The sequence below is a fragment of the Gordonia aichiensis NBRC 108223 genome, assembly GCF_000332975.1.
Taxonomy (GTDB): Bacteria; Actinomycetota; Actinomycetes; order Mycobacteriales; family Mycobacteriaceae; genus Gordonia; species Gordonia aichiensis.
This window is the reverse complement of record NZ_BANR01000006.1, coordinates 57,672-115,342: the sequence shown is the minus strand read 5'-3', so window position 1 is coordinate 115,342 and position 57,671 is coordinate 57,672. Positions and strand designations below refer to the sequence as shown.

The window sequence follows — 57,671 nt, the reverse complement described above, 5'->3', positions numbered from 1 at the left end:
ACAAGATCACCTGCTCAGATGAAAAGATGATCAGACCTTCAGGGGAGGGGAGGCCCTGTTCGTCCGGATAGGGTCCGTCGCCGCCCGGGCCGACGCGCCCGTCGCTACCGCGGGAAGAAACTGTGTCAGTCGGCGGCGGAGGCGGCCGTGGCCGACCAGCGCACAGAGGTCACGGCTTCTGTGCAGGCGACGAGAGCGAGGGCGTCCTCGACGTCGCGATCGTTGCGCTCGGGAGTGAACACGTGTGCCGTGATTGTCACGATGTCGTTCGGGCCGTCGGTCGCGCTGATCGAGCGCACCGTCAACTCTGGCCGGTGCACGGCGTCGAAGACCATGGCGCGCACGCTCTTCTCTGCCGACTGAGGGCATGTGACGGCGAAAACGTACTCGGCAGAGGGTAATTCGCGGCCCGCGTGGCCGGGGTGGCGATCGACGAATCGGCCCACCGGGCGAAGGAGGGTATTGGCGAGCATCACGGTGACCGTTCCCACGGTGGCGACGAGGAGAAGGCCGCCGCCTGCAAGCGCGCCGACCGCGGCCGAGGCCCACAGGGTGGCGGCCGTGTTGAGTCCGGAGACCGATACGCCCTGCTTCATGATCACGCCGGCGCCGAGAAAGCCGATCCCGGACACAATCTGGGCGGCAACACGAGTTGGATCGGCGTCGGGGCCGTGGAAGCTGAATGCCCCCATCACCACGAACAGTGCCGCGCCCAACGCGACGAGTGCGTTGGTGCGTAAGCCCGCGGTACGCGAGCGCCATTGACGCTCCAGGCCGATGAGCGCACCGCACGCGAGTGCGACTGCCACGCGGCTCAGGACTTCGACGAGGTTGATGGTCATGGTGGCCACCTTTACGGCAGGCCCACGCGTCGGCGCCTCGGCGATCGCGGCTACGGGTGAACGCGGCCGGCTCAGGAGACCCAACATGCGGGGGAGAACGAAACACATAACGGATAGTCGGAACTACTGTTGCCAGATGGCATTTCGATCTCACCCCCTTGGGTCGGACGGAATCGGCACCCTTGAGGGCCCACTCAGGAATAGCCCCTCGCCCCGGCGCTGTCAACCTCGCGGGTCAGTTCCCCGAGGTGTCAGGCCCCGGTGAAGATCAGCACGATCAAGGCCAGATTGAGCACCACGATGAGGATCGACGAGATCGTGGCGGCGATGCGGAGCGGCCATCCGTCGGCGTAGTCACCCATGATCCGACGGTCGGCGGTGAGGCGCCCCAGCGGGATGATCGCGAAGGGGATCCCGAAGCTCAACACCACCTGACTGATCACAAGCGCCCACGTCGGATCGACCCCGACTCCGAGGACTACCAACGCCGGGACGAGTGTGACGAGCCTGCGGAGCACGAGAGGTATCCGTATGTGCAGCAGTCCATCCATGATCGCCGAACCCGCAGACGATCCGACCGACGTCGCGGCGAGGCCGCTGGCCAGTAGTCCGATGGCGAAAATGGTTGCCACCGAGGGGCCCAGCGAGTCGCGCACGGCGTCGTAGGCGCCTTCGATGGTGTCGGTTCCCTCCTTGCCGCGAAGGTTGGTGGCGGCGAGGAGTAGCAGCGCGATGTTGACGGCGCCCGCGACGATGAGGGCGATGACCACATCCCAGCGGGTGACCCTGATCAGTCGTCGGGTTCGCGACGTGCTGGTACTGATGCCGTGCCTATCGACGACCAGCGAGGAGTGGACGTAGATCGCGTGCGGCATGACGGTGGCGCCGAGCATGGATGCTGCGAGTAGGACCGTCTCGGGGCCCTGTAACCGTGGCACCAGTCCACCGAGAACTTCTCCAGGAGGGGGCGGTTCGACGACGAGTCCGGCCAGGAAGCCGATCACGATGATTGCGAGCATCCCGAGGATGACCCGTTCGAAGACATGCTGCTGACGCGGATTCTGGAGCAGCAACATCAGCAGCGACACCACCCCGACGATCGCGCCGCCGAAGACGAGCGGGAGTCCGAACAGGAGGTTCAGCGCGATCGCGCCGCCGAGTACCTCGGCGAGGTCTGTGGCTACCGCGACGGCTTCGGCCTGCATCCAGAAGGCCAGCCGGGATCGGCGTCCCATCCGCTCACCGAGGATCGCCGGGAGCCCCTTGCCGGTGACGATCCCGAGTTTCGCCGACTGGTACTGGATCAGCATCGCGATGACGTTGGCGAGAACGAGCACCCATACCAAGAGAAACCCGTATCGCGAGCCCGCGGTGATGTTGGCGGCAACATTGCCCGGATCGACATACGCGATGGCGGCCACGAACGCGGGACCGAGGAGTGCGACGTTGCGCAGCAGTGCGCGAGGACGGCGGATGCGCTCGCGGGGTGCCGACGCCTCGGCTTGCTCGCGTTCTCCGACCGTGCTCACCTGACCAATCTCGCACAGCTCGGCGTCGAGTTCAACACAGGCGAATCAAAAAGTTCGGGCTACCGAAACCAAGCGTCGGTCGCCTCCCTCAACGCGGCTCGAGTTGGCATACGCGGCTGGTGCACCACCCGCGTCCACGCACTGGGGCCGCGTGTGGGATACCGATGATCACTGGAGCAGGCGCCAGACCCGATCGCGTGACATCGGCAGTTCGTAGGGGCGTCGGCCAATTGCCCGCCGGACCGCGTTGGCCAGGGCGGGCGCCACCGGGTTGTAGGGCGACTCACTCATCGACTTCGCTCCGTAGGGGCCGAGCTCGTCCGACGTGTCGGCGAAGTAGACCTCGGTCTCGGGGACGTCGGCCATCTGCGGCACCCGGTAGGTGCGGAACACCGGGGTGAGCGGTACACCTTTTCCGTCGAGCATGATCTCCTCGTAGAGCGACGAACCGATCGCCTGGGCCACACCGCCCTCCACCTGTCCGCGGCACTGTTGCGGATTCATCACCGTGCCGGCGTCTGCGGACTGGACGGACTGCAGAATGCGCACCGTGCCGGTCGAGGTGTCGACGGCGACACGAAATGCGTGCACATTGAACGCGATCGAACGCAGTGCGCCGCTCTCGGAGCCCGTGGCCACAACCCGGTCGGCCACTCGATGAACCGGGTCGACCGCGTCGATGAGTTCGCCGAAACCGACGAGTCTCTCGCCGACGAGTGCGCCATCGGGCACTAGCCGGATGGCGTCGGGAGATGTCGCGGTGATCGACGACGCGGCGTCGAGCAACAACGTGCGCAGGGCGAGTGCTGCGCCGTAGGTCGCCTTGCCCGCCACCGTGATTCCCGCGGAGGCGAAGGCCCCGGTGTCGTAAAGCGCTGCGTCGGTGTCGCCGTGCCGCAACACGATTCGTGACGGATCGGTTCCCACCGCCTCGGTGACGATCTGGGTGAGGACCGTCGTCGTACCGTTGCCGAACTCGGCTGTGCCCACACCGACGTGGTATCTGCCGTCGACGTCGACACCGACTGACACGGTGGAGAAATGCCCCCTCGGCGCCATGGTCGCGATCGCCGCGATGGCCATTCCCTCACCGACCCGCCACGAATCGCCCTCCGGTACAACCGCATCGTTGCCGCGACGCAAGGCCGTCTGCGCGAGGTCGAGACACTGGTCGAGCCCGTAGCTGCCGTAGATCAGGTCGTCTTCCGGCTCGGGGTGCGCGATGAGCAGTGGATCGCCCTCCCGTACCGCGTTAATGCGGCGCAGGTCGAACGGGTCGATGTCGAGTTCGATGGCCAACTCGTCCATGGCGGACTCGACAGCGAGGATCACCTGGCCGAGACCGTAGCCCCGGAACGCGCCGGAGGGCGGGTTGTTGGTGTAGACCACTTCCGCGTCGATCCGCTTGACCGGGCAGTTGTACACCGATACCGACTCGGCGCAGGAGTGGAACATCACCCCCATCGAGTGATTGCCGTAGGCGCCGGTGTCGGAGAGGACGTCGACCTTCATCGCACGGAGCCTGCCGTCGGTGTCAGCGCCGAGATCGACCGCGACCCGGAACGGATGACGGTACGTGGTTCGGGTCATCTCGTCGGTGCGGCTCATCTCGTAGGCCACCGGCGCGCCGGTCCGGAGCACACCGATCGCCACAAGGTCTTCGGTGAGCAGTTCCTGCTTACCGCCGAAGCCGCCGCCGACGCGCGCGCTGAACACGCGGACACGCTCGGCGGGTAGGTCGAGAAGCAGCGCCAGTTCGTCGCGGACGAGGAAGGGGACCTGTGTGCTCGTGCGGATCACGAGGCGTCCGTCGTCGTCGAGCCACCCGATCGAGCCGTGGGTTTCCAGCTGCGCGTGGGAGATCCGAGCTGTCTGCCAGGTACCGCCAGCGGTGACGGCCGAGGCGGCAAGCGCCGCATCGACGTCGCCTCCGAAACCCTCGTGGAACGAGGAGATGACATTGCGCTCGGCCTCGAAGACCCTGTCCTCGTAAGTGCGGTCGGGGTGGACGAGCGGGGCCCCGGGGCGTCGAGCCTCCTCGGGGTCGAAGACCCCTGGCAGAAGCTCATACTCGACATCGATCAACCGGCATGCCTCTTCGGCGATTCCGGCTGTGTCGGCGATCACGGCCGCCACACGCTGGCCGACGAAACGCACCACGGAGTCCAGAACACGTGTGTCGTCCGGGTCATCGGCGCGTGACTCGTGTCGCGCCGTGGAAAACCTTCGCGTGCTGACGTTCTCGTGGGTGAGGACGAGCGCCACCCCGGGCAGCGCCTCGGCCGCGGACGTGTCGATGGCGACGATGCGTGCATGGGGGTGCGGCGAGCTGAGTACCCGGAGATAGCGGGTCCCCGGCACCGAGACGTCGAAGGTGTACGGCTCGGTACCGGTGACCACGCGGCGGCCCGCAGGCGGCGTGAGCGACGATCCGACGGCGGCGGTGCTCTCGACACCACGCTCGTCCGTCGCGTCGGGGAGGTCGTCGGCGGGGGAGACACCCTGCCGGATCGCCTGGCGGATCGCGCGATAACCGGTGCAGCGGCACAGGTTTCCCTTCATCTTCCGCTGCAGTTCGGCTGTGTCGGCGACGGTGTGCGGGTCCAGCGTCGACGCGGTGACGATCATGCCCGCGGTGCAGAACCCGCACTGGAAGCCGAAGTTGTCGACGAAGGCCTGCTGCATGGGGTGCAGGTCGTCGGGTGTGCCAAGCCCCGACACTGTGGTGACCGATCGACCTTCGATGCGTTGGGCGGGAAAGATGCAGGAGTGGACCGGGGTGTCGTCGATGAGCACCGAGCACGCACCGCAGTCGCCCGCATCGCATCCCTTCTTGACCTCGAAATAAGCTTGATCGCGCAGGAACGTTCGCAGACACTGGCCTGCAGCGGGCTCGGCGTCGACCTGCGCACCGTTGATCTCGAACCTCATCGTGCGTCGCCGCCTTCGCCCGGACGGGAGAGCTCCGTACGGATCTGCTCGGCCAGAACAGCCGAGACGCCACGCCGCCAATCCGCGGCGCCGAGCGGGTCGGTGTAGTAGCCGTCCGCAGACCAGATGTCGGCACGCAGTTGCTCCGCGTCGGGCAATCCCTTGTAGCGCAAGACCGTCGGCCACAGGGTTGCAGCGGTGATCCCGAATACCGCAGTGCCGTCTTCATCGTGTCGGCCGGTCACCACCGCGCCGGAGCGCCCCAGTTCCGCGAGAGCGATCTTGCGGAATCCTGTTCGCGCACGCAGCGCATATCCGGGGATGTCGATGGCGCGCAGGACTTCTCCTTCTGCGAGGGTGTTGGTGCCGTTGCCCGTCACGAGGTCGGCGACGGCGACGGTGTAGTCGGTGCCGTCCGGACGCCAGACAAGTGCGCTGCCGTCGAGACCCGACGCCAGGGACACCATCGACGCCGCGGCGAACGAGCGGCAGATGTTACCGCCGACCGTCGCCACGTTCCAGACCTTGAAGGAAGCGAGAAGTGCTGTGGCACACTGGAACAGCAGCGGATGAGCCCGCCAGCCCCGTTGTGCGGGCATTTCGGCGAGCTCGGCCACCGTCGCGGTCGCTGCGATCCGGAGACCACCGTCGGGAAGATCCTCGAATGCTTGCCAGCCGATCCTGCTGATGTCGACGATGCCGGTCGAGCTCACCTGCGGTTCGGAGAAGAACCACGTGCCGCCGGCGACAATACGTTCACCGTCGGCAAGGCGGAGGTCGGCGCGGCTGTGTGCATAGCGGTACGTGGAGATCGTGTGGAGATCCATCAGCGCAGCCATCCCGGCTCGACCACAACGATCATGCCTTCACCCCGCGCGCCTTGTCGAGCAGCCGGCTGTGTTCACGCGCGCAGTCGATGGCCACAGCGCGGGTATCGAGAGTGAGCATCTCCGAATCGGACACGATCTGCCTCCCGTTCACCCAGGACGCCCTGATGGGCGGGATCGCGCCGAGTACGAGTGCTGCGACGGGGTCGTCGATGTCGACATGGGCGAGGGTGTTCAGGTCCCAGAGAACGAGGTCGGCGAGCTTGCCCACCTCGATCGAGCCTATCTCGTTGTCGCGGCCCAACACTCGTGCGCCGCCGATGGTCGCCAGTTCGATCGCGGTTCTCGTGGTCAACGCAGTCGGGCCTCCCTTGGCCCTGGCCATGAGCACCGCCTGGTGTGCCTCTTCGAGAAGCCTGGCGGATTCGTTCGACGCCGCACCGTCGACACCGAGTCCCACAGGCACCCCGGCGTCGACGAGGTCCCGGGTACGGCAGATGTGGTTGCCCAATCGGGCATTCGAGGTGGGGCAGTGGGCGACGCCGGTCGCGGTCGCGGCTAGTCGCGCGATCTCGTCGTCGGCGAACTCGATGCCGTGGGCAAACCACACGTCGTCACCGGTCCAGCCGACCGAGTCCATGTACTGCAGTGGAGTACAACCGAAATGCTCGTCGCAATAGGTGTTCTCGTCGACGGACTCGGCGAGGTGAGTGTGCAACCGGACCCCGAGCTTCCGTGCGAGGACCGCAGATTCGCGCAACAACTCGGTCGTGACCGAGAACGGCGAGCAAGGCGCGAGTGCGATACGCAGCATCGATCCCGGGGACGGATCATGCCAGCGCGCAACGGCTTCCGCACTAGCGGCGAGGATCTCGTCGATGCTCTGCACCACACTGTCCGGCGGCAGGCCACCGTCCTTCTCGGACAGATCCATCGAGCCGCGTGTGGGATCAAAGCGTAGGCCAACTGCCTGGGCCGCCGCGATCTCGGCACCGAGTAGGTCGCCGCCCTCCCGGGGAAACACGTAGTGGTGGTCGGTTGTCGTCGTGCACCCCGACAGTGCCAGTGTCGACAGACCGCCGAGCGCTGCGGCATGCACTGCGCTCTCGTCGATTCCCGCCCAGACCGGGTACAGCGTCGTCAACCATTCGAAGAGGGTGTGGTCGGCGGCGAGTCCGCGAGTGATCCACTGATAAAGGTGGTGGTGGGTGTTGACCAGACCCGGCGTGAGCACGCACCCCGAGCCGTCGACCCTGGTCGCGTCGGGCGGCACCTCAGCCGGCTCGCCCTTGCCGAAGATCGCGCTGATCGTGGTGCCCTCGACGAGTACCGACGCGCGCGACAGTTCCCGCCGTTGCGGATCGACCGTCACTACAGACGCGTTCTCGATGAGTGTTGCTGAGGGCACAGCGACACGCTACGACGATCGGGTCCGCACGGCATCTCGGCGTCAGGCCCGCGGCGGCCCGACAGTGGTCAGCGGACGACGACCTCGGTGCCGCAGTCTCCGTTGGTTGTGGCGTTCGGATTGATGGAACTGGTGTTGGTCGCCCCCACCACGAGGGTGATCCTTCCGGAGCCGGTCCGGATACGGGGCACCGTCACCGTCGATTCGAGACCGCCGACCCGAGTCGGCGCGGAGAAGGTGCTTCCTGACCTACCCGTCCGGAGATTTGCCCAGGTCACACTGACCTTCTGCTGATATCCGGCGATGGAGTACGGCCGGGAGACCACGCGTACCCGGATCGTGTCGCGGCCGGTTTGGGTGACCGACGCGGTGGCCGACGTCGGTAGCGCGAACAAGTTCGGGTTGGGGTAGGTGAACGAACACTGCCCGCTGGGTTGTGTAGGCGCGGCGTTCGCCGGTGCTACACCCGCGGCCAGCGGTGCCGACAGTGCGGCGACGCCCATGGCCACCCCGAGTGATCGGCGGAGTCGGAGGGATGTGTGCTGTGCGATCTTCGGCATGGGATTCTCCCTGGTTGGCGTGATCGAACCTCGCAATACAGACATCGCTGACAGAGTGAGATGCGTTACGCGAGACCGGCGCGGGAGCGTCGGGCGGGGTCAGGCGGTGATGGTGACCGGCGTTCCGTCGCCTGCCCAGTCGTAGAGTCGCTTGATCTGGTCGCCGGGCACGTGGATACAGCCTTCTGACCCTTGCGTCCGGTACTTCGTGGTGTCGCCATAGGGGAACTTCTGCCAGGGCGAATCGTGAAAACCGATGTCGCCGAACAGGTGTAACCAATAGTGCACGAACACGGTGTACCCGGGGCCGCTCAGTGTGCGATCGACGTCGTGACTCTCGATCCGCCAGGAGCCCAGCGGGGTGCCTGCGCCACGGTCGACGCTGCCGGTGGTGACGGCGACGTCGGAGATCTGACGTCCGTCCTGGCACAGGACCATGTGCTGCGACGCGAGCCCGACAACGATCGCCTTGCCCGCGGACTTGTCCGGGCACGTGGGTCGGGGAATCGCCGGCGCGGCCACCGGTCGTGCCGAGGCGGTTGTCGGCGCGGAGTCGGCCGATGCCGAGGAGTGCATCGTGAGGCCGACCACCATCGCGATGGTGACGGCCAGAACTGCGACAGCAGCGACCGCGGGCCACGCGTACCCCTGTACGAGTGACCTCGACGTGAGACCACGACTCCGCTTCTTGGCAACCGATATCATTTCGTTTCCGACGGTACCGCAGACCCGATATGCCGCAACGCGTCCGTGGCGCCCGGCCCGGCGGCGCTACACCTACCGTGGCGCCGGGGCAGCGCGGTACGGGATCGAATCGCTCACCGTGACGTCGACCTCGATGGGGCTGCCGACCTGGGGAAAGGCCCGCTGCGGGCAGGCCGGTCTCGGGCACACCTTGCATCCGGCGCCGATCGGTACGATTCGACGGTCGTCGGCGAGGTCGACGCCGGTGGAGTAGATCAGGCGGTCGGCGTGGCCGAGGTCGCAGCCGAGCCCGATCGCGAAGGATTTGTGCTGGGTGAGATAGCCGAGTCCCTCGTCGGTGCTACGTGCGAGCCAGAAGTATGACCGGCCGTCGGGCATCTGTGAGACCTGCGTGACAATCCGGCCTGGCGAGTCGAAGGCGTCGTGCACCACCCACAACGGGCAGCTACCTCCTGCGCGCGAGAAATGGAAAGCTGTGGCGGACTGGCGTTTCGAGATGTTGCCTGCGCGATCTGTCCGGACGAAGATGAACGGAACACCCCGATGGCCAGGGCGCTGCAGCGTCGACAACCGATGGCACACGGTCTCGAACCCGACGTCGAAGCCCACACACAGCAGTTCGATGTCGTAGCGGGCCTCCTCGGCTGCAGCGCGAAACCGCTCGTACGGAAGCACCAACGCACCTGCGAAATAGTTCGCCAGTCCGATCCGGGCCACCGAACGCGACTCCTCACTGAGTTCTGTCGCCTCTGCGATCACCGCGTCGACGACGTCGGCCTGTGTGATGAGTGCCAGTTGGGTGGCGAGTTGAAAGGCACGTTGGCCGGAGGTGAGACGGCCGGCGAGCCTCACGACGCGTTGGTCTGCGTCGTAGACGCGTTTGGGGCGCCGCGCGGCTTCACCGGGATCGTTGTCGTGACCGATCGAGACGGAGATGCCGTACTCCCGCGAGAGCAACGTCGCCAACTGCAGGTCGAGTCCGCCGATACGAAGGGAATGCCGCTCGAACATGGCCTCGGCGGCCCGGTCGAGGACATCGATGTAGTTCTTGCGGTCGTAGAAGAAGTCGCGGACCTCCTCGAACGGCATCGGAGTCGTCGAGCCGACGTTCGACGCCTGGCCGCGGTACGTGTCGAGTTCGGACTCGGCCGCGACGAGACGTCGATGGAGGGCCGCGATCGTGCGCCCGACGTCGGGCATCCGGGACACCAGTTCGGTGATCTGTGCGCGAGTGGCACCGACGCCATCGGGTCCCGTGGCCAGCGCTTCGGCGAGGTCGGCGACAAGACGTGCGTCGGTGTCGGCGGCGAAGTAGTCGGCGCTTAGGTCGAACTCGCGGGTGAGCGCCAGCAGCACCGAGACGGTGATGGGGCGTTGATCGTTCTCCAGTTGGTTGACGTAGCTGGTGGATTTGTCGATTCGGCGAGCGAGTGCGGCCTGCGACAACCCGTGCTCGTCGCGGAGGCGTCGCAGACGGGCGCCCACCAGAAGACGTCCCGAGACGGAGGCAGCCATCTCGGTAGTGTAGCGCCCCGAGCATCCGCAACCTTCGCAAAAACCGGATCGGACGTCCGCAAAACTACGCACTGTCCAGCACTTTCGAGAATGTGGACCACCTGCGTACGGTGCGAACATGATCATTCACAGCGTGCGCACCCACCGCAGTGCGGAGGAGTTTCCGCAGTCCGAGCACCTCGCTCAGAAGATCGCCGAGGTCGCCGTCGACCCCGTCGCGGTACCGGCTGACACGAGAGACATGGTGATCAACCGCATCATCGACAACGCTGCGGTCAGCGCGGCGTCGGTGATACGACGGCCCGTCACCACGGCACGCGCGCAGGCACTTGCGCACCCGCCGGCAGTGGAGAACAACGGTGCAGGGGTCTTCGGGGTGGGTGGTTCGTACTCACCCGAGTGGGCCGCGTGGGCCAACGGTGTCGCCGTGCGTGAACTCGACTTCCACGACACCTTCCTGGCCGCGGAGTACTCCCATCCCGGCGACAACATCCCACCGCTGGTCGCTGTCGCCCAGCACGTGGGTGCAACCGGCGCGGACCTGATCCGCGGACTGGCCACGGCGTACGAGATCCAGATCGACCTCGTGCGCGGAATGTCTCTGCACGAGCACAAGATCGACCACGTCGCCCATCTCGGGCCCTCCGTCGCCGCGGGACTGGGCACCATGCTGCACCTCGACGCCGAGACCATCTACCAGGCGGTCGGTCAGGCGCTGCACCTCACCACCGCCACCCGACAGTCCCGAAAGGGACTGATCTCGAGTTGGAAGGCGTACGCGCCCGCCCACGCGGGGAAGATCGCCATCGAGGCCGTCGACCGGGCGATGCGCGGGGAGGGGTCGCCCGCGCCGATCTGGGAAGGTGAGGACGGTGTGATCGCGTGGATGCTCGGTGGAGCCGACAAGGTCTACGAGATCCCGCTACCCGGCCCCGGCGAGGCCAAGCGCGCGATCCTCGACAGCTACACCAAGGAGCACTCGGCCGAATACCAGAGTCAGGCACCGATCGACCTCGCGCGCCGAATGCGCGAGCGGATCGCGAATCTCGACGACATCGAATCGATCGTGCTGCACACCAGTCACCACACCCACGTGGTGATCGGTACAGGCTCGAACGACCCGCAGAAGTTCGATCCCTCCGCGAGCCGGGAAACGCTCGACCACTCGGTCATGTACATCTTCGCCGTGGCGCTGCAGGACGGCACCTGGCACCACGAGTCCTCGTATGCGCCCGAGCGGGCCAACCGTCCCGACACCATCGAACTGTGGCGCAAGATCTCCACCGTCGAAGACCCGGAGTGGACGCGGCGCTACCACTCGACCGACCCCGCCGAGAAGGCGTTCGGCGCCAAGGCGGTCATCACCCTGCGCAGCGGTGAGGTGATCACCGACGAACTCGCCGTCGCCGACGCCCATCCACTCGGCGCGCGTCCCTTCGCGCGTGCGCAATACGAAGCGAAGTTCGTAACCATGGCCGACGGCGTCGTCGATGTTGCCGAACAGCAACGCTTCCTGACCGCGGCCCATGGGCTCGCCGAGCTCGGCACGGATGGCCTCGACGCCCTGGTTCCCAGAGTGCAGCCCGTGGTCCTCGACAAGGCGCCCACCATCGGGTCGGGGATCTTCTGATGTCCGCGACCGACGCGACAGCAGGATTGTTCTCCTCGGCGGTGTCGGCATCGGACAAACGTCGCGCACTGCGAACCGGTCTCGCCTCGGGCGAACTGCAGCGGTGGCCGGGCGCGTTCTCACCGTTGGCGGCCAAGCTCATCGCGGACGTGGGGTTCGAGGGTGTCTACGTCTCGGGCGCCGTGCTGTCGGCAGATCTCGGACTGCCCGATATCGGACTGACCACCCTCAGCGAGGTGGCTGACCGGGGCGGGCAGATCGCACGTGCGACGGATCTGCCCACTCTCATCGACGCCGACACCGGCTTCGGTGAACCGATGAGTGCGGCGCGGACGGTCGCAGCGCTCGAGGACGCGGGGTTGTCCGGATGCCACCTCGAGGATCAGGTCAACCCGAAGCGGTGCGGCCACCTCGACGGCAAGGACGTCGTGCCCACGGCGGATATGCTCAAGCGCCTCGCCGCGGCCGTGTCTGCGCGCCGTGACGAGAACTTCGTGATCTGTGCGCGCACCGACGCACGGGCGATCGAGGGGCTCGACGCCGCGATCGACCGCGCCAGGGCCTACGCCGACGCGGGTGCCGATCTCATCTTCACCGAGGCGCTGCGTGATCTGTCGGAGTTCGAGGCGTTTCGCGCCGCGGTGGACGTTCCGTTGTTGGCCAACATGACCGAGTTCGGCAAGTCCGAACTCCTCACCGCCCGACAGCTTTCCGACGTCGGATACAACGCCGTCATCTATCCCGTCACCACGTTGCGAATCGCGATGGGCGCGGTGGAAGCGGGATTGCGCGAATTGGCGACGGCGGGAACGCAACTCGGTCTTCTCGACGGCATGCAGCATCGCAGCCGCCTGTACGAGCTGCTCCGCTACGCCGACTACAACGACTTCGATTCCGAACTCTTCACCTTCCGACTGCCCGGCGAGACGACTACGGAGACAATCTCATGAGCGCACCATCGGTTGACCAGCCGACCATTCACAAGGGACTCGCGGGCGTCGTCGTCGACACCACCGCGATATCCAAGGTGGTCCCGGAGACCAACTCGTTGACCTACCGCGGATACGCGGTACAGGAGTTGGCTGCGCACTGCAGTGTTGAACAGGTCGCCTACCTCTTGTGGCACGGTGAGCTGCCAACCGACAACGAGTTGTCGGCGTTCACCCAGCGAGAGCGGGCGAGCCGTCGGCTCGACCGTTCGACCCAGGCCGTTCTCGCCCGAATCCCGGAGAACTGCCACCCGATGGACGTCGTGCGGACGGCGATCAGCTATCTCGGCACCGAGGACCCGGACGAGGACGACGCCAATCCGGCTGCAAACCTCGACAAATCGCTCCGGATGTTCGCCGTACTGCCGACGATCGTCGCCGCGGACATGCGTCGACGACGTGGCCTCGACCCGATCGGACCACATCATGGGCTCGGCTACGCCGAGAACTTTCTGACGATGTGCTTCGGCGAGGTTCCCGACCCGGTCATTGTCCGGGCGTTCGAGAAGTCGATGGTGCTCTACGCCGAGCACAGTTTCAATGCGTCCACCTTCGCGGCCCGTGTGGTGACCTCGACCCGGTCGGATATCTACAGCGCGGTCACCGCGGCGATCGGCGCACTGAAGGGGTCACTGCACGGCGGCGCCAATGAGGCCGTCATGTACGACATGATCGAGATCGATCGCCCCGAGCGTGCACGAGGCTGGCTTGAGCGAAAGCTCGCGAACAAGGACAAGGTGATGGGGTTCGGTCACCGCGTGTACAAGAACGGGGATTCGCGGGTCCCGACGATGCGCGACGCGCTCGTGGAGGTGTCCGAGCATCTCGGGGAAGACCGGTGGGTGCGGATCTATGGCGAACTCGAGCATCTCATGGCCGACCGAACCGGAATCCGGCCCAACCTCGACTTTCCGACCGGGCCCGCTTACCACCTGATGGGATTCGACATCGGGTCGTTCACCCCGATATTCGTGATGAGCCGCATCACGGGGTGGACTGCGCACATCATGGAGCAAGCGGCGTCGAACGCGTTGATCCGGCCGCTGAGTGGCTATACCGGACCTTCGCAGAGGACTCTCACTCCGTGAGCCAAAGGTGAGGTGACCTCACTTTGCGATACGTTGGACACGGCGATAGTGCTGCCGTAGCCCATTGCCCGCTCATGACGGTGTGACCGCGACGAATGGAAGTTGTGTCCCGAGATGTTTGAGAAGGTCCTGGTTGCCAATCGCGGTGAGATCGCGATCCGAGCATTCCGCGCTGCATACGAACTCGGTGCGGACACCGTCGCGGTCTTCCCCTATGAGGACCGCAATTCACTGCACCGTTTGAAGGCAGACGAGTCGTATCAGATCGGGGTACCGGGGCATCCGGTACGGGCGTACCTATCGGTCGACGAGATCATCGGGGCCGCGCTGCATTCGGGCGCCGATGCTGTCTATCCGGGTTACGGGTTCCTGTCGGAGAACGCCGAGTTGGCCGCGGCGTGTGCCGAACACGGCATCACATTCGTCGGGCCGTCTGCTCATGTTCTGGAGTTGACGGGTAACAAAGCCGAGGCCGTTGCGGCGGCGAAGGCCGCGGGGCTGCCGGTGTTGGCGTCGTCAGAGCCCTCGGCCGATGTCGACGAGTTGGTCGCCGCCAGTGCGGACATGACGTTCCCGCTGTTCGTCAAGGCGGTCGCCGGTGGTGGCGGCCGCGGCATGCGTCGCGTGGCCAGGCGTGAGGACCTGGCCGAAGCGATCTCAGCGGCATCGCGGGAGGCCGACACGGCTTTCGGTGATCCTACGGTCTTCCTCGAACAGGCGGTGATCAATCCGCGACACATCGAGGTGCAGATCCTCGCCGACACCCAGGGCAACGTCATCCATCTGTTCGAGCGTGACTGCAGTGTGCAACGACGCCATCAGAAGGTCGTCGAGTTGGCACCGGCGCCCAATCTGGATCCGCAACTGCGCGAACGTATCTGCGCAGACGCAGTGGCCTTTGCCCGGCAGATCGGATATTCCTGTGCGGGAACCGTCGAGTTCCTGGTCGATGAGCAGGGTAATCACGTCTTCATCGAGATGAACCCGCGCATCCAGGTGGAGCACACGGTGACCGAGGAGATCACCGATATCGATCTCGTCGGTGCACAGATGCGGGTCGCCTCGGGACAGTCACTGCATGAGCTGGGCCTCGATCAGGAGTCGATCTCGATCCGGGGCGCTGCCCTGCAGTGTCGCATCACCACAGAGGATCCCGCAGACGGTTTCCGACCCGACGTCGGCCGGATCACGGCGTACCGCACACCCGGCGGTGCGGGTATCCGTCTCGACGGGAGCGCCGTGCTGGGCGGCGAGATCAGCGGAAATTTCGATTCCATGCTGGTCAAGCTGAGTTGTCGGGGGCGTGATTTCGACACCGCGGTACGACGGGCCCGCCGGGCATTGGCGGAGTTCCGCATCCGTGGCGTGGCAACCAATATTCCTTTCCTGCAAGCAGTCCTCGACGATCCGGACTTCGCCGCGGGACACGTGACGACGTCGTTCATCGAGGATCGTCCGTGGCTGTTGACCTCACGTGGATCAGCCGACCGGGGTACGCGAATCCTGTCGTATCTCGCCGACGTCACGGTGAACAAGCCGCATGGAGAGCGTCCGAGCACGGTGTATCCGCGCGACAAGCTTCCCGCCGTCGACCGCTCCCGCCTGCTTGCCCCGCCGGATGGGTCGCGCCAACGTCTGTTGGCTCTGGGTCCCACCGGTTTTGCTCGCGATCTGCGTCAGCAGCCCGCCGTAGGGGTCACGGACACCACGTTCCGAGACGCCCACCAATCGTTGTTGGCGACGCGGGTGCGGACCAGCGGAATGCTCGCGGTCGCACCGTATGTGGCGGCCATGACGCCGGAGCTGTTGTCGGTCGAGTGCTGGGGTGGCGCCACCTACGACGTCGCACTGAGGTTCCTCAAGGAAGATCCGTGGGATCGGTTGGCGCAGCTGCGTGAGGCGATGCCCAACATCTGCCTGCAGATGCTGCTGCGCGGAGCCAACACCGTTGGCTACACGCCCTATCCGCAGAAGGTCACGACGGCGTTCGTCGCGGAGGCCACCGAGGTCGGCATCGACATCTTCCGAATTTTCGACGCGCTCAACAACATTGACGCTATGCGTCCTGCGATAGACGCCGTGCTGGAGACCGATCGGGCCGTCGCGGAGGTGGCGATGAGCTACACCGGCGATCTCGCGAACCCCGACGAGAAGCTGTACACCCTCGACTACTACCTGCGACTGGCGGAGCAGATCGTCGATGCGGGCGCACATGTGTTGGCCATCAAGGACATGGCAGGGCTGCTGCGCGCACCGGCGGCGGAGTTGCTGGTGTCGGCGTTGCGGCGCGAGTTCGACCTGCCGATCCACGTGCACACCCACGACACCCCTGGCGGGCAGTTGGCGACCTACCTTGCGGCGGTCAACGCCGGGGCCGACGCCGTCGACGGGGCGTCGGCGCCGCTGGCAGGTACCACGAGCCAGCCGCCGCTGTCGGCGATCGTCGCCGCTTTCGGACACACCGAGCGCGACACCGGTCTCGACCTCGGCGCGGTCTGCGATCTGGAACCGTACTGGGAGGCCGTGCGAAAGGTGTACGCCCCCTTCGAATCCGGTGTTCCCGCACCGACCGGCCGGGTGTACTCGCATGAGATCCCGGGCGGGCAGCTGTCGAATCTGCGTCAGCAGGCGATCGCGCTCGGGCTCGGCAACCGGTTCGAGGCCGTCGAGGAAGCGTATGCCGCCGCGGACGCGATGCTCGGACGACTCATCAAGGTGACACCGTCGTCCAAGGTCGTCGGCGACCTGGCACTCGCATTGGTCGGCCAGGGGATCGCACCTGCAGACTTCGCGGCCAACCCCGGCTCCTACGACATCCCCGACTCGGTGATCGGTTTCCTCCGTGGCGAATTGGGCGAACCTGCCGGTGGATGGCCCGAACCGCTGCGAACACGAGCGCTCGCCGGACGCACGGCACCGCGACCGGTCGAAGAGTTGTCGAGCGCCGACTCCGCGGCCCTCGACGTCGCGGGTCGCGGCCGTCAGGAAACCCTCAACAGGCTGTTGTTCCCCGGTCCGACACGCGAATTCGAAGAGCATCAGGAGACCTACGGCGATACCTCGCAGTTGTCGGCGAATCAGTTCTTCTACGGGCTGCGCTATGGCGACGAGCACCGCGTCGAACTCGAACCGGGGGTGGAGCTGCTCATCGGACTCGAGGCGATCAGCGATGCCGACGAGAAGGGGATGCGCACCGTGATGTGCGTGCTCAACGGGCAGTTGCGTCCCGTCGCGGTGCGTGATCGCTCCGTCGACTCGAAGGTCGCTGCCGCTGAGCGGGCCGACCGGGCCAACCCGAATCACGTGGGTGCACCCTTCGCGGGCGTCGTCTCGCTGTCGGTGGATGTCGGCGACGAGATCGCGGCCGGCGCGGCGATCGGCACGATCGAGGCGATGAAGATGGAAGCCACCATCACCGCGCCGGTAGGCGGCAAGGTGGCCCGCGTCGCGGTCTCGCAGGTGCAGCAGGTCGCGCCGGGGGATCTGCTCATCGAGATCGGGTGAGGGCAACAGCTTGTCGATCGGACGAGGAGTCGGCCGAGCGTAGATCAGTATGACGCTGAGCCCGGTTGTGCGGGCGAGCTGTCATACGGATCGCAGCGGCAGGTCAGCCGATGACGGTCGCGTCGAGGGTGCCGTCGCAGCGGTCACGGGTCGTTCGGATCAGGGCAGCGTTCGGGTCGTCCACCGTTCTGATCCATGCGAGTGCATCGTCGACGCTCCGTCCCGTCGCCACATGCCGGGCGAGGAGTCGTTCATGTCTGATCGCATCGGGAAGGTCCACGAACCAGAGTCGGTCGAGGAGACCGCGAACAGGCGCCCACGAACCGTTGAATCCGAGGTAGTTGCCCTCGACCACAACAATTCTCGCAGTATCCGCAATGAGCGACGACGCTGCGATCGGTTCGCCGAGAGTGTGGTCGAAATCGGGTGTGTACACCTCGGTTCCAGGCGTGGCTGCTCGACGAAGCGTCGCGATGAAGCCGTCGACGTCGAAGGTGTCCGGAGCGCCGCGACGCTCGGTACGTCCCAGCAGGTGCAGCATCGGTGTCGCGAGGTGGAAGCCGTCCATCGGCAGGTAACCCGCGTGAGCAGCGCCCACCCGGTCCGCGAGTTCGCGCGTGGCTCGTCGGGCAACGGTGGTCTTACCCGCTCCCGGTGGGCCGGTGAAGCCGACGACCACTCGAGAGCGGCCGGTCGCGAGATCGAGGATCTCGCGGACCAGCTCGTCGATGACCATGACCCAGACGATACGGGTCGCGCCCACGGAGCGTTCAGAATTCCGTGGGCGTCGACCCTCCTCGGAGTGCGTGCCCGGAGAACTCAGTTCCCGAAGAAGCTCACATCCTCGTTGCCGATGAGATCCGGCACCGTCCAGCCGTCGAGGTCGTATTCGGCCAGACATGCTTCGGCCAACCCCTTCATCTGGTCGACGCCGCCACGGTTCTGGGCGGCGAACAGCAACTCGGCCTTCACATTCTCATGGTTGCCGGAATAGTTGCGCTCGTAGAGTTCGTGACGTCCGCCGAATTCCGACCCGATCGAATCCCACAGCGCCTTCATCACCTTGACGCGATCAACCGCTGTGATGCCGTTGGAACCCCGCACGTACTTGTCGAGATATGGCCGCACAGTCGGGCTCTTGAAATCAGCGGCACTCGACGGCAGATAGATCAGGCCCGACGCCACGTCCTGCTCGATGATCTCCTTGATACGCGGGTAGCCCTGCATCATGAACATGCGGTAGATGAGGCCGTACTCGAGACGGGGGATCACGGTGTCGCCGATCCAGGGCTCGGGGTTGTGTGCCATCGCGTCGGTGATGGTCCAGAACAGGTTTCGCCAGCCGATGACCTCACCGACTCTGGTCTGCACACCGCGGAAGCCGCCGGACCCCGTGCAGTCGAGTGCTTTCATGAGCAGACCGGCGATGAAGTCGAGCTTCACTGCGAGGCGTGTGCACCCCTGGAACGTGAAGCGTGGCAGGAATCCGGACTGCGGGAAGAACGCATTGATGCGGTCGACGTCGCCGTACATGAAGACGTTCTCCCAGGGGACCAATACTTTGTCGAACACGAAAATCGTGTCGTTCTCGTCCATTCGGCTCGACAGCGGATAGTCGAAGGGCGAACCCATGACTGCGGCCTGTTGGGTGTAGGAGCTGCGGCAGATCAGCTTGATCCCGGGGGCGTCCATCGGCACCGTGCAGATGAGCGCGAACTCCTTCTTCTTGATCGGCAGGCCGTAGTGGGCGATGAAGTTGTAGTTGGTGATCGCCGATCCCGTGGCCACCACCTTCGCGCCCGACACGACGAGACCGGCGTCGGTCTCCTTTTCCACCTTCATGAACACGTCACCGACCTCGTCGGGCGGCAGTTGACGATCGACAGGCGGGTTGATGATCGCGTGGTTCCAGTAGAGGACCTTTTCCTGCGACTCGCGGTACCACCGTTCGGCATTGGCCTCGAATGGGGCGTAGAGATCCTTGTTGGCGTGCAAGGTGCCGAGGAAGCTCGCCTTGTAGTCGGGGGAGCGGCCCATCCAGCCGTAGGTCATGCGGGCCCATTCGGCGATGGCGTCACGCTCGCGGATCAGATCGTCACTGCTGGTCGATGCCTTGAAGAAGGGCATCGTGACTCCGCCGTTGCCGGTGTCGGTGGGCACGGTCACCTTGTCACGGACGGCGGGATCGTGCATCGAGTCGTACAGGCGTGCCGTCATCCGAATGGGATTGCGAAACGCGGGGTGGGTGGTGACGTCCTCGACGCGCTCGCCGTGGAGCCAGATCTCGCGGCCGTCGCGCAGGGAGTCGATGTACTCGTCACCGGTCATGGGGCGGGTAGCGAAGTTCTTCTGCTTGTTGGCGACAGCGTCTGCGGCTGGGTTACGCGTGGGCGCTCCGGTCTCAGCAGGGTTTCCCGTGGGGCGCTCGATGGTGGTCACGATTGATACCTCTTTCTGATGGGTGTGACGAAATCCGTGATGAATCAGGCGGGTACGACGGCCGAGGGCGTCGGCTCGTCGTCGGCGTTCAGATGAAACGGCGTGAATGTGGTGGTCGAATCGAACCAACCGGAGTGCGGGTCGTCGGCGCAGAGTGTCCACAGCGAATTGACGCTCGGCTCGCCGAGGTCGTGAAAAGTGCTGCGGTAGTACAGGAGCGGTGGTTTCCCGGTGGTGACGGCGTCGACGATCTCGCCGATGAAGATGAGGTGGTCGCCGCCGTCGTACTGGCGCCACGGCCGGCAGCTGAGCACGGCGGCACAGCCTTGGAGAATCGGCGCGGTGCGGCCGTTCGCCCATGTCGGACCCGGGTCACTCGTTCGACCCGCGAAGTGCATGGCGGTGTCGAGTTGATCTGCGGCGAGGATGTTCACTGCGAAAGGCGCATCGGTCAAGTAGCTGCAGGCCTTGGACTTTCGCGTCAAGGTGACCTGGCACAGCCGCGGCTCGAGCGAGACCGCGGTGAACGCCGTGACGGTGGCGCCGTGTGGTTCGCCGTCGGTGTTGGTGCAGGTGATGACGGTGACGCCGCTCGCGAATTGCCCGAAGACGTTCTGTAGTGCCTTCTTTTCCATGTTGACCGGCCTTTCACTCGGGGTCGAATGTGATGTAGAACATAAGTCGATCGACAAGCGTTGGCGATCCGATGTGCGCGGTGTCCATCCGAATAGCGCGACGGATTCAGTGCGGGCGCGACTGCGGGTCAACGCAACCCACGGCCCGGTCGATCTCAGGAGGTGAGGACGATGAGTCGGGTGGACCGAATTCACGTGCCAGACGAACCGGATTGGGATGCGGCATGTGAGGCCGTGTCCGAGGCGTACTTCCCGCATCACTTGACACCGCGTGAGGCCCACAGCGCGGCAACGGCTGCCGACGTCGAGGTGACCGCGCTCGGGCCGGTCCGGATCGCGCGGATCGGGTGGGGCGCGGAAGTGGCGATCAGCACCGATCACCCCGGTGCGTACGGCATCAATGTTCCACTCGCGGGCGTGCTCGAGACCACCGTGCACGGCCGTCCCGTGGTGTCGACACGCGGCCTGGCCACGGTCAACCCTCCCGACACGCCGGTGGACATCACCCGCTGGTCGAGCGCTTGCACGATCCTCGGCATCAGGATCGAGAGGGATTTCCTCCACCGTGAAGCGACGCGTGTCGCGGGTGAGGCCGACGTGACCATCTCGGATCAGCTCGACGTGAGGACGCCGGAGATGGCGAGTTGGCTACGGTTGGTGCGATCGCTCGCGGGTCAACAGGTCGACGATCCGCTGCTGGCGAATCCACTGATCGCCGAACAGCTCGCGGCGTCGCTCACGGACGCACTTCTCGTCGCGGCGCTGCCGACGACCCCGTCCGATCGGATGGCGGCTCGACCACGCATCGTGACGAGGGTGCTCGATGCGCTGCATGCTGACCCTGCCCGACCGTGGACGGCAGCGGACATGGCAGAGATCGCCGGGGTGAGTGTCCGACGTCTCCAGGAGGGTTTCAAGCAATACGTCGGAAAGTCGCCACGAGAAACCCTGAATGAGATCAGATTACGCGGGGTCCATGATGAATTATCCTGCGGTGGCGCGGAATCGGTGACCGAGGTGGCGTTGCGGTGGGGATTCACCCACTCCGGGCGATTCGCAGCCGCGTTCCGCGAGCGCTACGGCCGGAGTCCGTCCGAGGTGTCACGGGGGTGAGAGACTGGCGGGCGGCTTGGCGTCGCCCCAGTCGTTCCGTGCCCGCCGGACAGTGTCTGCCGATGGCAGGGAGAAACCCTCCGCTGCCGAGGTCGTGTGACCAGGCGGCGAAGGGCTTCTCCGTGCGGTGTTCGAGCTGAGCGTCGGTGTCGCTGTCGTCAGTTCTCGACGTCGCCGCGCACCGTCGCGGCGGCGGTGACCAGGTTGGTCAGCGACGCGATGACCTCGGGTGTTGCTCGCGTCTTGAGCCCGCAGTCGGGGTTCACCCAGAGACGTTGCGGCCCAACGGCAGTGAGTGCTGCGCGGAGCGACTTCTCGATCTCCGCCGTACCCGGGACGCGCGGTGAATGGATGTCGTAGACACCCGGGCCGACCCCGTTCGAGAAGCCGACTTCGTTGAGGTCGTCGAGCACTTCCATCGCCGAGCGGGCGGCTTCGATGGATGTGACGTCCGCGTCGAGGTCTGCGATCGCACCGATGACCTCGCCGAACTCCGAGTAGCAGAGGTGCGTGTGGATCTGCGACGTGTCGGACACGCCCGAGGTGGCCAATCGGAACGCCCGCACGGCCCAGTCGAGGTATGTCCTCTTGTCGGCGTCGCGCAGTGGCAGCAGTTCGCGCAGTGCGGGCTCGTCGACCTGGATGATGTGAATCCCGGCATCCTCCAGATCGACGGTTTCGTCGCGGATGGCGAGTGCGATCTGGTCGGCGGACACCGACAACGGCTGGTCGTCGCGGACGAACGACCACGCCAGAATGGTCACCGGTCCCGTCAGCATCCCCTTGACCGGCTTGTTCGTCAGCGACTGCGCGTAGGTGATCCAGTCGACGGTCATCGGGTGTGTGCGCACCACGTCGCCGTACAGGATCGGCGGGCGAACGCAGCGGGTGCCGTAGGACTGCACCCAGCCGTTCGCGGTGGCGAAGAAGCCGTCGAGCTGCTCGGCGAAGTACTGCACCATGTCGTTGCGCTCGGGTTCGCCGTGCACGAGGACGTCGAGCCCGATCTTCTCCTGCAATGCGATGACGTCGTCGATCTCGGCGCGCATCCGCCGCTCGTACTCGGCGGTGTCGATCTCACCGGACCGCAGTGCTGCCCGCGCGAGACGGATCGCCGAGGTCTGCGGATAGGAGCCGATCGTGGTCGTCGGCAGCGTCGGGAGGCCCAGGCGCGCATTCTGTGCGGCGATCCGATCATTCGCGTTGCCGCGCGTCACGTCGTCGTCGGTGATGGCTGCCAACCGTTCGCGTACGGCGGCGACGTGGACGCGCGGATCCGACTCGCGTGTCGCCAGGGCGGCCGACGAGGCGTCGAAAGCGGCCGTCTCCGACTCGCGGCCATTGCGCAGCGCGCGCGAGAGCACCCCGACCTCGTCGTACTTCTGCGCCGCGAACGCCAGCCAGCCGCGCAGATTGTCGTCGAGTCCGTCCTCGGCGTCGAGGGTGTAGGGGACGTGCAGGGTGGAGCAGGACGTCGAAACTGCAAGCGACCGTGCCGATCCCAGTAGTGTTCCCAGTGTGGCGAGCGCCTTGTCGAGATCTGTCCGCCAGATATTGCGTCCGTTGACCACACCGGCGACGAGTAGTTTGTCGGCGAGTTCGGGTACCGAGACGACGGTGTCGACAGAACCCTCGACGAGGTCGACACCGATGGCCTCGACCGGTGTACGTGCCAGTGCCGCAAGGGATTCGCCGGGATCGCCGAAGTAGGTGTTGACGAAGATCGCCGGACGGCTCGTGGCGTCGGCGAGCGTCGAGTACACAGAGCCGGCGAGGGCGGTCAGGTCGTCGGCGTAATCGGTGACGAGCACGGGCTCGTCGATCTGGACCCAGCCCACACCGGCCTCCGCGAGCCTGTCGAGCAGCTCGACATACACGGCGACAACGTCGTCGATCCGCGACAGTGGTGCCGCAGCGCCGTCGACGGGCTTCGACAGGGCGAGGAAGGTGATCGGTCCGATGACGACGGGACGGGCGTCGACCCCTTGCGCGTGCGCCTCGGAGACTTCGGCGAGCACCTTGTCGGGGTGGCACGTGAACGTCGTGTCGGGTCCGATCTCGGGGACGAGGTAGTGGTAATTGGTGTCGAACCACTTCGTCATCTCCAGCGGTGCGATCTCGCCGGTGCCCCGAGCCGCGGCGAAGTAGCGGTCGAGCGGATCGGCGATGCCGTCGTACCGGGCGGGTAGGGCACCCACGAGCACAGCGGTGTCGAGGATCTGGTCGTAGTAGGAGAAGGTGTTGATCGGGATCGAGTCGAAACCGGCGGCGACCAACTGTGCTGAGGTATCCCGTCGCAGGTCGGCGGCCGTCTGCTCCAGATCGGTGGCGCTGACGCGCCCGGCCCAGTAGCCCTCGATCGCCCGCTTGAGCTCGCGTCGGGGGCCGATACGGGGTGTACCGGGAATGGTGGTGGTGAACGGGGCGGCCACGGGCCCCGAGGTGTGGCCGGCGGGTGAGGTGCCGGGAGTGCTGATGGACATGAGTTCGTGAACTCCTGCATTCGATACGGACGGTTCACCGCCATGCAGGGAGAGTCGACGAGCCCCGAGTGATGCGTGGGCATCACAAAACGCTGATCGACCTGCGCCCGGTCCACGAGGCGGTGAGCCACCGGTCGCGGCGCGACCGGTACAGGAGGCAGGTCTTCGGGCTTGTCGGCACTCTCGCCATCGGCGATGTTCCTACTGGCCGTCGCTTCCCGGGCATGCGCCCAGTGCGTGTGACGGCGGTCGTTCCGACATACCGCTGCGGGACAGCTCCGGATTCTCACCGGATTCCCTCTCACCCGAGGTCGCGCAGCTGCGCGACGAACGGATTCGACGCCGCGCGCGGGACGGAGGGGCTCCATCGCGACTCCCGGCGGGCGAACCAGCTGCGGGTGCAGCATAGCGCAGGGCGACGTCGAGGCGATTCCCCGTCGCCGACGCCGTGCCTGGTTCCGACAGAACCAGGCACGGCGTCAAGGGTCTGCCTAGCGTGGGTGATACGCGCTCGAACAGTGACAGCGGCGCACTCCGATCAATCAGTTGAGGAGGCAGCAGTGCGAAGTATGACAACGGTCGGACTCTCCGACGCACGACGCATGATCGACGCGGGGATCGCCGCGGCCGAGCGGATCGGCTCGCCGAGCAACATCGCCGTTGTCGACAACGGCGGGAACCTGGTCGCTCACGTTCGGATGGACGACGCCCAGCTCGGAAGTATCGAGCACTCGATCGACAAGGCGCACACCGCGGTGTTCTTCCGGTCGCCAACAGGAGATCTCGCCGCCGATTCGCTTCCAGGAGAACAGTTCTGGGGCATGGCGTTGAGCGGTCACGGCCGCGTCCTGGTTTTCGCGGGCGGCATCCCGCTGATTGTCGACGGCATGGTGGTGGGAGCTGTCGGTGTCAGCGGCGGCTCCCGTGAACAGGACACGACGGTCGCCCGTGAGGCGTCGGCTGCACTGTGAGCCGCAATCCAGCGGCGTGTGACATGACGACCGGTCCTGCCGGTCATCGACGATGAAGGAGAGAAGTGATGAGTACGACGTATCTGATCACCGGTGCCGGAAGCGGCTTCGGCAAAGAGGTCGCGCTACGCATGGCGGAGCAGGGACACGATGTGATCGCCGGTGTCGAGATCATCGCGCAGGTGAACGTGCTGCGTGCGGAGGCGAAGAAGCGCGGCGTCGAACTGCGGGTGGAGAAGCTCGACGTCACCGATGAGGGCGATCGCCGGAAGGCTGCGCAGTGGGACGTCGACGTGCTGTTGAACAACGCGGGCATCTCCGAGGGCGGTTCGTCGGTCGACATTCCCGCCGAGAATCTCCGCAGGCAGTTCGAGGTGAACGTCTTCGGCCCGATCCTGCTGACGCAGCCGATCGCCAAGCAGATGGTGGCCAAGGGTGGCGGCAAGATCGTGTTCATGTCATCGGTCGCCGGACTCACCGTCGACCCGTTCACCGGTGCGTACGCAGGCTCGAAGCATGCCGTCGAAGCGTTTGCCGATGCGTTGGATCAGGAACTCGCCGAGTACGGCGTGACGGTTGCCACCATCAATCCCGGGCCGTTCCTCACCGGATTCAACGACACGATGTTCGAAGAGTGGAAATCGTGGGTCGACGACCCGTCGACGCGGCTCTACGACTACAGCAAGCTCGCATTCCCGCACGAGCAGTTCGACCCCGAAGAGGTCATCACCGTGACGATCGATGTGCTGACCGGTACCGACACCGATTACCGACATGTGCTGCCCGCGCACACGGTCGACGACATCAAGGCGCAGACACAGTCGCAGTGGGACCGCACCCTCAACGACGGCAAGCGTCCCGAACTGGTCCAGACCGCCTACGACATCTCCCCGTACACACCGGTTGACGGCAACTCCTGAAAGGATCGATCCCATGGCTCTCACCGACAAGAAGGCACTGATCATCGCGACGTCGTACGGCGTCGAACGCGACGAACTCCTTGTCCCGCGTGATCATCTGCGTGACGAAGGTGTCGCCGTCACTGTCGCGACCGTCGACGGCGACGACGTACAGACCTTGGTAGGCGACAAGGACCCGGGCCCAACCGTTGCCGCCGATGCCGCGATCGCCGACGTCGATCCCGCCGACTACGACGTCCTCGTGGTGCCCGGGGGCACACTCAACGCCGACACCCTGCGCACCGATGCGACGGCGCAGAGCGTGGTGCGCGGTTTTGCCGATGCGGGTAAGCCGGTCGCCGCGATCTGTCACGGACCGTGGCTGATCGTCGAGACCGGATTGCTGGTCGGCAAGACCCTGACGTCGTATTCGTCGTTGCGGACCGATGTGAACAACGCAGGCGGCAACTGGGTGGACGAGGCGGTCGTGAGTGACGACACCAACGGGTTCACGCTGATCACGTCGCGGACGCCGGACGACCTGTCGGACTTCACCGGCGCGATCGACGCGCAACTGGCATGAGCGGAGGCCGGGGGAGCGACGACGCGAAGGGCGCGTCGTCGCGCTCTGTCACGGCCGACTACCGCGCCACCGCGACGTCCGGGTTCCTTCGGAATCGACGTGCACAGTTGGCGCCCGATCCCTCCTGGCCTGTCTACAACGCCACCACCGACCGCCGGGTTGCGGGGCTGCGACGCGAGGAGATCGCCTGGGCCGCAGGCGTGAGCATGGACTACTACACCAAGTTCGAGCAGGGCAAGGTGGCACACCCCTCCCGCGCGGTCGTCGGTTCCATCGCCGACGCTCTGCGTCTGAGCGACCTCGACCGCAGGTATCTGTTGGCACTCACCGCGGAACCGTCGGGTGAGCCGATGGCGACGAGCGAGGCGCTCGCCGATGCCGAGGCGGATCTGCTGGCCATCGGCACCCGACTCTTCGACACCGTGATGCTGCACCTTCTCACCGACGAGTTGATGCTCACCGCCGTCGACAAGGCGACCGCGGCCGTCCTGTTCCCCGACCGGGACTCGTCCGAGTGGCCGCTTCAACCGGTCTCGTTGCTGGAGTACATCTTCGACGACCCGGTCAGCAGATCGGTGTATGTGGACTGGACGGCCAAGGCCTACGAGGTGGTCGGCTTGGCTCATCTGAATCTCGCGACGCGACCTGCGTCGGCGGAACATCGAGCGTTGATCGACCGGTTGTGGCGGTCCAGCAAGGCATTTCGCTACATCTGGAACCGCTATGAGCCGCACGACAAGAGGTCGGGGCGGTGGCGACTGCGCGTGCCGGGAGAAGGCGTCGTGGGCTGCCACTTCACGACGCTGCAGGTACGCGGTTGTGACGAACTGTCGCTTGTGGTCTACCGGCGCGACGACGAGCGGTGAGTACTCAGCTACCGCGGTAGGTGGAGTACGAGTACGGACTCAACAGCACCGGTACGTGATAGTGCCGATTCGGATCGTCGATGGTGAAACAGATGTCGATCTGCGGGAAGAAGCCGACGATCCCGTTCGCGCCGAACCAGTCTGCGGTCGCGAAGACCAGATGGTAGGTGCCCGGCGCGAGTGGGTCGGTGTTGACCTGCGGGATGCGGCCGTCGCTGTTGGTGGTGCCCGAGGCGAGTTGTTCGCCGTCGACGTCGCGCAGGATCACCGACATCCCGACTGCGGGAGCACCGCTGACGGCGTCGAGGACGTGTGTGGACAGTCCGGTCATGGATTCAGCCTAGTGGGTTGGCGGTGACTTCTTTGCCGTGAACGCGGCTCGAGTCGGCGGACGCGGTTGGTGCACCAACCGCGTCTACCGATTCCAGCCGCGTTTGGGATCTTCGGGTTGCGTGATGACGCGATCAGTCGTCGACGAACTCGACGGCGGGTGTCAGCATCCGTTGCAGCCGACTGCGATTGATCTTCGCCAGCTCCATGCGCAGGACCCGACGCTCGGTCGGGGCGTCGTTGCGCATGCGCTCCCTGAGGATTGCGAGCAGTTCTTCGGCAGGCCGTCCATTGGCGAACACCAGGTAGACGTGTCCGAACTTCTCCTCGTACTCCCTGTTGAGCGCTTTGAGTTCGGCGAGCACGGCGGGGTCGGCGCCCGCAACCCCCGACTGTTCTCTACTCGACGAGGCGTTGTCGGGGCGGTCCCCGATGCGCGGGTGCCCTGCCAGCGCCTCGTCGAGATCGGACTCGGTCAGTTCGGCGAGGATCAGGTCGGCGTATTCCAACAGCGCCTCGTCGTCGACAAACGGACGCGCCTTGGCGACGCGCAGCGCCCAGATCGATGAACTGCAGCACTCGTAGAGCGTGCTGATCGCCTGCCGCTCCGACAGTTCGTTGAAACTGGGCAGACCACGCCAATCCACTCGTCGCACGCGGTCAGCCTACGAGAGCTCTGGCTGGCGGCTGAAGCGAGCCGAGGTCAGCGGGTTGGCGTCGGCCACGAGATCGTCGAACCGGTGGTTGGCGATCTTCGCGATCTCGATGAGCGCGAAGGACTTCTCCGACGTTTCGGAGTTGTCCATGCGGGCCCAACCGTTGCGCAGCACGCGGTCGTAGCGTTCGGCCTCCTGGGCGTCGATGACCAACGGGAAGCCGAAGTGGTCCTTGTACGCCTTGGCGAGGTCGACGACGTTCTCGTGCTCGGTCTCCTCGAGGTGGGACAGGCCCTTGTGGTCGACGGCTGTCAGCTCGCCGGTCTCGTCTTCCGCGCCGAGGTCGGGGAATGCGCGGATGAGCTGCAACTGTTCCTCGTCACTGCCGGTCAGCATGGCCTCCTGGAAGGCGCTGCGCAGATCGTGCACGTCCTCGAAGGGCCGCTGCTCGTAGGCGCGCTCGACCACCCAGTCGACGTTCTGCACCAGGCCGCCGAAGGTCTGACTGAATTCGACGTAGGTCATCTTGTTGACGGCATCAAGGGTGATGGCGCCGCGTCCCGCGACGGCCGGGCCGCGACGTCCGACGTGGAAGAACAAGAGGTTCAACAGGATTGCCGTGATCGCACCCATCGTGATGCCCGTCGAGAACGGTATCTGCAGGATCATGTTGGGCATCGCCTGATCGACGCCGGGCAGTGCGGGGACGTCGACGTGCGCGCCACCCTTCTCGATGACGGTGGTGGGGGTCGCCGACTGCGAGAACTGCACATAGAGGGCGACGGCCAGCGAGGTGGCCGCGATGATCAGGTTGCGGTGGTCGGTGAAGTCGACCGACGTGAGCGTCTGGATACCGACGATGGCCACGGTCGCGAACATGATCAGCGCCGCACCGCCGAGGATGGGCGCGGGAATGGACTCGACCACCTTCGCCAGCTTGGGCAGGCAGCCCAGGATGATCATGATGACGCCTGCACAGGCGACCACCCAGCGGCTCTTGACCCCGGTCAGCCGCACCAGGCCGACGTTCTCGGAGAACGCGGTGTAGGGGAACGAGTTGAAGATTCCGCCGAAGATGGTGGCCACGCCGTCGGCACGTACCGCGGCCGCGACGTCCTCCTTCTTGATGCGTTTGCCGACGATCTCGCCGGTCGCGAAGATCGATCCGGTCGATTCCACAGCGACGACCAGCAGCACGACGATCATCGACACGATCGCGACGAGGTCCCACATCGGAGCGCCGAAGGCGAACGGCGGGGTGAAGCCGAACCAGCCGGCTTCGCCGACGATGCCGAATGATGCGTCGCCGCACAGCCAGGCGATGAAGGTGGCGACCACGAGGCCCATCAGCACCGCGATCGTTGCCATGAAGCCGCGGAAGAATCGCTGCATCAGCACGATCAGCAGGATGGTGCCGAGCGCGTAGCACACCCATTTCCAGTTCGCGTTGTCGTGGAGGTGCTCGTGCGGGTTCGTGACCGCGTCGCCCGCGCCGACCGGGATGAGGCAGACGCCGATGATGGTGATCAGCGTGCCTGTCACCACCGGCGGCAGGAAGCGGATGAGTTTGGCGAAGAACGGCGCGATGAGGAAGGTCGCGATGCCGGCTGCGATCACCGCACCGTAGACCGTCTGCAGGCCGACGCGTCCGCCGCCGTTCTGGTTGGCGATCTGGATGACAGGCGCGAGCGTGGCGAAGGTGATGCCCTGCAGCAACGGCAGGCGTACACCGATCTTCCAGATGCCGACGGACTGCAGCAACGAGGCGATGCCGCAGGTGAAGAGGTCAGCGGTGATGAGCATCGTCAGCGCGTCCGAGTCGAGTCCGATGGCGCGCGCGATCAGCAAGGGGACCAGCACCGCACCGGCGTAGAACGCGACGACGTGCTGTGCCCCGAGGGCGACGAGTTTGCCGGGTGGCGGAACCTGGTCGACGGGATGGACGCGCTTTCGCTTCTTCGCCGGCGGGGACGCCGGGGTCGCCTCGGTTGTCATGTTCGCCTCCAACGAGATGGTGTTCCGCGCACAGATATGGGCCGACCGCAGATGGACATGCGAGCCAGCAGATAGATAGTGGACCCCCGAAGGCGATCCCGCGCAGCGGCGCGGTCATGTTTCAGCGGGGTTAACACGGGCGGATTCGACGCGGCGCTACCATCGGCACCCGTGGACAACACGGAGTCGGCTGACGCCGGACGTAGCCGCTGTTCGACACCGGGGAGGGTCGTCGGAGCGGTGCTCGCCGCGGGTGCGGGCAGTCGCTACGGAATGCCGAAAATACTTGCCGCGCAAGGGGAGTGGGTGGCGGCCTCGGTCTCGGCGCTGCGTGCCGGAGGGTGCGACGAGGTGCTCGTGGCGATGGGTGCCGCAGTGGTGGAAGCACCCGATGGCGCGACGTCGATCATCGTCGCCGACTGGGAGTCGGGACTGTCGGCAAGCGTGCGGAGAGTCCTCGGCGAGGCGCTCGAGCGGGCCGATCTGGCCGGTGTGGTTTTACATGTTGTTGACATGCCGGACGTGTCGGCCGCTGTCGTGCGGCGTGTGTTGGCGCGGGCGGGGCGTCGACGAGACGCCCTGGTGCGTGCGGTGTATCGAGGCGCTCCGGCGCATCCGGTGTATCTCGGCGCCGAGCATCTGCGCGACGTGATGGTGTCGCTGCACGGAGATGTCGGCGCGGCGGCATATCTGCGCGCGCACGCCGACATCGTCGAGATGGTCGAATGTGGCGACCTGGCTTCGGGACTCGATCGCGACGAGCCGTGACCCGGCGTCAGGCCGACTGATCGGACTTGGGGTAGGTGTAGAACCCCTCGCCGCTGGCCATCCCGAGCTTGCCCTTGTCGATGTAGTTCTGCTTGAGCCACGCGCCGAGATGGCGATTGCCCTGGTCGCCGTTCATGAGGATGTTGTACGGGGTCATCAATCCGACGACGTCGTAGATCTGGAAGGGGCCGAGCGGGGCGCCGGTCGCGATGCGCCACGTCTTGTCCACGTCCTCGGGCTCGGCGTAACCGCCTGCTGCCAGTTCGAGTGCCGCATTGAGGAACGGGATCAACAGCGAGTTGAGGACGTACCCGGCCTTCTCCTTGTGGATCTGGATGGGCACCATGCCGATGTCGGAGGCGAACTGCACCACCTTGTCGTAGACCGCGGGATCGGTGTCCTTGGTGCCCATGATCTCCGCGGTGTTGAATTGCCAGACCCGGTTGGCGAAGTGCAGCGCCAGAAAGCGATCCGGGCGCCCCGTGGAAGATTCGAGGTCGCTGGGGAGCAACGACGAGGAGTTGGTCGCGAAGATGGTCTCCTTCGGGGCGAGTTCGTTGAGTTTGCGGTAGGTGTCCTGTTTGAGTTCGAGGACTTCGGGAACCGCTTCGATGATGAGGTCGGCGTCGGCCGCCTTGGCGAGATCGTCGGTCAGCGTGATGCGCTTGCGTGCCTCGTCGGCGGCACCGTCCGCGGCACCTGGCACCTCGTTCTTGTACGTCTCGACGAGGTCGTCGTACCGTTTCGCCGCGGCATCGAGTGCCTTCTGGTTGATGTCGTAGGACGTGACATCAAAACCCTTGTACGCGGTCTGGAATGCGATCTGGGAGCCGAGTACACCGGCTCCGAGGACTGTGACCTTCTGGAAATCTGCCATCGTGCGCCTCCATCGTCGTCGAATGCCCGACCACAACGTGTCCGCCCCCGACGGGCGAAGATCCTCCCACAGCCAACCTACTCCGGTGCGGAGCTCCCGCCGAGGAGTGTGGGCATCGGCAGTCCGAGCGCTCCGACGGCGAAGCGGCACACCGGCCCACGTGCGGTGACGACGGCGTCGTCGAAGCCGCTGCGTGCGCTGTCCCACAGTCGGGCGGTGCCGTCTGTGGTCGTGACCCCGATCAGCGCCACGAGCTCGCCGGTTGTCGGCTCACAGATGGCCCAGGTGAACGACTTCTCGTCCGTCCACGCCGAATCCGATTGTCGGACATAGTCTTCGGGTTCGGGGATGCCTAGTTCGCGGAGCGCGGGGGCATCCGATATCCGGTCGTCCGCGCGTAGTCCGCGGAGATACCATGCGCCGGCATTGATCTCGACAGGTTCCAACGGGGCTCCTCTACGACGCGTCGGGCCCGACCGTGTGGTCGGGCCCGACGCATCGTGTTGTCGGCAGTGTTACTTGATCTCGAGAAGCACGGTTCCCTGTGTCACCGCGGCGCCTGCCTCGATGGCGAGGCCGGTCACGACACCATCCTTGTGCGCGGTCACCGGGTTCTCCATCTTCATCGCTTCGAGCACCACGACGAGATCGCCGGCGGAGACCTCCTGGCCCTCCTCGACGGCGATCTTGACGACGGTGCCCTGCATCGGTGCGGCAACCGAGTCGCCGGACGCGGCAGCACCCGCACTCTTGTTGCGCGTGCGCGGCTTGGGCTTCTTACGGACGACACCGCCCGCGGACGGTGCTGCGCCGATCGCGAGATCGCCGGGCAGCGAGACCTCGACCCGACGGCCACCGACCTCGACGACGACATTCTGGCGCGGTGCCGCATCATCCTCGTCGATGGGCTGGGCGCCGGTGTAGGGCTCGATCGGGTTGTCCCAGTCGGTCTCGATCCACTTGGTGTAGACGTCGAACGTCTCGACACCGTTCTCGTCGGTGTGGCCGATGAACGCCGGATTGGAGACGATGTGGCGATCGAAGGGAAGAACGGTGGCGAGGCCTTCGACCTCGAACTCGTCGAGTGCACGCCGGGCACGCTCGAGTGCCTGCTCGCGGTTCTCTCCGGTCACGATGAGCTTGGCCAGCATCGAATCGAACTGCCCGCCGATGACGTCGCCCTGCTCGACGCCCGAGTCGACGCGCACGCCGGGACCCGAGGGCTCTTTGTAGACGGTGATCGGTCCGGGAGCCGGTAGGAAGTTGCGTCCGGGATCCTCACCGTTGATGCGGAACTCGATCGAGTGCCCCCGCGGTGCCGGGTCTTCGGAGAACTCCAGCTTGTCGCCGTTGGCGATGCGGAACTGCTGGCGGACGAGGTCGATGCCCGAGGTCTCCTCGGTGACGGGGTGCTCGACCTGGAGGCGGGTGTTGACCTCGAGGAACGAGACGAGACCGTCGTTGCCCACGAGGAACTCGACGGTGCCCGCGCCGTAGTAGCCCGCTTCGCGACAGATGGCCTTCGCGGAGGAGTGGATACGGTCGCGCTGTTCGTCGGTGAGGAACGGTGCGGGTGCCTCCTCGACGAGCTTCTGGAAACGACGCTGCAGCGAGCAGTCGCGGGTACCGGCGACAATCACGTTGCCGTGCTGGTCGGCGATGACCTGCGCTTCGACGTGACGTGCCTTGTCGAGGTAGCGCTCGACGAAACATTCGCCGCGACCGAACGCGGAGATGGCCTCACGCGTGGCCGACTCGAACAGCTCGGGGATCTCCTCGATGGTGTACGCGACCTTCATGCCGCGGCCGCCGCCGCCGAACGCCGCCTTGATGGCGACCGGTACGCCGTACTCTTTGGCGAACGCGACGACCTCCTCGGCGTTCTTGACCGGGTCCTTGGTGCCGGGAGCCATCGGTGCGTCGGCCTTGAGGGCGATGTGGCGAGCGGTCACCTTGTCGCCGAGGTCGCGGATCGATTCCGGCGACGGGCCGATCCAGATGAGGCCTGCGTCGAGCACGGCCTGCGCGAAGTCGGCGTTCTCGGACAGGAAGCCATACCCGGGGTGGATGGCGTTGGCGCCCGACTTCGCGGCGGCGTCGAGAATCTTGTCGAAGACCAGGTACGACTCCGCAGAGGTCTGGCCACCGAGAGCGAACGCCTCGTCGGCGAGCTTCACGAACTTGGCATTGGCGTCCGGCTCCGCATAGACCGCGACACTGGGGATTCCGGCGTCACGTGCGGCGCGGATGACGCGGACCGCGATCTCTCCTCGATTGGCGATGAGGACCTTGCTGATCGTGGAGTTGGGCGCTTGTTCACTGGGCACTTGCTTGATCTCCTGGGCCTGGCTCTGTGCTGAGCTGTCTTCACGGGTTACTGCCGCCGGTGTGCGACGTCCCCTCGTCTCACCACCCGCTGTCGATCGTGCGGCTCCGCCGTACCGGTGGACGATGTGTCACCGAGACCGTGTTACCGAGACGACGTCAACCACTCGAGTCTATCGGGTGTGTTCCGCGCTTCACCCTAGCCCACCGAGCAATCGTTCGGTTGCGCTCGGGGTCACACTGTGGGATTGAAGGTGCTTGCGTCACCGACCGACCGGACGCACTCGGCGAAATCGTGCAGATAGGCGTGGACGGGCCCCTCGTCGGGGTCGATGTCGCCCGGTGGTGTCGGTGCGCGCACCTCCGGGTCGGCGACCGGGGTGGGGCCTACGAGATCACCGAGGCGGTTCTCTGCGGGAAACCGGGCAGAGAACCGCATCCCCGAAGGTGTGCGGTTGATCCAGATGAACACTTCGTTGCGCGCATAACTGTGGCTGCGGATCACAGTCGCACGTCCGCTGTCGGCCTCGGCGGCGCCCGGGGCGTAGCGGGTGTCGATGAACGAGATGACGAATTGGGGTTCGCCTCGGTAACCGATGAGTTCTGCCACGCGCAGGAAGGGAAGCGATGCGCCTTGGCGTGCGCGTTTGAGTTCCTCGGTCGCGCGGCCGACTGCTTGATCGAAGGTCGGCGAATCGGACATGTCGAGGCAGAACGGTGCGACAGCGACGAACCAGCCGAGCGCAGTGAGCCACCGACGCTCGCTTCGTGTGTGGCGCGGCAGCACGCAGCGGAACTCCCGATCGCCGGTGCGCCGGTGATGAACGATGGCGAAGGCCGCGAGGATCCCGGCGGTGAGGGTCCCGCCGGCCTCCGAGCACACGGCCGTGAACCGGTTCGCGGCATCGTCGTCGGCGATCACCCCCGACAACGACTCCTGCGGCGCGTCGACGGCTGGATCCGGTGGCGCGTCCGCCGCGATGGCGGGCGCAGGCGAGTAGAACGACGGCATGTCGCCTTCACCCGCGGTGAGGAATGACGTCCACGTCGACACGCTCGGGTGGTCGGCTCCGGTCTGGTCGGCCAGCCGCCGCTCCTGCGCGCTGAAGTCGACATAGCTGCCGACCTCGGGCAGATCGGGGTCTGTGTGCTCGCGCGCGGCGCGGTAGAGGGTGATCAGCTCGTGCTGGGCCATGATCAGGGAGTAGCCATCGACCAGCGAGTGGTCGGCGGCGAACAACAGCGTGAACGACGACTCGCGGCCGACCGTCGCGAACATGTAGGCGGGCCACTGCATGGGTGCGGTCGCACGGTCGAAGGCGCCTGCGATTTGTTCGAGGAGCGGGCCCGACTCGGTGTACCACCCGATTCGCCCCATCTTCAGCCGGACGGTACCCGGCGGTGTGCTCAACCGATGCAGACCGTCGGCCTTGATGACGACGTGGCTGCGTAGGACCTCGTGACGATCGATCCACTGCGACAACGTGGCGCGAATCGCGGGGATGGACAGTGGTTCGTCGAAGTTGATCGAGAGTCCGAGCCACGACTCGCGGCCGCCCTCTCGCCGGGTGCGCATGCGGTAGTCGAATGCGTCGCGCAGATGCTGCTCGTGATTGTGGGAGGTCAGCCGCGAGTCGTCGAGCCAGGTTCCGAGTCCGCCGGGAACCGCGGGGACCCACTCGACGAGACCGCCCGGTTCGATCGGCTCCTCGAGGATCTGAATGAATTTCACCGTGGTCGTCCGAGCCGCGCGCAGCCGATGGTCGCCGTCACCGACGACCGGTCTGACTGCGTACCTGGTTCTTCACGCGGCCGAGCATCCCGGCCATACCGCGCAGGCGCAGCGGGCTGACCGCGGCGTCGAGACCGAGATCGTGGTAGAAGTCGGCGGGCACGCCGAGGATCGCGTCTGCCGACTCGCCGTCGAGGCCCTGCGCGAGGATGGATGCGAAACCGCGGGTCGTCGGGGCTTCACGAGGCGCGCTGAAGTAGAGCCGCACGGCATCGGCATCGGCGGCGTCGACCGACAGGAACACCGGTGACTGGCACTCCGGCACCGGTTCCATCGCCTCGGTTGCGAGGTCGTCGGGCAGTGGGGGCAGTTCGCCTGCGAACTCGAGCAGCAACGTCACCTTGTCCGAATCACCAAGGGCGGCAAAGTCGTCGACGATCTCGGCGAGCGCTGTGGGAAGGGTGCCCATCGGAATGCCTAGGCGGGGGCGTCGCCGGGTTCTTCGCCGACCGCGATGGGCACGCGCACCGCGTTGCCCCATTCGGTCCAGGACCCGTCGTAGTTGCGAACGCGTGTGAAGCCGAGCAGATGAGTCAACACGAACCAGGTGTGACTCGACCGCTCACCGATACGGCAGTAGGCGATGGTCGGGGTGTCGGGTTCGAGGTCGCCGTAGATTTCGTCGAGCTCGTCGCGCGAGCGGAACCGGCCGTCCGAGCGTGCGGCCTTGGCCCACGGGATCGAGATCGCCGTTGGGATGTGACCGCCGCGCAGTGCACCCTCCTCGGGGTAGTCGGGCATGTGGGTGCGCTCGCCGGTGTACTCCTGCGGAGACCGCACGTCGACGAGCGGTTCGGTGCCGAGTGAGGCGCGCACGTCCGACTCGAACGCACGGATCAGTGAATCGTCACGTTCGACGACGGGGTACTCGGAGCGCGGATACTCGGGTACGTCGAACGAGGTGTCGCGATCCTCTGACATCCACGCGTCGCGGCCGCCGTCGAGCAGGCGCACGTCCTCGTGGCCGAACAACGTGAAGACCCACAACGCGTACGCGGCCCACCAGTTGCTCTTGTCGCCGTAGATCACGATGGTGTCGTCGCGCTCGATTCCCTTGCTGCGCATCAGTTCTGCGAACTTCTCACCGTCGATGTAGTCGCGCACGACCTGATCGTTGAGGTGTAGGTGCCAGTCGACCTTCTGCGCCGTCGGGATGTGTCCGATGTCGTAGAGCAGGACGTCCTCATCGGACTCGATGATCTTGAGACCCTTGGCTCCCAGATGCGCGGACAGCCACTGGGTGGTGACCAGACGCTCGGGGTGCGCGTAACCGGCGAATGCCGGGTTCGGATCGGTTTCCACAGTCACAGTGTGATTCTCCAGCTCGGATCGGGGCCACGGCGCGGCGGCGCAGGACGGCGCAATTCAGCCTAGTCGACAACGCACTGACCGCACGGTTGGGCGTGGGGTGAATTCAGACGTTGTTCGACGTCCACAGTGAGCTCACGGGGATGCCCAGTCGGCGCAGTAGGTGGCGGACGGTGGGCAATCCGATCCCGATCACCGACGACGGATCGCCGTCGATGCTCTCGATGAACCAGCCGCCCCGGCCGTCGAGCGTGAACGCCCCGGCCACCTCGAGTGGTTCACCGGTCGACACGTATGCGTTGATCTCGTCGTCGTCGACATCGGCGAAGCGGACAACCGTCGACGCCGACTCCGCGCTGCGGCCCACCACCTCCAGCCCGCTGATGTGAGACACGCAATGCCCGGTGAGAAGCTGGGCCTCGTCGCCGCGCAGGCGCTTCCACTGCTCGATCGCCACCTCGGCCGAATGTGGCTTACCGGTCAGGGTTCCACGGTGCAGGAGCATCGAATCGCAGGTGAGCACCACGAGGTCGGGGAGTGTCTGCGCGTCGGCCGACCCAGCGTGGTCGAGGCGTTCGCCCAGCAGCGTTCTGATCACCGAGTCGGCCTTCGCCTGCGCGAGACGCGTGACCGCGTCACCGGGTGCCTCGGCGGCCAGTGTCGTGAGAAGGTGGTCCTCGTCGACCTCGGAGACGACGACGCGGGGGTCGAGGCCCGCGTGTCGCAGGACCGACAGGCGGGCGGGAGATGCCGACCCCAGCACAACCTCGAGGTGGCGGCCATCGGCTGAGCCGCTCACCGCGTCACCTCCACTCGACGTGCCGGGTCACAGTCATCTGCCTGCATCGTCAGAAGCGCAGGAACGACGACGGAGAGCCCCACACCGGACGCAGCTGATCGATCGGACGGCCCCACTCGTTGCGGGGCTCGGACCTCCTCGGCTCCGACGCGCCGCCGGAACCTGTGGCGAGCAACGCCAGCAGCACGGCGATCTCCTCGTCGGTCGGGTTGCCCTTCACCACGCGCAGCACCGGCCGACCCGGCTGATCGGTGGTGTCGGCGTGCGGGGTCTGGTCCTGTGGTGTGCTCACAGCGGGATGTTCCCATGCTTCTTCGGCGGCACGTTGACCACCTTGCGTTCGAGGAGTTTGAGCGCCGTGGCGATCTGCCCGCGGGTGTGGCTCGGCGGGATCACCGCGTCGACGTATCCGCGTTCGGCGGCAACGTACGGGTTGACCAGGGTGTCCTCGTACTCCTCTTGCAGCTTCAGGCGCAGTGCGTCGACGTCCTCGCCGTTGGCGGCCGCTTCCTTCAACTGTGATCGGTAGACGAATCCGACTGCGCCCGATGCGCCCATCACGGCGATCTGGGCGGTCGGCCAGGCGAGGTTGACGTCGGCGCCCATGTGCTTGGAGCCCATGACGTCGTAGGCGCCGCCGTACGCTTTCCGGGTGATCACGGTGATCTTGCCGACGGTCGCCTCACCGTACGCATAGAGCAGTTTGGCTCCGCGTCGGATGATGCCGTTGTATTCCTGGTCGGTGCCCGGCAGGAAGCCCGGCACGTCGACGAGGGTCACGATCGGCACGTTGAATGCGTCGCACGTCCGAACGAACCGGGCTGCCTTCTCCGATGCGTTGATGTCGAGACATCCCGCGAACTGGGTCGGCTGATTGGCGACGATACCGACGCTGCGCCCGTCGACCCGACCGAAACCGACGACGATGTTGGTTGCGTACTCGGCCTGGACCTCGAGGAATTCGTCGTCGTCGAGGATGCGCCGGATGACCTCGTGCATGTCGTAGGGCTGGTTGGGTGAGTCGGGGATGAGGGTGTCGAGTTCGAGGTCTTCGTCGGTGAGGGTGTCCTCGATCGATCCTGCGGCGGGCTCGTCGACCGGCAGGTGTGGCGGCTCGGCGCGATTGTTGCTCGGGAGGTAGCCGAGCAACTCCCTGACGTACTCGAGTGCGTCTTCCTCATCGGAGCCGACGTAGTGTGCGACGCCGGATTTGGTCATGTGGGTGGTGGCGCCGCCGAGCGCCTCCATGGTGACGTCCTCGCCGGTGACGGTCTTGATGACGTCGGGACCGGTGATGAACATCTGACTCGTCTGGTCGACCATCACGACGAAGTCGGTCAGGGCGGGCGAGTACACGTGCCCGCCGGCGGCTGCGCCCATGATGAGCGAGATCTGCGGGATCACACCAGACGCGCGCACGTTGCGGTAGAAGATGTCGGCGTAGAGGCCGAGGGAGACCACGCCCTCCTGGATGCGCGCACCTGCGCCCTCGTTGATGCCGATCAGGGGTCGGCCGGTCTTGATCGCGAGGTCCATGACCTTGACGATCTTCTCGCCGTAGACTTCGCCGAGACTGCCGCCGAAAACGGTGACGTCCTGGCTGAAGACACAGACCTCGCGTCCGTCGATGGTGCCGTAGCCGGTGACCACACCGTCGCCGAGCGGTCGACGCTCGGCGAGCCCGAAGTTGGTGCTGCGGTGACGCGCGAGGGCGTCGAGCTCGACGAAGGAGTCATCGTCGAGGAGATGGGTGATGCGCTCGCGTGCCGTCAGCTTGCCCTTTGCGTGGACTTTCTCGATGGCTGCTTCGCCGACGGGGTGGCGGGCTTCGTCGAGGCGCTGGCGCAGGTCGGCGAGCTTGCCCGCGGTGGTGTGGATGTCTGGAGCAGCGTCGGGCTGCTGCGGCGCAGAGGTCATAACAGCCGATGCTATCGAGCGCTCGGTAGCTCGCGTCAACCGCCCCAATATGAGATGTGCCTCATCTTTGCCGTGACCGGCGCCACGGTGAGGCGTCGAAGTGATGTCATGACCGCCGTGCGTGCGCGACTAATCTCGGTGGATGTGAGCGACGAGCAGACATCATCCGACTCCCGGTCCCCCCGAGATGCCGAGGCGCTTCGCGCGGCGATCGCCGAACGCGTCGGTTCGCCGGGACACGGCGTGGCGTCGACAATCGAGGTGGTCGACGCGACGGGGTCGACGAACGCCGATCTCGCGGCACGCGCCGCTGAGCCCGGGATCATCGGTACGGTGCGGATCACCACCGACCAGACGTCGGGACGTGGCAGGCACGCCCGCGTGTGGTCGGCGCCGCCCGGGGGGCAGGTGGCCGTCTCCGTGGTGCTCGACGCTCGCGGCAGTACCGAGCGACTGGGCTGGTTGTCGCTGGCGACGGGAGTCGCCGCGGCGTCGGCCATAGAGTCGGCGACCGGAGTGCGTCCGACACTCAAGTGGCCCAACGACGTGCTGGTCGACGGTAAGAAGGTGGCCGGAATCCTGGCCGAGTACATCCCGTCGCCCGCCGGCGGCGTGGTGATCGTCGGGATCGGCATCAACACCGCGATGACGGCCGACGAACTCCCCGTGGACACGGCCACGAGCCTGCAGATCGAAAGCGGTCAGCCGGTCGACGTGCCGACTCTGGTTGCCGACTATCTGAAGGCACTCGGCGACATGCCGTGGCCGGACGACATCGAGGACCTGGCCCGTCGCTATCGCGATCGGTGCGACACACTCGGCCGTCGGGTTCGGCTCTCGTTGCCCGACGAGCGGAGCGTCGACGGCGTTGCCGACGATGTGGACGAGCAGGGGCGGATCGTTATCCGCACAGACGATGGCCCGTTCACGGCTGCTGCGGGCGACGTGCTGCACCTGCGCCCGGCACAGAACTGAACCCGAGGTCGACGGTCAGTGCTGGATACTCTTCTCGCCCATCGCGGGAATCAGTGACAGGACGGGAAGCCCGATGACGAGATGGACCACCGCCGTACCGATGCCCGTGGATATCTGTGCCGACAACACAAGCGGGATGATCACCGCCGCAGCGGTCAGCAACCCGACGATCCAGCGATAGAACTGGTTGGGCGACGGCGTCGTGAGGTACAGGACGTACCACAGGGCGCCGCCCGCGAGTGCGCAGAGAAATCCCGTGATGGCGAACCAGTACTCGTCCTGAGCCAGTGGATTCCACACCCCCAGGTTGCCCGCCTCGTTCACGCGCTGGGCGATGGCCCGGATGATCCACGCGACCAGCCAGGCGGCAAGACCCGTCACGACGCCGCTCATCACGACCCCGCCCGCGTAGAGCCCGGCGTTGATGCCGGGACGTTGGCGCGCCTTGGGCTGCCTGTCGTACGAACCCGCGCCCGACTGCGCATAGCGCGGGTCGTACTGCGCTGACTCGTAGCGGCCGTTGTCGTAGGGCTGCTGGTAGCGATCGGTTGGCTGGCTGTATGCGCGCGACTGCGGCGAGTAGCCGGTTTCGTAGCGCGCTGTACCCGCATCCCGTGGGTCTTGGTCCCGGGGATCGCGGGGGTCGCGGTAGCTCATGGTTCTCCTGACCTGTTGCGCGTCGTGTGCACGCAGTCTACCGAGCGAGCCGTCGACGCCGGGTCGGGTTGACCAGTCACCCGTTCATCTGCGGATATGCTGAGATTCATGTCGTTTCCTCGGGACAACCTCGCCGGAGGCGAACGCGTCGTGGTACATCACCACCCCCACTGGAAGTGCCTGACCGGACCGTTCTCGACGTTCATCGTGTGCACCGGACTCGCAGGCCTTGCCGCGGGAGCGATCGCGGCGTCGACGCTCAACGCGATGTTGACGATGGTCCTCAACATCGTGGTGGCGGTGTGCTGGGCGGCCGCGGCGGTCTGGTTCTTCGCCCGCCCGCTCGTCGCATGGAAGTCGACGCACTTCGTGCTCACCGATCGCCGTGTGATCTTCCGCAGGGGCGTGCTCACCCGCTCGGGCATCGACATTCCCATCCGACGGATCAACACGGTCGAGTTCCGACACGGTCTGCTCGACCGCATGTTGCGGACCGGGACGCTGATCATCGAGTCGGCCTCGGACGAACCTCTGTTGTTCGACGATGTGCCGCAGGTCGAACGGGTCCATGCGCTCCTCTACCACGAGGTACTCGATGTCGCCGACGATCGCTTCGACGACGTCGTCGACACCTCCGACCGATACGCGGGCGCAGGACGCGGCGGTTACGAGGACGCAGGGCGCGGCGGTGGCGCCGCGTACTCTCGCCGGGTGGAGGTCGACAGGCGATGACGGACGTATTGCTCGCAGAAGACGATGCGGCGATCGCGGAGCCACTGGCACGCGCGTTAGCCCGCGAAGGCTACGGATGCGACGTCGTGGGGACGGGATCGGCGGCGCTCGAACAGGCCCGGGACCACCGCTACGAGCTACTCATCCTCGACCTCGGGCTTCCCGAGATCGACGGCCTCGAGGTGTGCCGGCGGGTCCGCGTCGAACGTCCTGAGCTCGCGGTGTTGATGCTGACGGCGCGCACTGACGAGGTCGACTTCGTCGTCGGACTCGACGCCGGCGCCGACGACTACGTGGGCAAGCCGTTCCGGTTGGCCGAACTCCTCGCGCGGGTGCGTGCGTTGCTGCGGCGTCGACAGACTGTCGACGTCGTGCTCACCGGCGGCGACATCCAGCTCGATGCCCGCGGACGGCGCGTGCTCGTCAACGGTGAGGACCTCGTGCTGGCGAACCGTGAATTCGACCTCCTTCGCTTCCTCATGGAGCGGGCGGGGGAGGTGGTGTCGCGCGACGAGATCCTGACCGAGGTGTGGGGTTCGGCGGACCTGCGTTCGTCCAAGACGCTCGACATGCACATCTCGTGGCTTCGCCGCAAGATCGGCGATGACCGTCACGACCGACCGCGTCACATCGTGACCGTGCGCGGTGTCGGCTTCCGGTTCGACGCGTAGAGGAGCGCTGCGGTGCGTCGTCGAATCCTCTACACGATGATCGCCATGCTGTTGGCGGTCGGCGCGCTGCTGGGTATCCCGCTCAGTGTCGTCGCATGGTGGTGGGTGGCCGACAGCGCGCACCAGTCGATGGATTCGCGGCTCAAGACGATCTCCGATCAGATCATCCGGCAGGCCGAGATGGGCGAGCACCTCGACGGATCAGTCATCGACTCCGAGTCGATCCGGCTCATGCTTCCCGAAGACGGCAGGCTCACCCTGCGCTATCACGGCGGTAACGGTGCGCCCGTCAGCACGTCCATCGGTACCGACATCACGGGGAAGACGATGTCGGACTCGATCGGTCTCGGAGCAGCGGGCACCTTGCTCCTCGAGATCCCGATGGACACCGTTCGTTCCGATCAGCTCGCCGCCGTCGGCATCGTGTGCATCGTGGTCGCGGGGTCGATGGCCGCGGGCACGGTGGCGGCTGCGGTGACGGCGGGACGCATCGCCGACCCGCTGATCGACCTCGCCGACCGCTCCGAGGCCATGGCACGCGGCGACTTCCGGTCGCGGTGGAAGACCTACGGAATAGACGAGCTCGACCGCGTCTCCCGAGCATTGGGCGACGCGAACGCCGAGATCGCGCTGCGTCTCGAACGCGAGGGTGAGATCGTCGGTGACGTCTCGCATCAGATCCGTTCGCGCCTGACGGCGATCCAGCTGCGCCTCGACGAACTCTCGCTCCACGACGATCCCGCGGTCGTGAGTGAGGCCGAAGCAGCGCTCGGACAGGTCGATCGCCTTGCTGCCGAACTCGACGAGCTCGTCGCCGCATCGCGTGATGATCCGGCCCAACCCGACAGCGTCGACGTGTCGTCACTGATCACCACTCTCGTGGGCGACTTCGATCAGACCTTCTCCGCCGAGGGACGCAGCCTGACCGCCTCGTTCCAGGGCGACGCCGTGGCGCGCAGTTCGAGGCCCGGCCGACTACGCGAAGCGGTCAGCGTGTTGGTCGACAACGCGCTGCAGCACGGCAGCGGCGAGTGCCGGATCTCCGTCAGCGACCTCAAGGGCGACATGCTCCGGATCACTGTCGCCGACGAGGGGACCGGCGTCGCGGACGAGGTGGCCACCGATATCTTCCGACGGGGGTTTTCCGGCGGCGCGGGCAACGGTGTCGGACTCTCGCTCGCCCGGGCGCTCGTCGAAGCCGACGGTGGACGGCTCGAGCTCACCTCGCGACGGCCGCCGGTCTTCGCGATCGTGGTACCGGCAGCAGCCGCTGACGAGGACGCCGGCGGCTCGGGTGAGGGCGACGGAACGCACACGGTCTCGCGAAACAAGGTCCCGGTGAAGAAGGACGCGGTGGCAACGTCGGCGCGGCGCGATGCCGCGGCACGGGTGGGCCTCAGACGCGACCGTGTGCCGCATCGGTGACACCCAGCCGGACATGCCACGATGTAACGCGTGACTGCCCGAGATCCAGATTCCGGCGCGAACTCCGCGGCGCCGCCAGATGCGGCCGCGCGCGTGATCCCCGACCGCGACGTACTGCCCACCGTGACGATGATCGGGGGCGGTCAGCTCGCCCGAATGACCCATCAGGCGTCGATCGCGCTCGGCGAATGTCTGCGTGTGCTCGCCGCGAGCGTCGCTGATCCCGCCGCCCAGGTCAGCGCTGACGTCGTGCTCGGCTCCCACGACGACCTCGACGATCTGCGCCGCGCCGCCAGCGGTGCTGTGGCCCTCACGTTCGACCACGAGGGGGTGCCACTCGAGCACCTGCGGATGCTGGAGTCCGAAGGTGTTGCGGTGCGTCCGCCGTCGGCGGCACTGCTCTACGCCCAGGACAAACGCGCAATGCGGGTGAAACTGCGTGAACTCGGCCTCCCGATTCCCGACTTCGCGGACCTCTCGGGCGACCTCGGCCTTGCCCGCGGGCGACTCGTCGAGTTCGGCGAACGACACGAATGGCAGATCGTACTCAAGGCGGTGCGCGGGGGATACGACGGTCGTGGGGTCTGGATCGTCGACGGCGCGCGCGAGGCGCTCGCGGTCTTTGACGAGCAGTTCGCCGCCGGGACCGACCTGATTGCAGAGGCAAAGGTGGCGATGCGCCGCGAGCTGTCGGCGATGATCGCGCGTTCGCCGTTCGGTCAGGGTGGCGCCTGGCCCGTCGTGGAGACGGTGCAGCGCAGGGGACAGTGCGCGGTGGTCGTCGCGCCTGCGCCAGAACTGAGCGACGACGTCGCTGAGCGCGCACAGGAGATGGCGCTGCGGTTGGCATCCGAGCTCGGCGTCGTCGGCGTGATGGCGATGGAGCTCTTCGAGACAACCGATGGCGACCTGCTCGTCAACGAACTTGCCATGCGACCGCACAACAGCGGTCACTGGACCATGGACGGGGCGGTGACGTCACAGTTCGAGCAGCACCTGCGCGCCGTCCTCGACTACCCGCTCGGAGACACGGCTCCGCGTGCCGAGGTGACGGTGATGGCCAACATTCTCGGCGCGCAGGACGCTCCCGAGATGTCGATGGATGAGCGCACGCATCACCTGATGGCGCGTATGCCCGATGCGCGCATCCACCTGTATGGAAAGGGTGAGCGTCCGGACCGCAAGATCGGACATGTCAACATCGTGGGGAAGCCGGGCGACGACGTCGCCACGGTCCGCGAACGCGCCGAACGTGCGGCGCACTGGATGTCACACGCCGAGTGGACAGATGGGTGGGACCCGCATTCATGAACGACGAGACGACAGGCGCCCCGGTGGACCACAAGACAGACCCGGCCGAGCAGGAGACACGCGTGCCCGAGCAGGAGACACGCGTGCCCGAGCAGGAGTCGGCTGCGGCCGAATCCGCGACGGTGGCAGACGCGGCGGGGACCCCTGCCGGTTCTGAGCCGACGGGCCATGCGGAGGCGGGCTACGCGGAGCAGACGAGCGAGGCGGTCGACGCTGCATCGACCACACCGCTGCGTCACCGGGCGCGCGTCGGCCTGATCATGGGTAGCGACTCGGACTGGCCGACGATGGAGGCCGCGGCCGAAGCACTTGCGGAGTTCGACGTGCCGTTCGAGGTGGGGGTCGTGTCGGCCCACCGCACCCCGCAGCGCATGCTCGACTACGCGAAGTCGGCTGCGGCAGAGGGCATCGAGGTCATCATCGCAGGTGCGGGTGGTGCGGCACACCTGCCGGGGATGGTCGCTGCGGCAACGCCGCTACCGGTCATCGGCGTGCCGGTGCCGCTGCGTTATCTCGACGGCATGGACTCACTGCTGTCGATCGTGCAGATGCCCGCCGGTGTGCCGGTGGCCACCGTGTCGATCGGCGGCGCGCGCAATGCGGGGCTGCTCGCCGTGCGTATCCTCGGTTCGTCCGACCCGGTACTGCGAGCTCGCATGGAGGCCTTCCAGCGCAGTCTCGAACAACTCGTGCTCGACAAGGATGCTGCGCTGCGTCAGCGCTTGCTCGGCGGCGACTGACCGTCGTCGAGCGGCTTGGTCCTCGGAGGAGCGTCCCGGCTATCGCGGGGTTGACGTCGAGTCAGCGTCGTCGGGAGCAACCAGGCTGCCCTGCAGTGCCCATTCGAATCCACGTCCGGCGAGACCGGCGACAAGGGGAAGATCCGGCGAGTCGGCCGGAATGATCGTGGGTCGGACCAGCTTGTACTGCTTGCCCTTTCGGGTGATCCCCGCCGACCCTGCGGTGAGCGTGTTACGCACCCAGTCGGTGTCGCGTCCGTAGGCCAGGATGATGAAGATCTTCTGATCGTCAGGTGTTCCGCTGACCCACGCGAGTACCGGGGTCGAGTAGATCCGACCGCTCGAGCGGCCGACGTGGTGGACCATCGCCCACGGCGGCAGGTACGGGGCCCAGCGACGTTGTATCGGATTGGTGATCTTCTTGTTGGCGCGGGCGAGCCACTCGGGTAGTTGCATGTGATCCACTCTGCCGCATGTGACACCGCCGGTGAACCCGTTCGGCGCGTGGCGTCACACTGCGGACAGATCTCTCACTCGAGTACCACGTCGGCGCGTTCGGACGCCGCGCGCGATGCGAGGTCCGTATCGGGTGTCGGGGACACCCACACAAGACTCGCCCCGACGCTCATCGGTGCGACCAGATTCGAGAGAATTCCGGTGCCCGTGCGCCATTCACGCGTTGAGAGCACTCGGTTGTGCGGTCGAACACCGTCGGAGGCTGCCTCCGTCGACGCGGCGTCGAGCAGCTGCGCCGCGGTGGCCCCGTCGAGTGCGGGGCCCGAATACCGGGACGGTGAATACTGATCGCCGTGCACCCGGACCGCCGAGGCGTAGTCGGTGACCCCTGGCGGAAGATCGGCGACGCCGAGCGCAAACGGATCGAGCGAGGCCACGACGAGTTCGTCAGCGTCGGAGTGGTTGTCGATTGCTGCTGCGCTGGTGAACACGACCCGAGGGTCGTCGGACCCTGGTGTGACATGCACATGGGCACCGGTCCACCACGCCCCCAACAGGATCGCAGCCGTCTGCCAGTGCTCGGGCAGGTCGACCGCGACGTCGTCGCCGGGCACCAGACCGAGTTCGACGACGAGATAGTTGGCCGTCTTGGCCGCCCAGTTGCCCAGTGTCGCCCCCGACAGCTCGGTGCGTTCGCCGCTGTGGTCGTCGTAGTAGGTGAGTAGGGGGCTGGCCCAGTCGTCGATATGAGCGAACAGCGCGGCGGTCAGCGTGTCATCGGTCATCGGTTCACACGGTTCATCGGGTTACACACTCCATCAGTTCACGCACACCGGTCCGTCGGTGCCTGCCGTGATCGGCGGGGCATTGTTGCCCACCCGCTGACTTGCGGGCTTGCTATCGGTCTGGGCACCTGTGTCGTTGATCGATCCGGGACCGGCAAAGGTGTTCGTGAGCACCAACTTCAGGTGATGCTCGTCGAGATCGGGCTGTGCCTCGACGCGCACCGCCCGCAGATCCTTTGCAAGCAACTGGGCGCCGGGGTTGTCGGCGCTGTGGGCGTAGATCACCGAATCCTTGATGTCCGCGGGGGTGCTACTTGTTTTTCCTGCCTGGAAACCCTTGTTGGTCAGGATGTTCGAGACATTGGCTGCCAGTCCGTCGATGGTTCCCGCGTTGTCGACGTCGACGGTGTAGTCGCCACGGCGTGACTGTGACTTCGACGCGTCGTTGTCGAGCAGGTTGCTGGTGAAGGTGTGCACGGCATTGGGATCGACGGTCACGACGCTCTGCTGTCCGTCCTCGCTCCATCCCTGCTCGTCGAGAACGGGAATCGTCGCGAACTTGACCCGTCCGCCGCTGAGATCCTTGAGTTGTTCGGCGAATTGCACGACGTTCCAGTCGTTGTCGATCACCACCGAACGGGAGACGGCGTCTTCGAGCTCGTTCAGCTTCCCCGGATCGGTCAGGGTGTGTGCCGACAGGATCTTCTGCGTCAGTGAGGCCATGTAGACCTGCTGGCGCGTGATGCGGTCGAGATCACCACGGGGGAGTTCGTGGCGCTGGCGGACGAAGCTCAATGCCTGTGGGCCGTTGAGGGTTTGGCGACCTGCATGGAATCGTGCGCCTGAGAACGGCTCGTTCACTGCATCTTTGAGGCACACCTCGACGCCGCCGACCGCCTTGGTCAGCAGGGCGAACCCGAGTAGACCGACCTCGGCGTAGTGGTCGACCTTGACACCGGTGAGGTCGGCAACCGTGTCGATCAGCGCTTTGCGGCCGGCGAGTGTGCCCTCGCGCTCGGCGTCTTGTTCGGTCTCGCCGGCTTCGACCGCCCGCTTGCGCGCACCCTCTCGGGTGGTGCCGTAGGCCGCGTTGATCTTCGACATCCCGATCCCGGGTACGGAGACATAGGAATCGCGCGGGATCGAGATCGCGGTTGCCGACGATCCGTCGTTGGGGATGCGGATGAGCAGAATGGTGTCGGTGTTGGTGGAGATGTCGTCGCCTGCCCGCAGCCACTTGAGTTCTTCTGGGGACAGCGGGTTTCCCTTGGCGTCCGTTCGTGAATCGGTGCCCACCAGGAGAATGTCGGTGGCGCCGTCGTCGCCTCCGCCGAGGTCGAGCCCGCCGAGTTGGGTGATCTTCGACGTCAACCCGTTGACGCTGCTCCACGCATAGCCGGTGCACACCAGTACGGCGATCGACACCAGTGCGATCAGTCCGCGTCCCCACGCCTTGCGGCCGAATCCGCCGACGGTGGCCAGTGCACCCCGCTCAGGTGGCGGTGGATTCTGGTCCGGGTTCCTGTCGTCGGGTCCGGATCGCCCGGCATTCTTCCGGGCGGACGACTTCGTGGTGTGGATCTCGCCCGAGCGTCGCTGGCGACCGCGGCGCGGCCCGGCCGGTGGTGTGGGTGCGTCGTTGTCATCGGGTGTCTGCGGGCCGGGCCTCGACCCTGCATTCGGCGGGACCCGCCGTGGTGGTTGCGGGGTACGCGGGCGTTGCCCGTCGGGACGTCCTCGGCGAGGTGCTTCTGCATCGTTGCGTCGGGGTTGCCCAGCACCATGTCGGCGCGGCGAATCAGCGCCATCACGGCGTGGTGGCTCCGCGCCGTCGCGTCGCCGTTGCGCGTCTGCGCTGTCTCGCCGCTGCGCATCTGCGCTGTTTCGGCGTGGTGCGTCGGGTGTCGCAGCGCCGGGGCGGGGCCGTTTCGGTGCAGGCGTGCGGTGTTCGCCGTTCTGGGCAGGGCGTCGGGGACGGGCCGCCCGGTGCTCGTCATGCGCATCCGAGGTTCGGCGTCGGGGTCCGCTGGGTCGCCGGCGCGCGCCTTCGGGTCGTGACTCCACGAGTGGTCAGGTCCTTTGCGATCGTCGAATCCGGCAGTCCGTGCCCCGTCGGGGGTCGCGTCCCGTTCCCCGCGGGGCGCATGTGAAAGCCGTTATTCAAGAGGTTGACGTTACTGAAGTTGTGGTGCTGACGTCAGGCTACTGAAGTGGCGCCCGATATCGGGGTTGCAACGCCGACGGACCTCGCCGCAGCCGAGCGTGTGACGTGATGACCGACACCTCCGGCCTGCGACGGCCGGGTCATACGGGCGGACCCGGCAGGCGTACGGCACGATGAGGCCATGCACAGGGTCGACGACGACGGCGCAGGTCCGTCTGAGCGCCGTATCGCGGCGCCGCAGAACACGGTGTGGATCGTCGGGGCGGGCGGCCAGCTGGGGACCGCGCTGCTGGAGTCCGCCCACCGACCTACGCGTGTGCGCGCGCTGACGTCCCTCGATATCGATATCTGCGACCCTTCGTCGGTCGCGGAGGCGCTGGCCGATCTGGCAGCAGGAGACGTCGTGCTGAACTGTGCGGCGTACACCGACGTCGACGCCGCGGAGTCCGATCGCGATCGCGCGCTGGCGGTCAACGCACACGGACCGTCGAACCTGGCGACGCAGACCGCCCGCACGGGCGCGTGGTTGATCCACATCTCCACCGACTATGTCTTCGGCGGCGTCGCTGCCGGGAGTCGGCGCGAAGACGGGTCCTCCACCCTGCGAAGCACGCCGTACGAAGCAGTGCTGATCGAAAACGGCAACGTGCCCGAGACCGTGTACGGCGCAACCAAACTCGAGGGCGAGCGTGCGGCTCGGACAGCCGATCGGACCGCCACGATCGTTCGGACCGCCTGGGTGTACACCGGCGGTCCGGCGAGTCGCGACTTTGTCGGCACGATGCGTCGACTCGAGGCGACGCGCGACGCCATCACCGTCGTCGACGACCAGACAGGCTCGCCGACGTACGCACGTGACCTGGCCGATGGCCTGTGGGAACTCGCGGGACGGGTCGGCGACGCCGACGTGACGGGACTCGTGCTGCATGCCACCAACGCGGGCGTCGCCACCTGGTTCGATGTCGCGCAGGCGGTATTCGTCGAGGTCGGGGCAGACCCGTCGCGGGTCGCCCCCGTGTCGACCGATGAGTTTCCGCGACCGGCCCCACGACCTGCCTATTCGGTCCTCGATGGGAGCTCGTGGCGTGGGGCGGGACTGACCCCGCTGCGCGAGTGGCGTGCGGCGCTCCATGCGGCGATCACCGATGTCGTCGTCGACTGAGGGCGTTCGTTACCCTGACCGGGTGACTTCTGCCCTCGGTGTCGTGACGGTGACCTATTGGTCCGGCGGCCACGTGGAGACCTTCCTGAAGAGTCTCGACCACGCGACCTCTGCTGTACCCCGCGTCATCATCGCCGACAACGGCTCCGGCGATGGCGCCCCCGAGGCAGCCGAACGCGAGCACGAGAATGTGACGCTGGTGCACACCGGCGGCAACATCGGCTATGGCGGGGGCATCAACAGGGCGGTGGCAGAACTCGGCCCCGACGTCGAGTGGATCGTGATCGCCAATCCGGACGTCGAGTGGTCGCCCGGCGCAATCGACGAACTCATCGCGGCTGCGGCGCGGTGGCCGCGGGCGGGATCGCTCGGTCCGTTGATCCATGAACCGGACGGTTCGGTCTACCCTTCCGCGCGCCGCGTCCCCAGCCTGGTGTCGGGAACCGGCCACGCGCTGCTCGGGACCATCTGGAAATCGAATCCCTGGACAGCGGCCTACCGCGCCGACGACGTCGAGCCCAGTGAACGGCCCGTCGGCTGGCTGTCGGGGTCGTGTCTGCTGGTGCGCCGCGAGGCATTCGAGGCGATCGGCGGATTCGACGAGCGCTACTTCATGTACATGGAGGACGTCGACCTCGGTGACCGCCTCGGCAAGGCGGGATGGCTGAACCTCTACGTGCCGGGTGCCGAGGTCACACACACCAAGGGCCACAGCGCCGGACGCGATCCCGGCGCGATGCTGCCCGCACACCACCGCAGTGCGTACCTGTTCCAGGCGGATCGGAACCCGGGATTCTGGCGTGCTCCGTTGCGGCTCGCGCTCCGACTCGGCCTTGCCGTGCGCTCTCGCCTCGCCGTCCGCGCAGCGGCCCGTGAGGTGAGCGATGATGATTCGAACCATGTGAGAGGACACGACCAGTGACCGGATTCAGCGTGCCAAGCACGGCCACCTCGGCTCCCGCGCCGAGTGCCGATGTCGACATGTCGAAGACGCAGGCGGTGATCCTCGTCGGCGGTAAGGGCACCCGGCTGCGCCCGCTCACCTTGTCCGCGCCCAAGCCGATGCTTCCGGTCGCCGGGCTGCCCTTCCTGACCCATCTCCTGTCGCGTATCCGCGCGGCCGGGATCACCGATGTCGTGCTGAGTACCTCGTTCAAGGCAAGCGTGTTCTCCGAGTACTACGGCGACGGATCGAAGCTCGATCTGCGCTTGCGTTACGTCACCGAGGACGAGCCGCTCGGCACCGGAGGCGGCATCCGCAATGTGCTCGATCTGCTCACCGCCGACGACGTCGTGGTGTTCAACGGCGACGTGCTCAGCGGAACCGACATCGGCCAGGTCGTCGCGACGCACCAGCGCACCGACGCAGACGTCACCCTGCATCTGGTGCGTGTCGGCGATCCTCGCGCATTCGGTTCTGTCCCCACCGACGACGACGGCAGGGTCACCGCATTCCTGGAGAAGACCCAGGACCCGCCGACCGACCAGATCAACGCGGGCACCTACGTCTTTCGTCGCGAGATCATCGAGCAGATCCCGGCCGGTCGCGAGATCTCGGTAGAGCGGGAGGTCTTCCCGAAATTGCTCGCCGACGGACAGCACGTCCAGGGCTACGTCGACCACACGTATTGGCGTGACATGGGTACTCCCGAGGACTTCGTGCGCGGCTCGGCCGACCTCGTGCGCGGTATCGCGCCATCGCCTGCTCTCGGCGACCGCCACGGAGAGTCGCTCGTTCACGAGGGCGCGGGAATCGCTCCCGGTGCAGTCCTCATCGGCGGAACCGTCGTCGGACGCGGCTGCGAGGTGGGTCCGCGCGCACGACTCGACGGCGCGGTGTTGTTCGACGGTTCCGTTGTCGAAGCGGGGGCAGTGGTCGAACGCAGCATCGTCGGAAAAGGTGCGCGGATCGGTCCTCGTGCGCTCATCCGGGACACCGTCATCGGTGACGGCGCCGATGTCGGTGCGCGGTGCGAGTTGCTCCGCGGCGCGCGTGTGTGGCCGGGAGTCCAACTGCCCGACGGCGGCGTGCGCTTCTCGACCGACGTCTGAGAGCGTTCAGCGGGCCTTGGCCGCTGCGAGGACGCCACCGCCGAGCGGTACCACCACGGGGAGAAGCTGATCGTCGTCGGCGATTCGCAAGGCTGCGGTGCGGGCAGCGGTGGTGACCGGATCGGTACGCGCCGGATCGCCGACCGCGCCGGAGGCGGTCGCGTTGTGGATGACGACCACACCGCCCGGTCGCAGCATCCGCACCGCCTCGTCGACAAAGGTCGGGAGATCGATCAGCGGGCCATCGATGAAGACGAGATCGTAGGAGCCATCGGACAGCCGGGGCAGCACCTCCCGCGGAGTCCCGTTGATCAGTCGTGTTCTGCCGGGCGGGATGTCGGCGCCGGTGAACGACGCCCGTGCGGCCCGATGGTGTTCCGGTTCGGGGTCGATGGTCGTGAGCACCCCGTCGGCCGACATCCCGTTGAGAAGCCAGAGTCCGCTGACCCCGGTGCCGGTCCCGATCTCGGCGACGGCGTGCGCGTCGCATGAGCGGGCGAGCAACGCCAGCAGCGCGCCCACCGCTGGGCTGACAGGTTCGGTCCCCAACTCGTCTGCGCGGGCTCGTGCGGCGGTCAACGCATCGTCTTCGACGATCGCTGATTCGGCGTAATCGATCAGGGCCGCGGCATCGGCACCGGTGCGTGCATCGGTCATTCCATGAGATTAGGCCGCGCGCTGCCCGCGATGTCAGTGGCACGCCCGATTCGCGGGTTCGGGGCGGTCGGTGCACCGGGAAGACGCCCCAGGAAGACCCACCGGAAAGGCGACCGGGAAGACGCACCGGGAACTCGACACATCCGGATCGTCGAGGGCTCCGACGTACTCAGTGAACATGTGCCGACGTACTCAGCGAAGACTTACTCAGTGAAACCTCAGCCGCCTCACACTGCGACCTCACGGCGATGGGAGAGGGTAAGACAACAGCACGGGCGCGGTGGCCGGAATAGCCGCCGACTTGCAGGTGTTCATTATAGTGAATTCGTGTCGAATCGGTCCTCCACCGCCTCGACAGCAACAGAAGGGAACCGGCCACCCGCGATGACTGATCCCCAGGCGTCCACCGCCGTCGCATCACCGATCAACACAGCATCCATCACGGCAGAGTCCGGAACGGGGGTCGAGACGATCGACGTCATCCCCTCGGGCACCGCGGGTTTTGATGCGACCGGCGACGAGTTCTTGATGCCGACGTGGGACGAACTGGTCCGTGAGCACGCTGACCGCGTGTACCGGCTGGCGTATCGCCTCTCGGGTAACCAGCACGACGCCGAGGATCTGACGCAGGAGACCTTCATCAGGGTGTTCCGTTCGCTGTCGAATTACCGGCCGGGCACCTTCGAGGGGTGGCTGCACCGCATCACCACCAATCTCTTCCTCGATATGGTCCGACGGCGCAACAAGATCCGCATGGAAGCCCTGCCCGAGGAGTACGACCGGGTTCCCGGCGACACACCCGATCCCCAACAGATCTACGCCGACGCCAACCTCGACCCCGACCTCCAGGCAGCACTCGACTCATTGACGCCGGATTTCCGTGCCGCTGTCGTCTTGTGTGACATCGAGGGACTCTCCTATGAGGAGATCGCCGCGACACTCGGCGTCAAGCTAGGCACTGTGCGTAGTCGTATCCACCGCGGCAGGCAGACGATCCGCGATCACCTCGCGGCGCGTGGCCACGAGAATCGACGCTCGGTCGCCGTCGGAAACTGACGTTTTCACCCGTTTCGGGAACCCCGGGCACGATCGTGCCGTTTGGGATTCGGATAGGCTGTGGTGCCGGCACGGGCACGCGCAGCCCTTCGCCTGGCGGGACCGAGTGGTCCCGCTCGCGAAGACCGACCTGTGAAGAGGGGTGAACCACACATGATGGACGGCCGACGGGATCGACGAGATTCCGACGCGGACGCCGACAATCGAGCACACGTCGACAAAGGCACGCCCGCCGATGGCGTTCCCGCCGACAACGCGCCGCACGTCGCCCCCGCCTCCCACGTCGACACCGGGGCGTGTCAAGACGGTGTGGCCGGGTCCCGCGACCTCGCCGCCTCCCCGGATCTACGCGGCCGTAGGCGCTCGCCGTGGAACCCGGCGACGTGGTCGCCTGCGACGTCGTCCTTCGCACCCAACCCCGGATTCCGACGCCCTCGTCCGCGTCGATTCGCATCCACCGAGCATCTCGCGCCCGAAGCCGTCGCAGCTTTTGTCGACGGTGAGCTCGGCATGACCGCGCATGTGCGGGCAACGCATCACCTCGCGCTGTGCCATGAATGTATGGACGCCGTCGACGCACAGCTCGACGCCCGGACCAGGTTGCGCGATTCCGGCACGGTGGCGATGCCCGCCGATCTACTCGGGCAGTTGAGCCAGATCCCCACCAGAGAGATCGACATGACCGCCGCGCGAGATCGCCGCGACCACACTCGCCGCCCCGGCCCGTTCCCCGGGGGACGGTTCCACGGGCCTTTCGCGACGCCCGGCCCTCTGGCCGCTTCGGGCCTGCCGCCGGTAAACGCACATACCGACCATGTACACGAGCCGCCGCACCCTGCCACTGCGCCGATCGATGCGGTCCGCGGCGAACCCGGTCGTGGACGCCGCAATCGCTGGCGTGGGCGCTGGCTGAGCACCGGATAACGAACGCGTGGGAGCAGACGACATCGACGAGACCGCTGCCGGCGGACCGGACGACGGCCAACGCCGTCCGCAGCCGGCCGATTCACCTTTCAGCCGCGAGAACGCTTCTGCAACGGGAGGCCTGACACCGCCCGACGCCGGCGCCTCGGAATCCGCCCGGCAGCGGCATGCTCCGGTGTCACCTGCGACCGCACAGGTCTTCGGCCGTCCGGCTGGCGTAAGCGGGTCCTTCGCGTCCACACCGTCGTCGTCACGGCCCGCCCCGCAGATCGCGCCTCCCGATCCGGTGCTCGCCGAGGCATTCGGCAGGCCGGAGGGTTCCGACGAGACTCTGCAGCGCGACCCGCTGGCCGCCTACGGCGTCAGCGTCGAGGAGCCGACACCCGCCGATCCCTGGCGCGACCCGGAGAGCATCGCCTCACTCGATGCCCCCGCACTGGTCGATGCGTCCACGGTGCCCCCGACGGTCCCCGGCCCGAAAATGGGCGTCAAGGATTTACTCTTCGGCAAGCGCGTGACGTGGTACGCGCTGGCGACTCTGGCTGTGCTGGCGCTGCTCATCGGACTGGTTGGCGGCTTGATAGGCCGATGGACCGCAGAAGTCGCCTCGCCGTTGAACAGCAGTACGGTCAAGCTCTCCACCGGTGACGGCGGAGATGGTGGGGGAGAACCGAAGTCGGCTGTCGCGCGCGTTGCGAAGGCTGTCGAGAAGTCTGTCGTGTCCGTCGATGTGCGTACCGCGAGTGCGTACGGGACAGGCTCGGGTTTCGTGATCGACCCCGCCGGCTACATCCTGACCAACAATCACGTGATCTCGATGGCCGCCAACGACCGTAGTGCCAAGCTCGAAGTGGTCTTCTCCGACCGCAACCGTGTTCCGGCGCGAATCGTGGGGCGAGACATCCACACCGATCTGGCGGTGCTCAAGGTCGACAACGTGGCGAACCTGACGGTTGCCAAGATCGGCAACTCCGAGGATTTGCAGATCGGCGAAGAAGTCGTGGCGTTCGGGTCGCCATTGGGACTCGACCGCACCGTGACCAGCGGCATCGTCAGCGCCACACATCGTGCGGTGCCGCTGCCTCCCGATGCAGAATCCGACACCGACGCGGTGATCGACGCGATCCAGACCGATGCCGCGATCAACCCGGGCAACTCGGGCGGTCCGCTCGTCGACGAGTCGGCGGCGGTGGTCGGGATCAACACAGCCATCGCTTCCGGAGCGGGAGGCTCGATCGGCCTCGGCTTCGCGATCCCCATCAATCAGGCGATTCCGATCGCCCAGTCGCTCATCCGGGACGGCAAGGTCAACCATCCGCAGATCGGTGTCAGCGCGAGTTCGGTGCGTAACGACCGGGTTCTCGGGGCGGGTGTCCGCAACGTCGTGGCCGACGGACCTGCGGCGCAAGCAGGAGTCAGGGAGAACGATGTCATCACGTCGTTCAACGGCCGAACCATCGAGAGTGCCGACGAATTGACGGTCGCGGTGCGTACGACGAAGATCGGTGAACGGGTGCCCTTCACGTATTGGCGCGATGGTCGGACGTTCAACGGTTCGATCACCACCGCCAGCGACTGACGGCATCACTGTCGTCTCGTCGCGCGGTCGGCTCCAGAGTA

Annotated in this window: 51 protein-coding genes and 1 riboswitch; of the genes, 22 read left to right on the top strand and 29 right to left on the bottom strand. The window is 66.2% G+C overall.

Going from position 1 to position 57,671, the window contains the following annotated elements:
- Positions 1–125 precede the first annotated feature (125 nt).
- From GOACH_RS09610 to GOACH_RS09575, 8 genes are all read right to left on the bottom strand, one after another.
- Positions 126–842, bottom strand: a complete 717-nt coding sequence (locus tag GOACH_RS09610) for an MgtC/SapB family protein (RefSeq protein ID WP_005173992.1) — start codon at positions 840–842, stop codon at positions 126–128.
- 251 nt (positions 843–1,093) lie between these two features.
- Positions 1,094–2,371: an Nramp family divalent metal transporter gene (locus GOACH_RS09605; RefSeq protein ID WP_005173991.1), complete on the bottom strand. Its 1,278-nt coding sequence runs from the start codon at positions 2,369–2,371 to the stop codon at positions 1,094–1,096.
- A 168-nt stretch (positions 2,372–2,539) separates the two neighbouring features.
- Positions 2,540–5,302, bottom strand: a complete 2,763-nt coding sequence (locus tag GOACH_RS09600) for a molybdopterin-dependent oxidoreductase (protein ID WP_005173990.1) — start codon at positions 5,300–5,302, stop codon at positions 2,540–2,542.
- The gene (locus tag GOACH_RS09595; protein ID WP_040518277.1) at positions 5,299–6,129 is read right to left on the bottom strand and encodes an FAD binding domain-containing protein; all 831 of its coding nucleotides are present in this window, start codon (positions 6,127–6,129) and stop codon (positions 5,299–5,301) included. The genes GOACH_RS09600 and GOACH_RS09595 overlap by 4 nt, the downstream gene beginning before the upstream one ends.
- A 31-nt stretch (positions 6,130–6,160) precedes the next feature.
- A complete protein-coding gene (locus tag GOACH_RS09590; RefSeq protein ID WP_040518204.1) occupies positions 6,161–7,537 on the bottom strand; it encodes an 8-oxoguanine deaminase in 1,377 nt (458 codons plus the stop codon).
- Between the two features lie 68 nt (positions 7,538–7,605).
- Positions 7,606–8,097, bottom strand: a complete 492-nt coding sequence (locus GOACH_RS09585) for a hypothetical protein (RefSeq protein WP_005173986.1) — start codon at positions 8,095–8,097, stop codon at positions 7,606–7,608.
- Positions 8,098–8,196: 99 nt separating this feature from the next.
- Positions 8,197–8,802, bottom strand: coding sequence for a L,D-transpeptidase (locus GOACH_RS09580; RefSeq protein WP_005173984.1), 606 nt, complete (start codon positions 8,800–8,802; stop codon positions 8,197–8,199).
- Positions 8,803–8,874: 72 nt separating this feature from the next.
- Positions 8,875–10,317 carry a short-chain fatty acyl-CoA regulator family protein gene (locus GOACH_RS09575; protein ID WP_040518203.1) on the bottom strand — a complete coding sequence of 481 codons (1,443 nt, stop codon included), beginning with the start codon at positions 10,315–10,317 and terminating at the stop codon, positions 8,875–8,877.
- Between the two features lie 118 nt (positions 10,318–10,435).
- Here GOACH_RS09575 and prpD point away from each other — a divergent pair, with 118 nt between their 5' ends.
- The 4 genes from prpD (at position 10,436) to GOACH_RS09555 (ending at position 17,528) form a co-directional block, all read left to right on the top strand.
- A complete protein-coding gene (gene prpD, locus GOACH_RS09570) occupies positions 10,436–11,947 on the top strand; it encodes a 2-methylcitrate dehydratase PrpD (protein WP_005173980.1) in 1,512 nt (503 codons plus the stop codon).
- On the top strand, positions 11,947–12,897 hold the full coding sequence (gene prpB, locus GOACH_RS09565) for a methylisocitrate lyase (protein ID WP_005173978.1): 951 nt from the start codon (positions 11,947–11,949) through the stop codon (positions 12,895–12,897). The genes prpD and prpB overlap by 1 nt, the downstream gene beginning before the upstream one ends.
- A complete protein-coding gene (locus tag GOACH_RS09560) occupies positions 12,894–14,024 on the top strand; it encodes a bifunctional 2-methylcitrate synthase/citrate synthase (RefSeq protein WP_005173976.1) in 1,131 nt (376 codons plus the stop codon). Before prpB ends, GOACH_RS09560 begins: the two co-directional genes overlap by 4 nt.
- 114 nt (positions 14,025–14,138) lie before the next feature.
- Entirely contained in the window at positions 14,139–17,528 is a 3,390-nt protein-coding gene (locus GOACH_RS09555; protein ID WP_005173972.1) for a pyruvate carboxylase, read from the top strand.
- A 103-nt stretch (positions 17,529–17,631) separates the two neighbouring features.
- On the opposite strand, the gene GOACH_RS09550 is transcribed toward GOACH_RS09555, so the two are convergent.
- From GOACH_RS09550 to GOACH_RS09540, 3 genes are all read right to left on the bottom strand, one after another.
- Positions 17,632–18,264, bottom strand: coding sequence for a nucleoside/nucleotide kinase family protein (locus GOACH_RS09550; RefSeq protein ID WP_040518275.1), 633 nt, complete (start codon positions 18,262–18,264; stop codon positions 17,632–17,634).
- A gap of 83 nt (positions 18,265–18,347) precedes the next feature.
- Complete coding sequence (locus GOACH_RS09545) at positions 18,348–19,967, bottom strand: 4-hydroxyphenylacetate 3-hydroxylase family protein (RefSeq protein ID WP_005173970.1); 1,620 nt, start codon at positions 19,965–19,967, stop codon at positions 18,348–18,350.
- A 44-nt stretch (positions 19,968–20,011) separates the two neighbouring features.
- Entirely contained in the window at positions 20,012–20,602 is a 591-nt protein-coding gene (locus tag GOACH_RS09540; RefSeq protein WP_005173969.1) for a flavin reductase family protein, read from the bottom strand.
- 171 nt (positions 20,603–20,773) lie between these two features.
- Here GOACH_RS09540 and GOACH_RS09535 point away from each other — a divergent pair, with 171 nt between their 5' ends.
- Positions 20,774–21,715 (top strand): AraC family transcriptional regulator, encoded by a 942-nt coding sequence (locus GOACH_RS09535; RefSeq protein ID WP_005173968.1) that lies wholly within the window; start codon positions 20,774–20,776, stop codon positions 21,713–21,715.
- Positions 21,716–21,873: 158 nt separating this feature from the next.
- Here the strand turns inward: GOACH_RS09535 and metE are convergent, their stop codons facing one another.
- Positions 21,874–24,198, bottom strand: a complete 2,325-nt coding sequence (metE, locus tag GOACH_RS09530) for a 5-methyltetrahydropteroyltriglutamate--homocysteine S-methyltransferase (RefSeq protein ID WP_005173967.1) — start codon at positions 24,196–24,198, stop codon at positions 21,874–21,876.
- A gap of 139 nt (positions 24,199–24,337) precedes the next feature.
- Positions 24,338–24,536, bottom strand: a riboswitch (cobalamin riboswitch).
- A 222-nt stretch (positions 24,537–24,758) separates the two neighbouring features.
- Between metE and GOACH_RS09525 the strand changes: the two genes are divergently transcribed.
- From GOACH_RS09525 to GOACH_RS09510, 4 genes are all read left to right on the top strand, one after another.
- Positions 24,759–25,169, top strand: coding sequence for a GlcG/HbpS family heme-binding protein (locus GOACH_RS09525; RefSeq protein ID WP_005173966.1), 411 nt, complete (start codon positions 24,759–24,761; stop codon positions 25,167–25,169).
- 68 nt (positions 25,170–25,237) lie between these two features.
- Entirely contained in the window at positions 25,238–26,089 is an 852-nt protein-coding gene (locus GOACH_RS09520) for an SDR family oxidoreductase (RefSeq protein ID WP_005173965.1), read from the top strand.
- A gap of 13 nt (positions 26,090–26,102) precedes the next feature.
- Positions 26,103–26,651 carry a DJ-1/PfpI/YhbO family deglycase/protease gene (locus tag GOACH_RS09515; protein ID WP_005173964.1) on the top strand — a complete coding sequence of 183 codons (549 nt, stop codon included), beginning with the start codon at positions 26,103–26,105 and terminating at the stop codon, positions 26,649–26,651.
- A complete protein-coding gene (locus tag GOACH_RS09510; RefSeq protein WP_005173963.1) occupies positions 26,648–27,517 on the top strand; it encodes a helix-turn-helix transcriptional regulator in 870 nt (289 codons plus the stop codon). Before GOACH_RS09515 ends, GOACH_RS09510 begins: the two co-directional genes overlap by 4 nt.
- A gap of 4 nt (positions 27,518–27,521) precedes the next feature.
- On the opposite strand, the gene uraH is transcribed toward GOACH_RS09510, so the two are convergent.
- The 3 genes from uraH to GOACH_RS09495 all read right to left on the bottom strand — a co-directional run bounded on the left by uraH (position 27,522) and on the right by GOACH_RS09495 (position 30,498).
- Entirely contained in the window at positions 27,522–27,848 is a 327-nt protein-coding gene (uraH, locus tag GOACH_RS09505) for a hydroxyisourate hydrolase (protein WP_005173961.1), read from the bottom strand.
- 133 nt (positions 27,849–27,981) lie between these two features.
- Positions 27,982–28,503, bottom strand: coding sequence for a 2-oxo-4-hydroxy-4-carboxy-5-ureidoimidazoline decarboxylase (gene uraD, locus GOACH_RS09500; protein ID WP_005173959.1), 522 nt, complete (start codon positions 28,501–28,503; stop codon positions 27,982–27,984).
- Positions 28,504–28,512: 9 nt separating this feature from the next.
- The gene (locus tag GOACH_RS09495; protein WP_005173958.1) at positions 28,513–30,498 is read right to left on the bottom strand and encodes a solute carrier family 23 protein; all 1,986 of its coding nucleotides are present in this window, start codon (positions 30,496–30,498) and stop codon (positions 28,513–28,515) included.
- 240 nt (positions 30,499–30,738) lie between these two features.
- Here GOACH_RS09495 and GOACH_RS09490 point away from each other — a divergent pair, with 240 nt between their 5' ends.
- Complete coding sequence (locus GOACH_RS09490) at positions 30,739–31,266, top strand: nucleotidyltransferase family protein (RefSeq protein ID WP_005173956.1); 528 nt, start codon at positions 30,739–30,741, stop codon at positions 31,264–31,266.
- Between the two features lie 7 nt (positions 31,267–31,273).
- On the opposite strand, the gene GOACH_RS09485 is transcribed toward GOACH_RS09490, so the two are convergent.
- The 9 genes from GOACH_RS09485 to GOACH_RS09445 all read right to left on the bottom strand — a co-directional run bounded on the left by GOACH_RS09485 (position 31,274) and on the right by GOACH_RS09445 (position 40,284).
- A complete protein-coding gene (locus GOACH_RS09485) occupies positions 31,274–32,143 on the bottom strand; it encodes a 3-hydroxyacyl-CoA dehydrogenase (RefSeq protein ID WP_005173954.1) in 870 nt (289 codons plus the stop codon).
- A gap of 77 nt (positions 32,144–32,220) precedes the next feature.
- Entirely contained in the window at positions 32,221–32,589 is a 369-nt protein-coding gene (locus GOACH_RS09480; RefSeq protein WP_005173952.1) for a GNAT family N-acetyltransferase, read from the bottom strand.
- Positions 32,590–32,658: 69 nt separating this feature from the next.
- On the bottom strand, positions 32,659–34,470 hold the full coding sequence (locus GOACH_RS09475) for an acetyl/propionyl/methylcrotonyl-CoA carboxylase subunit alpha (protein WP_005173950.1): 1,812 nt from the start codon (positions 34,468–34,470) through the stop codon (positions 32,659–32,661).
- Between the two features lie 233 nt (positions 34,471–34,703).
- Entirely contained in the window at positions 34,704–36,200 is a 1,497-nt protein-coding gene (locus GOACH_RS09470) for a condensation domain-containing protein (RefSeq protein ID WP_005173949.1), read from the bottom strand.
- A gap of 37 nt (positions 36,201–36,237) precedes the next feature.
- Positions 36,238–36,669, bottom strand: coding sequence for a SufE family protein (locus GOACH_RS09465; protein WP_005173948.1), 432 nt, complete (start codon positions 36,667–36,669; stop codon positions 36,238–36,240).
- Positions 36,670–36,677: 8 nt separating this feature from the next.
- A complete protein-coding gene (locus GOACH_RS09460) occupies positions 36,678–37,568 on the bottom strand; it encodes a sulfurtransferase (protein WP_005173945.1) in 891 nt (296 codons plus the stop codon).
- A 106-nt stretch (positions 37,569–37,674) separates the two neighbouring features.
- Positions 37,675–38,367: a Maf family protein gene (locus GOACH_RS09455; protein WP_005173944.1), complete on the bottom strand. Its 693-nt coding sequence runs from the start codon at positions 38,365–38,367 to the stop codon at positions 37,675–37,677.
- A gap of 49 nt (positions 38,368–38,416) precedes the next feature.
- Complete coding sequence (locus GOACH_RS09450; protein ID WP_005173943.1) at positions 38,417–38,659, bottom strand: acyl-CoA carboxylase subunit epsilon; 243 nt, start codon at positions 38,657–38,659, stop codon at positions 38,417–38,419.
- The gene (locus tag GOACH_RS09445) at positions 38,656–40,284 is read right to left on the bottom strand and encodes an acyl-CoA carboxylase subunit beta (RefSeq protein WP_005173938.1); all 1,629 of its coding nucleotides are present in this window, start codon (positions 40,282–40,284) and stop codon (positions 38,656–38,658) included. Before GOACH_RS09445 ends, GOACH_RS09450 begins: the two co-directional genes overlap by 4 nt.
- Positions 40,285–40,392: 108 nt before the next feature.
- Between GOACH_RS09445 and GOACH_RS09440 the strand changes: the two genes are divergently transcribed.
- Positions 40,393–41,259, top strand: coding sequence for a biotin--[acetyl-CoA-carboxylase] ligase (locus GOACH_RS09440; protein WP_005173936.1), 867 nt, complete (start codon positions 40,393–40,395; stop codon positions 41,257–41,259).
- A 15-nt stretch (positions 41,260–41,274) separates the two neighbouring features.
- Here the strand turns inward: GOACH_RS09440 and GOACH_RS09435 are convergent, their stop codons facing one another.
- Positions 41,275–41,916 (bottom strand): DUF6069 family protein, encoded by a 642-nt coding sequence (locus GOACH_RS09435; protein ID WP_005173934.1) that lies wholly within the window; start codon positions 41,914–41,916, stop codon positions 41,275–41,277.
- A gap of 108 nt (positions 41,917–42,024) precedes the next feature.
- Here GOACH_RS09435 and GOACH_RS09430 point away from each other — a divergent pair, with 108 nt between their 5' ends.
- The 5 genes from GOACH_RS09430 to purE all read left to right on the top strand — a co-directional run bounded on the left by GOACH_RS09430 (position 42,025) and on the right by purE (position 46,795).
- A complete protein-coding gene (locus GOACH_RS09430; RefSeq protein ID WP_040518271.1) occupies positions 42,025–42,648 on the top strand; it encodes a PH domain-containing protein in 624 nt (207 codons plus the stop codon).
- Complete coding sequence (locus GOACH_RS09425; protein ID WP_005173930.1) at positions 42,645–43,319, top strand: response regulator transcription factor; 675 nt, start codon at positions 42,645–42,647, stop codon at positions 43,317–43,319. Before GOACH_RS09430 ends, GOACH_RS09425 begins: the two co-directional genes overlap by 4 nt.
- Before the next feature lie 12 nt (positions 43,320–43,331).
- A complete protein-coding gene (locus GOACH_RS09420; protein WP_005173929.1) occupies positions 43,332–44,744 on the top strand; it encodes a sensor histidine kinase in 1,413 nt (470 codons plus the stop codon).
- A 30-nt stretch (positions 44,745–44,774) separates the two neighbouring features.
- A complete protein-coding gene (locus tag GOACH_RS09415; protein ID WP_083859042.1) occupies positions 44,775–46,055 on the top strand; it encodes a 5-(carboxyamino)imidazole ribonucleotide synthase in 1,281 nt (426 codons plus the stop codon).
- A 230-nt stretch (positions 46,056–46,285) separates the two neighbouring features.
- On the top strand, positions 46,286–46,795 hold the full coding sequence (gene purE / locus GOACH_RS09410; protein WP_040518267.1) for a 5-(carboxyamino)imidazole ribonucleotide mutase: 510 nt from the start codon (positions 46,286–46,288) through the stop codon (positions 46,793–46,795).
- Positions 46,796–46,834: 39 nt separating this feature from the next.
- Here the strand turns inward: purE and GOACH_RS09405 are convergent, their stop codons facing one another.
- From GOACH_RS09405 to GOACH_RS09395, 3 genes are all read right to left on the bottom strand, one after another.
- The gene (locus GOACH_RS09405; protein WP_040518265.1) at positions 46,835–47,251 is read right to left on the bottom strand and encodes a PNPOx family protein; all 417 of its coding nucleotides are present in this window, start codon (positions 47,249–47,251) and stop codon (positions 46,835–46,837) included.
- A gap of 74 nt (positions 47,252–47,325) precedes the next feature.
- A complete protein-coding gene (locus tag GOACH_RS09400) occupies positions 47,326–48,036 on the bottom strand; it encodes a TIGR03089 family protein (protein WP_005173922.1) in 711 nt (236 codons plus the stop codon).
- 33 nt (positions 48,037–48,069) lie between these two features.
- The gene (locus tag GOACH_RS09395) at positions 48,070–50,100 is read right to left on the bottom strand and encodes an LCP family protein (protein ID WP_083859041.1); all 2,031 of its coding nucleotides are present in this window, start codon (positions 50,098–50,100) and stop codon (positions 48,070–48,072) included.
- A gap of 281 nt (positions 50,101–50,381) precedes the next feature.
- On the opposite strand from GOACH_RS09395, the gene rfbD reads away from it, so the two are divergent.
- The 3 genes from rfbD to manB are packed head-to-tail and all read left to right on the top strand — an operon-like array spanning position 50,382 to position 53,414.
- On the top strand, positions 50,382–51,362 hold the full coding sequence (gene rfbD / locus GOACH_RS09390) for a dTDP-4-dehydrorhamnose reductase (RefSeq protein WP_005173915.1): 981 nt from the start codon (positions 50,382–50,384) through the stop codon (positions 51,360–51,362).
- Positions 51,346–52,284 carry a glycosyltransferase family 2 protein gene (locus GOACH_RS09385; RefSeq protein ID WP_005173914.1) on the top strand — a complete coding sequence of 313 codons (939 nt, stop codon included), beginning with the start codon at positions 51,346–51,348 and terminating at the stop codon, positions 52,282–52,284. The genes rfbD and GOACH_RS09385 overlap by 17 nt, the downstream gene beginning before the upstream one ends.
- Positions 52,281–53,414, top strand: a complete 1,134-nt coding sequence (gene manB, locus GOACH_RS09380) for a mannose-1-phosphate guanylyltransferase (protein ID WP_005173913.1) — start codon at positions 52,281–52,283, stop codon at positions 53,412–53,414. Before GOACH_RS09385 ends, manB begins: the two co-directional genes overlap by 4 nt.
- A gap of 6 nt (positions 53,415–53,420) precedes the next feature.
- Here the strand turns inward: manB and GOACH_RS09375 are convergent, their stop codons facing one another.
- Positions 53,421–54,071: an O-methyltransferase gene (locus tag GOACH_RS09375; RefSeq protein WP_005173912.1), complete on the bottom strand. Its 651-nt coding sequence runs from the start codon at positions 54,069–54,071 to the stop codon at positions 53,421–53,423.
- 384 nt (positions 54,072–54,455) lie between these two features.
- Between GOACH_RS09375 and sigE the strand changes: the two genes are divergently transcribed.
- From sigE to GOACH_RS09360, 3 genes are all read left to right on the top strand, one after another.
- A complete protein-coding gene (sigE, locus tag GOACH_RS09370; protein WP_005173911.1) occupies positions 54,456–55,127 on the top strand; it encodes an RNA polymerase sigma factor SigE in 672 nt (223 codons plus the stop codon).
- Positions 55,128–55,436: 309 nt separating this feature from the next.
- On the top strand, positions 55,437–56,051 hold the full coding sequence (locus tag GOACH_RS24605) for a hypothetical protein (protein ID WP_083859045.1): 615 nt from the start codon (positions 55,437–55,439) through the stop codon (positions 56,049–56,051).
- Between the two features lie 7 nt (positions 56,052–56,058).
- Positions 56,059–57,630, top strand: a complete 1,572-nt coding sequence (locus tag GOACH_RS09360; protein WP_005173909.1) for a S1C family serine protease — start codon at positions 56,059–56,061, stop codon at positions 57,628–57,630.
- Positions 57,631–57,671: the final 41 nt, after the last annotated feature.

Excerpts from the sequence above, each read along its gene's own strand:
- GOACH_RS09610 (WP_005173992.1), bottom strand. The coding sequence starts at position 842 with ATGACCATCAACCTCGTCGAAGTCCTGAGCCGCGTGGCAGTCGCACTC.
- GOACH_RS09600 (WP_005173990.1), bottom strand. The coding sequence starts at position 5,302 with ATGAGGTTCGAGATCAACGGTGCGCAGGTCGACGCCGAGCCCGCTGCA.
- GOACH_RS09595 (WP_040518277.1), bottom strand. The coding sequence starts at position 6,129 with ATGGATCTCCACACGATCTCCACGTACCGCTATGCACACAGCCGCGCC.
- GOACH_RS09585 (WP_005173986.1), bottom strand. The coding sequence starts at position 8,097 with ATGCCGAAGATCGCACAGCACACATCCCTCCGACTCCGCCGATCACTC.
- GOACH_RS09580 (WP_005173984.1), bottom strand. The coding sequence starts at position 8,802 with ATGATATCGGTTGCCAAGAAGCGGAGTCGTGGTCTCACGTCGAGGTCA.
- GOACH_RS09575 (WP_040518203.1), bottom strand. The coding sequence starts at position 10,317 with ATGGCTGCCTCCGTCTCGGGACGTCTTCTGGTGGGCGCCCGTCTGCGA.
- prpD (WP_005173980.1), top strand. The coding sequence starts at position 10,436 with ATGATCATTCACAGCGTGCGCACCCACCGCAGTGCGGAGGAGTTTCCG.
- prpB (WP_005173978.1), top strand. The coding sequence starts at position 11,947 with ATGTCCGCGACCGACGCGACAGCAGGATTGTTCTCCTCGGCGGTGTCG.
- GOACH_RS09560 (WP_005173976.1), top strand. The coding sequence starts at position 12,894 with ATGAGCGCACCATCGGTTGACCAGCCGACCATTCACAAGGGACTCGCG.
- GOACH_RS09555 (WP_005173972.1), top strand. The coding sequence starts at position 14,139 with ATGTTTGAGAAGGTCCTGGTTGCCAATCGCGGTGAGATCGCGATCCGA.
- GOACH_RS09550 (WP_040518275.1), bottom strand. The coding sequence starts at position 18,264 with ATGGTCATCGACGAGCTGGTCCGCGAGATCCTCGATCTCGCGACCGGC.
- GOACH_RS09540 (WP_005173969.1), bottom strand. The coding sequence starts at position 20,602 with ATGGAAAAGAAGGCACTACAGAACGTCTTCGGGCAATTCGCGAGCGGC.
- GOACH_RS09535 (WP_005173968.1), top strand. The coding sequence starts at position 20,774 with ATGAGTCGGGTGGACCGAATTCACGTGCCAGACGAACCGGATTGGGAT.
- metE (WP_005173967.1), bottom strand. The coding sequence starts at position 24,198 with ATGTCCATCAGCACTCCCGGCACCTCACCCGCCGGCCACACCTCGGGG.
- GOACH_RS09520 (WP_005173965.1), top strand. The coding sequence starts at position 25,238 with ATGAGTACGACGTATCTGATCACCGGTGCCGGAAGCGGCTTCGGCAAA.
- GOACH_RS09515 (WP_005173964.1), top strand. The coding sequence starts at position 26,103 with ATGGCTCTCACCGACAAGAAGGCACTGATCATCGCGACGTCGTACGGC.
- GOACH_RS09510 (WP_005173963.1), top strand. The coding sequence starts at position 26,648 with ATGAGCGGAGGCCGGGGGAGCGACGACGCGAAGGGCGCGTCGTCGCGC.
- uraH (WP_005173961.1), bottom strand. The coding sequence starts at position 27,848 with ATGACCGGACTGTCCACACACGTCCTCGACGCCGTCAGCGGTGCTCCC.
- GOACH_RS09495 (WP_005173958.1), bottom strand. The coding sequence starts at position 30,498 with ATGACAACCGAGGCGACCCCGGCGTCCCCGCCGGCGAAGAAGCGAAAG.
- GOACH_RS09485 (WP_005173954.1), bottom strand. The coding sequence starts at position 32,143 with ATGGCAGATTTCCAGAAGGTCACAGTCCTCGGAGCCGGTGTACTCGGC.
- GOACH_RS09465 (WP_005173948.1), bottom strand. The coding sequence starts at position 36,669 with ATGGGCACCCTTCCCACAGCGCTCGCCGAGATCGTCGACGACTTTGCC.
- GOACH_RS09445 (WP_005173938.1), bottom strand. The coding sequence starts at position 40,284 with ATGACCTCTGCGCCGCAGCAGCCCGACGCTGCTCCAGACATCCACACC.
- GOACH_RS09440 (WP_005173936.1), top strand. The coding sequence starts at position 40,393 with ATGACCGCCGTGCGTGCGCGACTAATCTCGGTGGATGTGAGCGACGAG.
- GOACH_RS09435 (WP_005173934.1), bottom strand. The coding sequence starts at position 41,916 with ATGAGCTACCGCGACCCCCGCGATCCCCGGGACCAAGACCCACGGGAT.
- GOACH_RS09430 (WP_040518271.1), top strand. The coding sequence starts at position 42,025 with ATGTCGTTTCCTCGGGACAACCTCGCCGGAGGCGAACGCGTCGTGGTA.
- GOACH_RS09425 (WP_005173930.1), top strand. The coding sequence starts at position 42,645 with ATGACGGACGTATTGCTCGCAGAAGACGATGCGGCGATCGCGGAGCCA.
- GOACH_RS09405 (WP_040518265.1), bottom strand. The coding sequence starts at position 47,251 with ATGCAACTACCCGAGTGGCTCGCCCGCGCCAACAAGAAGATCACCAAT.
- GOACH_RS09400 (WP_005173922.1), bottom strand. The coding sequence starts at position 48,036 with ATGACCGATGACACGCTGACCGCCGCGCTGTTCGCTCATATCGACGAC.
- rfbD (WP_005173915.1), top strand. The coding sequence starts at position 50,382 with ATGCACAGGGTCGACGACGACGGCGCAGGTCCGTCTGAGCGCCGTATC.
- GOACH_RS09385 (WP_005173914.1), top strand. The coding sequence starts at position 51,346 with ATGTCGTCGTCGACTGAGGGCGTTCGTTACCCTGACCGGGTGACTTCT.
- GOACH_RS09375 (WP_005173912.1), bottom strand. The coding sequence starts at position 54,071 with ATGACCGATGCACGCACCGGTGCCGATGCCGCGGCCCTGATCGATTAC.
- sigE (WP_005173911.1), top strand. The coding sequence starts at position 54,456 with ATGACTGATCCCCAGGCGTCCACCGCCGTCGCATCACCGATCAACACA.